The sequence below is a fragment of the Leptotrichia sp. OH3620_COT-345 genome (genome assembly GCF_003932895.1).
Classification (GTDB): domain Bacteria; phylum Fusobacteriota; class Fusobacteriia; order Fusobacteriales; family Leptotrichiaceae; genus Pseudoleptotrichia.
Genome location: NZ_RQYW01000015.1, coordinates 1 through 57,671, shown reverse-complemented (window position 1 = coordinate 57,671; position 57,671 = coordinate 1). Strand labels below are relative to the sequence as shown.

Sequence of the window (57,671 nt, the reverse complement as noted above, 5' to 3'; positions counted from 1 at the left end):
TAAAATTACAGATTTATTGGGTGTCACTCCGTCAAATTTCGGAGTTCCGTCCTTGTATACTCCATAAATTGCCGTAGAGGAATCTCCTACTTTTATTATTCCGGTATTTTTTCCTCTTGCAGATTCAAGATACATTCCTGTTGCAGATGTTGCATTTGTAAAATTGATATTTCCAAGATTTATTGTATCATAGTTATTATCAGGATTGGCAGTATCTTTATAAAGCCAGTTCACGGTAGGATCATTGTCATCTCTGTTTCCTTCGGCAAGTAATCCTATTATATTTTTTGAATTAGGTGCTGCATCTACAGTAACACCGTTTTCTACTACCGCTTCTCCGTTTATTACGTGAGTAAGCACATTTCCTGTTGTTAGTGTAGTATTTGCAGTCGTTCTTGAAATACCGCCTGTAATTCTTATTCTTTCGGCAGAATGTCCGTTATTGTTAAATGTTCCTCCGTTATCATTTATAACGGCACCTTTTTGACCGAATAATCCGACTCCTGCTCCCTGAAGTTCAATCGTTGCACCTGCATTAAAATTTACAGTAGCTCCTTTTGTTACTATTGCTCCTACTCCATTTTCTCCTTTTAATGTTATATTTGCACCCGTATCAATAGTTACAGTTGAAGGAGTTGTCCCATTCCCGTTTCCTATATAAATCGCAGTTCCTGCCTTTGTGCCATTTCCTATAGCTATTTGTCCTTTATAGCTTATATTACTTCCATTTTCAGCAAAAAGACCTACTCCGTTTTCTCCTGTTTCAAGAGCTGTATCTATATTTTTAGTATTTCCTGGACTTCCCTGTCCGTCACTATACATTGCAATCGCATAATTTGAACCGGTAGTGTCCCCTACTTTTACCTTTTTTGTATATCCTGTTATATTGGTATTTCCTTTCAGGAGTAATCCGATAATACCGTTTCCGTTGTTTCCGTTAAGAGTGTAGTCAAGTATAGGACTTGTAGAATTCAAAGTACCTCCGTCAAGGTATACTCCCACTCCGTAGCCTGTTATATTTCCTACGTTTGTACCTATAATTTTTCCTGTATCCTTTATATAATAAGCAACCTGATTTTGGGAAATTGTATTTAGATTTATATTTCCTGTAGAAGCATCCGCTTCAGCTAAATCTGTGAGATACACTGCTACTGAAGAATCTGCATCATTGGATAATATTATATTTCCTACACTTGTAATTTTTGATTTTGGAGTAAATATTCCCACTGTTTGTGCTTTGTTTAAATTGATATTTCCCGTATTTGATATAGTGGAGTTTACATTTGTACTGTTTCCATTTTGAGCAAATATGCCTACGGACTCTCCTGAATTAAGGTTTATTGTACCTGTATTTGAAAGATTTATCGTATCTGCAGCATTGTCTGTTATTCCGTACATTCCTACAGATTTTTTACTTCCGCCCACACTTTCAAGGTTTATAACTCCTGTATTTTTAGCAGTTGTACTGTTTTTAGCAAATATTCCTGTGGAATTGTTTCCGTTAAGAGTTATTATACCGTTAGCATCATTTTCAGTTGTACTTTTATTTCCGTATATTCCTATTGCCGAATCCGCATTTCCGATTATAGTTTTTGAGTTCAACACCGAAGCTCCGTCTGTTGCAGACATTCCTGTAGTAGATTTTCCATTAAGTAGAATATTTCCTTCATTTACAGCTTTACTTGTCGCTCCGTCAACATACATTCCTGCAGATTTACTTCCTATTCCCCCTGGAACATCGCTTAAAATTATAACTCCTGACGAAGCATTACTTATTTTTGCTCCGTTTTTACCGAAAATACCTGTTGATTCTTTTTCAAGTATATTTATATTTTTTCTATTTTCTCCTACAGATTTATCAGAAAATATCCCTACCGAATTTGCTTTTTTCATTGTGATTGTATCATTATTTATAGCTGTCAGTCTTGTTTTATCAGTCGTATTATTTTTAGCATATATCCCCACTGAATTAAGCATATCGGCATCTATATTCTTGTTATTGTTTATTGTAATTCTTCCTGTTCCTGATACTTCTCCATATATTCCTACACTTTGAGTTTCAGTTGTTACTGCTGATGTTAAGGAAATATTTCCATTATTATTCAAAATATAATTTCCATTATCAGTAAATTGACCGAAAACTGCTGCCGAACTTCCTTTAGTAATAGTAACTGTACCTGTTGCAGCATTAGTTACATTACTGTTTTCAGCATAAATTCCTGCTGAGCTTCTTCCCGACATCGTTATCAGACTGTTATTTGTAACTTCCGAACCTATTTTGGCAAATATCCCCGCTGATGAATTTCCATTCATATTTATGGTTCCATTATTTATAACATTTCCTTTATCTCCGAGTATCCCTACAGATTCTATTTCTGTTCCTGTAACTGTACCTGTATTATTCAAAATAAGATTTTCTAGAGTAGAAGTATTGTTTTTTCCATATATTCCTACAGATTTTTTAGTTCCTATATTAATATTTCCATCATTTTCAAGAGTAAGTTTTCTTGTAGCATTTGTAACCAGTTCTCCATACATTCCAACACTCTGATCAAATACCGATCCTCCTGTAAGATTTATGGCTCCTGTATTTGAAAGTTTATAATCTTTTCCTGCATTTCCATCTACTTTACTGAAAATTCCTGCTGAACTTCCTTTTGATACAGTAATAATTCCGCCAGCATCATTTAAAGCATTGCTGTTTTCAGCATAAATTCCTGCTGAACTCGTTTCTGAAATATTTATATTTTTTGAATTTGTTATTTCAGAATCATTTTTTCCATATATACCTGCAGAACCTATATTTGCGATATTAACTGTTCCAAAGTTTGTAACAATTCCTTTATCCACAAGTATTCCTACCGAATTCTGTTTCAGTGTCTCTATTTTGGCTCCTATTTCATTTAAAACTATTCCTTTTGTTTTGTCTCCTGAATTATTCAATACATACATTCCTACTGAATTATTCTGATCCACAGTTATATTTTTTGAGTTTTTTAATGTTGTTATTCCTGTAGTTCCTACATTTATTTCAGCATACATTCCTACACTGTTATCAGGTGTTCCTGTAGTTGTTGTTATATTTATATCTCCTGTATTTGTTATTGTGTAATTATTTCCTGAAGAATTTTTTGCAAACATTCCTGCAGATTTTCCGGCTACTGCTGTTATAGTTCCATTATTTACTGATGTACTGTTTTCAGTATATATTCCTGCAGATTTTTCACCATTGGCAGTTATAGTTCCTGCACTGCCGTTTGTTATAAGTGCATTGTTCTGTCCCAGTATACCTGCAGAACCCCCTCCGGATATTGTTATTGTTCCACTATTTAAAGTTGTTCCTGTATCTGATATAATTCCTACAGATTTTGAATCTGCAGCAGTATTTTCAATGCTTATAACTCCGGTATTCATTATTTCTGAAGAACTTTTACCAAATATACCTACTGATATTTTCCCTTTCATGCTTATAGTTCCGTTTGTATTTTTTACAGTAGATTTCTCAGATAATATACCTACTGTTTTTTCTTTTTCCGCAACTATTGTTCCTGTATTTTCAGCTATCACATTTTCCACATTTCCTGTACCGTTCTTGCTCAAAATTCCTACAGATTCTTTCAAATCGGTATTTATATTTAATTTATTACTTAAAATTAACGGTCCCGTTCCTGAAGCAAGAAGCTCTCCATACATTCCTGCACTTTGGGTATCTGTTACATTTGAAGTTGTTCCTACTTTTATATTTCCTTCATTTATTATGTTTTTTGTATCAATTACTTTAGCATAAATTCCTGCCGAACTTCCTTTTTCAATTGTTATACTGCTTCCAATTTTATTTGTTGCATTACTGTTATCTGAATAAATTCCTGCCGAACCTGTTTCTTTTCCTGTAATATTTCCTTCATTTGTTATATTAGAATTTTTTGAGCCGTAAATTCCTGCTGAACCTGTTCCTTCAACAGCAATTATACCTCCTTGTTTATTTGAAATTAAAGAAGTTTCTCCAAGCAGTCCTACTGATTTCTGTTTTTTTGTATTTACAGTTCCGCTGTTTTCAATAGTTGAATTTTCTTTTCCAAATATACCTATTGAAGAATCTTCATTAGCGGTTATAACTCCTCCTGCAATATTTCTTCCTATTGCTTCGGAAAGATAAATTCCTATTGCACCAACTTTCCCGCTTAAAATGAGACTTCCTTTATTTTCTGTATTTCCTCTTGTTCCACCTGGCGTTCCTAATGCCGACAATGTTGTTTTAAGGTTTGATGTTACCGTTTTTCCTGTATCTATAACAGCTTTTCCGTCTTTAGTTACTAAAAGCTGAGCAGTTTCATTTATATTTAAAAATTTTGAATTGTTTGTAAGATCAATATTTTCTCCTAATGTTACAGTTGAACCTTCCGCACCATAAAATAATGCGGAATTTCTCCCCATTTTTGTAATAACCAGGTTGTTGATGTTATTTCCCGATATTGTCACTTCATTATCTGTAGACGTAGGGGAATCGCCTTTAAAATATACCAGTACCGCATTGTCATCAAGACTTGCCGCTAAGTTGTTTATTACAAATGTATTATTAAATCTGTCGGTTTTTGCAGAAAATAACCCTACAGTTCCATTTCCTAATGTCAATGTCGAACCTGCATTGAAAGTAAGAGTTGACTGTCCGTCGGAATATACTCCTATCCCTGTTTTATTTCCCGTTGAACCTGTTACTTCAATAGGAGCCGAAACCGTTCCTCTCGAGCTTGCTCCTGTATTATATATTGCAACTGCTCCGTTTCCAGCTTTTATTTTATTTCCGCTTCCTGTAGCATGAGAAAATACAGCTCCATTCTGGACATATAGAGCAACTGTACCTTCATTATTCGCAATCAAGTTTCCTGTGTTATTAAATGTAAGGGATGTCGATTTTTTATCTAGGACTACTGCATTACTTCCAATTCCTGTTGATGAAATAGTTCCCGTATTCGAAAATTCTCCTTGCTGAGCATAAAGTCCTATAGAATTTGATGAATTTACAGTGATGTTGCCTGCATTACTTCCTTTTCCCATAACAAGCATATATCCTACCGAATTATTTCCTAAAACATTTACATTTCCTGTTGATGTAATATTTATTTGTCCTGTTCTCTGTTCAGTTCCGTTTGTTACGACCCCTCCTGCTGATGTTTGTGTTCTAAAATTTCTTATATAATTAATACCGTTAACTACAACTCCATAGTTTTCCTGACTTCCGGCTTCTATATTAACGGTTCCGCTTACCGTTATTTCTCCTTTATCTTTTATTCTTGCACCTGTACTTTTTGTAGCAAATCTTCCTATGTTCACCGTTCCTGTAAGTTCTATACCTTCAGTTCCTATAATTTGTCCTGTGGAATTTCTTTGGCCAAAATCATCAAGTTCATTAGATTTTACAGGTCTTGTTTCCACTTCTGTATATACTCCTACAGCCTTTTCAACTTTTCCTGCATCTCCTCCTGTACTGTTTGCATAAGAAAGAGCTGTAGGGTCTTCTTTTCCGATATTTATAGTTCCTCCCGCATATACTCCCTGTATATTATGAAGAAGTCCTATTCCAATAGAGCTGTCACCTGAAACATTAATATTTCCTTTGTTTTCTATTTTACTTTCATACTGTTTTGTATGAAAACTTGCTATCTGTCCTCCTAAAGTAGTAACAGTACCGTAATTACTGTATGTTTTAGATGCAGCCAAAGTACCGTTTGAAGCTTTATTAGCTACTGTAAGAATTCCGAAACTTCCGTGACTTTTTAATTCGATTTTTCCTGTGACATCATTTAAACCTGCCATCATGTTTAAACCTAAATTTTGATTTGGTCCTGAAGCATTAGGATTTTCAGGTCTTAACTGTATTCCTGCACTTTCAGGAGCAAATAAATTTATATTTCCGTTATTTATCATTTCATTTCTTGTGTTATTTGTTGAAGCATCAAAGTTATTAAATCCGAATGCCACCTGATTTTTTATTATATCTCCGTTTATTACACCGCCATTACCGTTTACCGTTCCTTCATTTATTACTTTTATATTGGCAACTCTTCTATTTTCATCTGTACTTGTCATATCAAATGAAGGATTTTGACTGCCTCTCCCTGTATGTGTTCCCTGAACATCTATTCCCACATTTCTACTTCTATTTAAATTTATAGTCCCTATATATCTGAAAGGTTTTACGCTGGTGTCATTATCATCTATTCCTTCATCAATCATAAATGCTCTGGTATCTTCCACATCAACATTAACATTTGTAGTTACTCCATCCAAACCTAGTACTCTTCCCCAAGTGGAAATATAGTTTCCTTTTCTTCCAAAACCTGAACCTGTACCTGCATCGGTAACATTAATAGTAGGCAAAGTTATTCTGCTTTTATAATCCGCATTACCTCTTAAACTGTAAGTTTTACTCAATCCGGCAGGTGTCAGTATAAAGTCTACAGGAGTTACTGTTTCAAAAACAATATTCGGTGCAATTACTGTAGATGGTGAACTTACTGTTAAAGCATTTACTGAAGGCACTGAAGGTGCTGTTATATTTATCCCGATATTCGGAGAAACAGGTGCCGTAACTTCCATTTCAAGCTGTGGAGGTATTATGTTCATTGCAATTGCAGGTGCATTCAAATTGATATTCACAACAGGTGCGGAAGCCAATGCCGGTGTTTCAGGATTAGCCGGATTCTGAACATTTATACTCACAGGCTTTACAAGAGGAAATGTTATTCCCGGTGCTTCGACAGGAGTATTTACACTTATCTGCACATCAGGTTTTACAACATTTGCAGGACTGTCGATTTGATGATTTATGATTATTTCTTCTTTATTAATTGATTTAGGATTTACATTTGCCAAAACCTGTATTTCCACTTCAGGTTCAAAAACATCTTTTAAAGAAATAAAACCATAATTCAGATTTTTATTTGTAGAATATGGACCACTGCCGGATATATGTCTTTGAGATAATATTTCATTCAATGAACGGTCTTCTGTTACAAGAGTACTTCTTTCCATCCATGAAGCTCTGGTATATATTCCTTTAAAAGGATATTTTTCTTTTTTATCTCCAAAACCTTTGTACATCCCTCTCTGGTTATTATAAAAATAGTTCATTCCGAACTGCCATGAATTCCAAGGAGATTTTATTACCTGATCTCCTTGCTCCATTAATTGAATGAGCTCTAAATTTGCATTTTTTAGCAATTTGTTATTTTCTTTTTTTGTTTTCCTGAATAAATCTTTTATATTATTTATTGATACATTAAAGTCCTTTTCTTCCTGACTTAATATATTTTTACTGTTTTCTGTTTCTAAAGATGTTAAACCGGTTGAAAATGACAACATTCCTGTCAGCAGGAAAGTAAATAACAGACTTTTAGTATATTTGATGTCTTTATATCTTTTAGCTAACGCTCTTAATTCTTTTTCTATTTTTTTTAAATCATTACTCAATTTTTTTCTCCTTTACATATCATAATATACTTGTTATTATTTATATAAATTACAAACTGAAAAGAATTTTAAAATGTATTGTTTACAATTTTTTAATCTTATCTGTTTTAAATTATATATAAAATATTACAAATTAGTATATCATTTTTCACTTAGTTTTCAAACATTTTTTTAAGTTTTTTCTACTGATTTTCAAATTTTTTCATATGTAATATCTGATTTTTTAATTAAACAATTTTAAAAAATAAAATCATTTTAATTCTTATTGCTTTTAATATAAAATTTATTATTAATAAAATTAAAATTCTAAAAAATTCATAAAAAATATCCCATAAATTTATTTTTGCTCACAAAATAAAATAAAAATTATTTTTTGAACTAAAATTTTCTTTTCATATATTTTATTAAAATCAATAAAAATTAAATATTCTAATATTCCAAATAAAAAAACTGTTTCATAAGTTTTAATTATACCTTTTACTATTTTTACAAAATAAACAAAATTATTATATATAAAAATTATTTTTGACTTATGAAACAGTTCTTATTTATATTTTTCCTATGTCTTTTCTATAATACATCCCTTTAAAATTTATATTTTTCATTGCATTATATGCTTTTTTTCGTGCTTCTTCCAGAGTATTTCCTAAGCACGTAATATTAAGAACTCTACCCCCTGAAGTAACAAATTTGCTATTTTCTTTCTTTACTCCACATATAAATAACAATTCATCATTATTTTTTTCTTTTAATATACCTGATATTTCATCACCTTTACGGTATTGCTCAGGATATCCTTCGGCAGTTGCAACTACACAGCAGGAATGTAAAGATTTCCATTTTATATTCACTTCATTTAACTTTTTTTCAAAAGATTTTTCTATTATTTGATAAAGATTTGTTTCAAGTAAAGGCAGCACGGCCTGAGTTTCAGGATCACCCATTCTCATGTTGTATTCAAGAAGATACACTCCTTTTTTTGTAATCATAAGTCCGAAAAATATTACACCTGCAAAATCCATATCTTCATTTTGTATCCCTTTTAAAGTAGGTTTCATAATTTTTTCGGTAAATTCTTTAAATATACTTTCGGTAACATAAGGATTCGGACTTATAGCTCCCATTCCCCCGGTATTAAGTCCTGTCTCACTTTCACCTATTTTCTTATGATCTTTTGCTGAAATAAGCGGAACAATAGTTTTACAATCGGTAAAAGAAAGAATGGATGCTTCGATACCTTCCAAATACTCTTCTATTACTATTTTTTCTCCTGATGTGCCAAATTTTTTATTTATCATGATATCAGTAACGGCATCTTTAGCTTCCTTCAAATTTTTTACTATTATAACACCTTTTCCTGCTGCAAGTCCGCTTGTCTTAATGACTACAGGAAAATTATCATTTCTGTAACTATCCAGATATTTTTGAGCTTTTTCATAATTATCAAATATTTCATATTTGGCAGTTTTAATTCCATATTTTTTCATAAAATCTTTTGAATATGCTTTACTTCCTTCAAGGATTGCGGCTTTTTTATCAGGACCAAATATTTTTAACCCTTTGTTTTTAAATTCGTCGACTATTCCTTGAACAAGTAATTCTTCACTCCCTACAATTGTCAAATCTATTTTATTTTTTTCGGCAAAATCCGCATATTCCTTTATATTATTATTAAGACTTAAACTTTCCGTATTAGGCAATAAATCAATTCCTGCATTTCCCGGAGCAATAAATATTTTTTCTATATTCTTATTTTCCTTCAATTTCCATGCAATAGCATGTTCTCTTCCCCCTGAACCTACTATTAAAATTTTCATTTTTCCTCCTCTCAGTTTTTCTATGAAAACTTTTCATAATTTGATCTTCAACATTCAAATTTTGCAACATGAAAAATGTTAAAGTAAGCCGTCATAAAAATATCTTTTTTGTTTTTACAGTGAAGGAGCATTTTTAAGTACTTGTAAAATTTGAGTTGAACGGTTTTTGACTCAAACTTTTTTCAAAAAAGGTTGATAGTACCTCACTAAATTTTTTACAAAAAAACATAGAAAACAATTAAAGTATTTTTAGGTGCAGTCTTTTTTAGAAAAAAGTTAAAAACACTTTAGTGTTTAAAATGTCTTATCCCTGTAAATATCATACTTATCCCATGTTCATTACATGCCTCTATTGATTCCGAATCCCTTAAAGAGCCTCCCGGTTGTATAATAGCTTTAATACCGTATTTAGCGGCTTCATCCACACAATCTCTAAACGGGAAAAATGCATCGGATGCAAGTATTGCTCCTTCTAACGTACCGAGTTTTTCTATCGAATGCTTCAGTGCATGTTCCGTCGCCCATATTCTATTAGTCTGTCCTGTTCCTACACCCTTAACAGTTCCGTCTTTTACTATGACTATCGCATTGGATTTTACATGCTTTACAACTTTCATTCCTAACAGCATATCGTTTCTTTCCTGTTCTGTTGGCTGCTTTTCAGTTACTATTTTCATTTCTTTGATCATTTCAGTATTTGTTTCCTGAACAAGTATACCTCCATCTACTTTTACATATTCAATTTTATCTTGAGGTTTTATAATTCCGCATTGTATAACTCTTAAATTTTTCTTATTTTTCAATATTTCAAGTGCTTCATCTGAAAAAGATGGTGCTATTACTATTTCGAGAAATATTTTATTCAATTCTTCGGCGGTTTTTTTATCAATTTCTCTGTTTATTGCCACAATTCCTCCAAATATTGAAACAGGATCACAGTCGTGAGCTTTAATATATGCTGTAAATGTATCATTTCCCACTGCCACTCCGCAAGGTGTAGAGTGTTTTACCGCACAGCATGCCGTTTCTTCAAATTCTCCTACTACTTTCCAAGCTATATCCATATCCCGTATATTATTAAAAGAAAGTTCCTTACCGTTCAGTTGGGTAAAATCTTTCATACTTCCGTTCTCTGTTGTAGAAATATAATATGCCGAACTTTGATGAGGATTTTCTCCATACCTCAAATCAAATTTTTTCTTATATGAAACATTCAGATATTCAGGATATTCTTTTTCCATTAAGAAATTTGAAATTGCAGCATCATAAGCAGATGTTAAATTAAATACTTTCCCTGCCAGTCTTTTTTTAGTTTCAAAAGAAACTTCACCGTTGCTTTTCATTTCCTTTATTACTGTTTCATAATCTTCCACATTACAGATTACAGTTACATCTTTGAAAGATTTTGCAGCGGATCTCAGCATTGTAGGACCGCCTATATCTATAAATTCCACTTTTTCATCAAAAGATTTATCTGTTTGAACTTCTTTAAAAAAAGGATACAAATTTACTACGACAAAATCAATAATACCTATTCCTTCAGCTTTTATAGTATCCATATGCTCTTTATTTTTTCTTATTGCCAATATTCCTCCATGAATATTCGGATGTAAAGTTTTTACCCTACCATCGAGTATTTCCTTAAAATTTGTAATTTCAGAAATTTCTATTGCATCAAGTCCGTTTTCCTTTAAAAATTTATAAGTTCCCCCTGTAGAAATTATTTCCACATCTTTTTTGATTAAAAATTGTGCAAATTCAAGTATTCCCGTTTTATCAAATACACTTATTAGAGCTCTTTTTTTCATTTTATTTCCTTTCAGTCAATTATTTTATTCGGGACTGTTTCATAAATTACAGACTTTTTATATTTATTAATTTTTCTATAATCTATTTCTGCACTTCAAAACTGATATTTATAATATTTTTTAATAATATAATTTTATCAAATAGAATATAATTTAATTTTAAATATTCCTGATATATATTAAACATCTATTTTATCTTCATCTGATTTAGCAGTATACCTAAAAGTCATTTTCAATTTATTAAACAGTCCTGTCCCCGTTTTTTAAACTTCTTACATATTTTTATTCACTTTTATCTGTTATTTTTTAAATTTTACTACATCTGAATATGTTGAAAATTTATTTTTATTGCTCTTCCTTATTTATCGCGAAATCAGTTTTTTAATTCCTTCTATAAGTAATATATGTTCTTTTTCAAGAACTCTTTTTTGAAGCGTTTCAGGAGTATCATTTTTCAAAACAGGAACTTCCATTTTCATTATAGGTTTTCCTGTATCTATCCCGCTGTCTACATAATGAATAGTACAGCCGCTTTTCTTTTCACCATTTTCCAAAACAGCTTTATGAACTTTTAATCCGTACATTCCTCTTCCTCCGTATTTAGGAAGTAAAGACGGATGAATATTAATTATTTTCTTATTCCAGTCTTGAATAAATTCTTTCGACAATATGGATAAATACCCTGCCAGGATAATATATGAAATTTCTTCATCAGTATTTTTTAGAAGCAGATTTATTTCTTCTGAAAGTCTTTTTCCGAATATTTTTCTTTCAAGTACGACTGTCCTTATTTTATAATTTTTAGCTCTTTCTATGGCATAACAGTCTCTATCCGCTATTACATAAGAAATTTCACAATTTAAACTTCTGTTTTCAATATTTTCAATAATTGCCTGCAAATTCGATCCTGAACCTGATACAAGGACTGCAATTTTTGTTTTTATTTCAAACATAACTTTTGTTCTCCCTTACTTATATATCCTACTTCATAAGCGTTTTCTCCACTATCAGAAAGAATATTGATAACCGTTCCGACATCATTTCTATCAACTATTACTATAAATCCCACACCCATATTAAATGTCCCCCACATTTCATCTTCCACTATTTTTTTAAATATTTCATGTCTGAATAATTTATGTATATTAATTTTTTTCTTTTCTATATTTGCACATAATCCATCAGGAATTGTTCTCGGAATATTTTCAATAATTCCTCCACCTGTAATGTGTGCCATTCCTTTAATTTTGACCTTTTTCATTACTTTTTGAACGGATTTCACATATATTCTTGTAGGTGCCAACAGCCATTCTCCTATTGATTTTCCTTCATATTCAGCATTAAAATCAGTAAACAGTTTTCTAAGGAGAGAAAAACCGTTACTGTGAGCTCCGTTTGAAGAAAGGGCTATGATAATATCTCCGTCTTTTACATCTGAACTGTTCACTATTCTCTCCTCTTCTACTACACCCACTGAAAATCCTGCAATATCGTATTCTCCGTCAGAATAAAACCCCGGCATTTCAGCAGTTTCTCCTCCTATAAGTGCAGCCCCTGCCTGTAAACAACCATCTACAACTCCCTTGATTATTTCAGAAGATATGTCGGAATCCAATTTTCCACATGCAAGATAGTCAAGAAAAAAAAGCGGCTTTGCTCCATGACATAGAATATCATTTACACACATTGCGACACAATCTATTCCTACAGTATCGTATTTCCCCATTTCAAATGCAACTTTCAGTTTTGTTCCCACTCCGTCAGTTCCTGAAACAAGTACCGGCTTTTTATATTCTCCTAATTTATACAATGCTCCGAAACTGCCAAGTTCATTCATAACATTACTGTTGTATGTACTTCTGACTTTGTCTTTTATTTTTTCCACTGTCTTATACCCTTCTTCTTTGCTGACACCCGCATCTTTATATGATATAGACATTTTTATTCTCCTTTCTTATCTAAAATTATTTATCTTTTCAAAATATTATTTTTCTATTTCATTCAAATAAATAATATTTGATTTTTATAATTTAGAATTATTCTTCATCTTTTTTAAAACTGTCTAAGTTCACATCTCTATTTTGAAGAGCCTTTTTCATATTTCTATATGAAAGATAATCCAGTGAAGTTGCTCCTATTTCATTTCTTATTCCTTCAACTGAAAGTCTGTTTCCTATGAGCTCTTTACCCGCAATATTTACTCCAAAGTAAGATTCATTTATTACTACAGGAGAAGCCGACCTGAAATGTACTTCTTTTGCTCCTGCATCAAAAAGTATTTTAATAAGAATTTTTGATGTTGTTCCCCTCACAAGTGAATCATCTACTACTACCACTTTTTTACCTTCTATAAGACTTTTCATCGGATTTAATTTTACTCTCACCGCTTTTTCCCTCAATTCCTGAGTAGGAAGTATAAATGTTCTTCCTATATATTTATTTTTTATAAGTGCAGATCCGTAAGGTATACCGCTTGCTTCCGAATATCCTATTGCCGCAGGCACTCCTGAATCAGGAACTCCTATAACCAAATCCGCTTCTATGGGATTCTGTTCATATAAAAGTCTGCCGGATTCATGTCTCACATTATAAACACTTAAACCGTCAATTACACTGTCAGGTCTTGCAAAATAAATATATTCAAAAGATGAATAATATTTTTTATCTCTATTATCATATTTTATAGAGTCTAAACCGTTTTCATCCATTATTACAAGTTCTCCCGGTTCTATATCTCTGACAAAATTTGCACCAATTGCATCCAATGCACATGATTCGGATGAAAGGACATAAATTCCGTCACCTGTTTTTCCAAGGCAGAGAGGTCTTATACCTAAAGGATCGCGTATACCTATTAATTTATTATTTATTATTATTGCTAAGGCAAATGCTCCTTCAAGCTTTTTCAGTGCATTTAAAATTGCTTTCTTATACCCGTATTTTGCATTTTTTCCCAACAGTTTCAATATAATTTCAGTATCGGTCTTAGTTTGAAACAATGAGCCGTTTTCCATAAGTTCCCGTTTTAACATTTCAGTATTCAGTAAATTTCCGTTATGAACTATAGACACTTTTCCTAAAAGAGATTCTCCTCTCAAAGGCTGGTAACTGTGTCTTGATGCTCCTCCTTCAGTAGAATATTTTAAATGCCCTACAAGTATGTTTCCTTTGTAATTTTGCAGTTCTTCTAAAGAAAAGACATCTGCTACAAGACCTTTATTTTTGACTGTCTTCTGTCTTATTCTGTTGTCTGATACAGTGTCAAATATGCTAAAGCCTGCACTTTCCTGTCCTCTATGTTGAAGAGCATACATTCCGTAATATGCCAGTCCTACAAGATCATTTCTTACTTCTTTTGAGTATAAAGCAAATATTCCTCCTTCTTCAATTTTATCTGCACTTTTGACACTTCCCATTTCTACTCCTTTCTATTTTTCCAATCTGTTCAAAATTTCCAGATATGCTTCTTCTATTCCTCCTAAATCCTGTCGGAATCTATCCTTATCAAGCTTTTTACTTGTAAATTTATCCCATAGTCTACATGTATCGGGAGTTATTTCATCTGCAAGAAGTATTTCTCCTTTACTGTTTTTTCCAAACTCAATTTTAAAATCAACAAGTACAATTCCTTCTTCATCAAATACTTTTTTCAGAAGTTCATTAATTTTTGAAGTTATTTTATATATATGTGCCAATTCTTCAAATGTAGTTAATTCCATTGCAACCGCATGATAATCATTTATTAACGGATCACCGTACTCGTCATTTTTATAGCATATTTCAAATATCGGTATTTTGGGTATTGTGCCGTCTGCTACTCCCGTTCTTTTGGCCATTGACCCTGTTATTACATTTCTTACTATAACTTCAAGGGGAATTATGGACAGCTTTTCACATAACTGGTCTCTTTCATTAAGCATTTTCTTAAAATGAGTTTTTATTCCTTTTTTTTCTAAAACGGAAAATAACTTTGAGGTAATTTTATTGTTTATAATTCCTTTATCTTTGATTATTCCTTTTTTTTCACCGTTTCCCGCCGTGGCATTATCTTTATAATGTATAATTACCAAATTTTCATCATCAGTAGAATATACCTGTTTTGCTTTTCCCTCATAAATAAAATCTTTTTTCTGCATTTTTTTATCCTCCATTCCATCTTTTTAAAACCTTTTTACAAAAAAGGTTGAATATTATTTTCTTTTATAAATTTTTCTTTCATTTCTTTTCTAAAATTAATCAGTTTTTCTCTTATATCATTATATTTTAATGAAAGTATCTGTACTGCCAGCATTCCTCCATTATATGAATTATCAATTCCTACAGTTGCTACAGGAATTGACTTCGGCATCTGTACAATGGAATAAAGTGCATCAAGTCCACCAATTGCTCCATTTAAAGGTACTCCTATAACAGGTAATACTGTTTTTGAAGCTATTACTCCCGGCAGATGTGCTGCCAATCCTGCTCCTGCTACAATTATTTCAGCTCCTTTTTTTTGAACCTCCTCTAATACTTCTTCCAGTCTTTCAGGAACACGATGAGCCGATAAAATATAAGCTTCGTATTCTATTCCGAATTCTTTAAGACAATTTGCCGTCCCTTTCATTTTTTCTATATCAGATTTACTTCCAAAAAATATTGCTACTTTCATCTCTGATTTTCTCCTTTCATTATTCAAAATTTAAAATTATTTATTTAAAAAATTTTATCCCGTTTCTAAATATATTCTGCTCTGTGTTTCCTATTATATTTTTATAAAGATTTTTCCCAGTTCTTTCAGAATGTGTCATTTTTCCGAATATTCTTCCCTTATATGCCAGCATTCCTTCAATCGCATAATACGAACCGTTAGGATTAAATTCTATTTCCATACTCGGATTTCCTTCAAAATCTACATATTTTGTTGCTATCTGGTTATTTATATATAATGTTCTGTAATCTTCCTCACTTATTATAACTCTTCCTTCTCCATGTGAAAGAGGAATTGTATGTATTTCGTTTTCTTTAATTTCTGCAAGCCATGGAGAATTATTCGTTATAACCTTCGTCATTACCATTTTTGACATATGTTTATTTATAGCATTAAACGTAAGTGTCGGAGAAGTTTCATCCAATTCTCTTATTTCACCGTACGGTAAAAGTCCTGATTTTATTAATGCCTGAAACCCGTTACATATCCCTAAAATCAGTCCGTCTCTTCTTAAAAATCTCTCAATAGCTTCTTTTATCTTTTCATTTTTCAAAACTGCAACAATAAATTTTGCCGAACCGTCAGGTTCATCTCCCGCACTGAACCCCCCGGGAAACATAAGTATTTGAGAATTATCAATTTCTTTAACAAAATTATCAATGGAGCTGAGTATACTATTGTAGGAAAGATTATTGAATACTTGTGTTTTTGCTATCCCCCCTTCTTTATTAAATACTCTTTCCAAGTCATATTCACAGTTTGTACCGGGAAATATGGGGATAAACACTCTCGGTTTAGCGTAATTATTAGAGATTCTGCTTATAAGATTTTCATGTTCTATACATTTCAGCCTTTTATATTCGGCTTTATTACAGTGAGTCACTTTATTTCTCGTAGTTATTTTTTTCCTTGTAGGGAATATATTTTCCAAAGGTTTTTCCCATTCAGAAATTAATTCTTCCAGTATAATTTCTTCCATTCCGTTCTTTGTATTTAATGTTATTTTTTCATTATTCACGGTATTTCCTATTAATAAAGCATTTTTATAGTCAAATTTTTCATCAGTTTCAATTATGATTGTACCGTAATAAGGCATAAACAGCTCATCTATTAAGATTTCACAGCTGCTTGATTCTGAAAAAATATTATCTATGTTTATATTTATTCCTATTTTATTTCCAAAAGACATTTTTGCCAGAGCTTCAGCTATTCCACCATGTTTTACAACACTTGCAGATATTATTTTTTTATTCTCTATATTTTCAGTAATAAAGTCAAAATTATCTTTCAGTTCTTTTAAATGAGGTAAATCATTTTCATCTAATGGTGTTTTTATTAAATATATTCTACTTCCTTCTTTTTTAAACTCATTTGAAATAACATTTTCAGAATTAACTGTATTTACTGCAAAAGAAACTAGCGTAGGCGGAACAGATATTTCATGGAAAGTCCCGCTCATGGAATCTTTTCCTCCTATTGAAGCCAGTCCAAATTTTTTCTGAATATACAATGCTCCCAATAATGCAGACAAGGGTTTTCCCCATTTTTTAGGATCATTTCCAAGTTTTTCAAAATATTCCTGAAAAGTAAATTTTATGTTTTTATAATTTCCTCCTGCAGCCACTATTCTTGACATTGATTCAATTACTGCAAAAGCACCTCCATGAAAGGGTATCTGTTTTGCTATAAAAGGATTGTAACCGTAACCTACCATGGAGGCTAACGATGTTTCTCCGTTTTCTACAGAAATTTTCTGTACGGAAACATCAGACGGAGTTAACTGATATTTTCCTCCATAAGGCATTAAAACTGTAGTTGAACCTATTGTAGAATCAAATGTTTCCATTAACCCTCTTTGAGAACATATATTCAGTTCTTTCATATTATTTATAAACTTTTCCTTGAGAGAATTTCCGTTTATTTCTCTTTTCAGATCTAGAATGTATAAATTTTCTATTTCTGCACTTATAAAAGATTTTGCACCGTTTGTATTTAAAAATTCCCTTGAAATATTGACTATAACTTCATTATTATACTTCATTACAAGTCTGTCGGTATCTGTTATTTGACCGACTTCATATGCTTCCAAATTTTCTTTTTGAGCATATTCAATAAATTTTTCCAGATTTTTTTTTGAAATAACTACCGCCATTCTTTCTTGAGATTCGGAAATTGCCAGTTCGGTTCCATTTAATCCTTCATATTTTACTCTCACTTTATTTAAATCAATTTCCAATCCGTCAGCAAGTTCACCGATAGCCACTGAAACTCCCCCCGCTCCAAAATCATTACATTTTTTTATTAATTTCGTAACATCTTTATTTCTGAACAGTCTTTGCATTTTTCTTTCAATTACCGCATTCCCTTTTTGCACTTCAGCACTGCACTTTTCAGAAGATTCCGAAGTGTGTTCTTTTGAAGAACCTGTCGCTCCACCTATTCCGTCTCTTCCCGTTCTTCCTCCGAGTAAAACTACAATATCCCCTCTTTCAGGTTTCTCCCTTATTATATTTTCTGCAGGAGCCGCTCCTACTACAAGTCCCAGTTCCATTCTTTTAGCTTTATAACCCTCATCATATATTTCGTTTACATATGTAGTTGCAAGACCTATCTGATTTCCATAAGAAGAAAAACCGTGTGCAGCTTTTTGAGTGATAACTTTTTGAGGAAGTTTTCCCTGAATTGTATCTTCGACTTTTTCATTAGGATTTCCCGCTCCGGTTATCCTTACAGCCTGATACACAAATGTCCTGCCTGAAAGAGGATCTCTTATTGCTCCTCCTATACATGTGGATGCTCCTCCAAAAGGTTCTATTTCTGTAGGATGATTATGAGTTTCATTTTTAAACTGTAATATCCATTTTTGATTTTTACCATTTATCGGAACATCAATATAAACTGAGCATGCATTTATTTCATCGGAAATTTCTAAATCGGAAAGTGTTCCATTTTTTCTTCCTTCCTTTCCTGATATAGTTGCCAGATCCATCAATGTTACAGGCTTTTTGTCTATTCTGTCTGAATGAATATATTCTCTACTTTTTATATATTCATTTATTGTATTTTCTATAATTTTTTTATATTTTCCTTCTCCCACTTTTATATCAGTTATTACCGTTTCGAAAGTTGTATGTCTGCAATGATCCGACCAGTATGTATCAAGGACTTTTATTTCAGTTTCTGTAGGATTCCTTTTTTCTTCATTTTTGAAATATTTTTGAACAAATAATAAATCATCTGTTGTCATTGCAAGTTCCAATTTTTTTTTGAAATTCTCTATTTGTTCCGGTGATTTTTCAATAAATTTATCATACACAGGAACTTTTTCATTATTCTTTTCTTCAGAAGGTTGTTTAAGTATCATTAAATCTTTTTCTCTTGATTCTATTTCATTTACATGATATTTTTTTATTTTATTCATTTCTTCATCTGAAATATTTCCGTATAAAATTATAAGTTTTCCACTTTTTATATCTATATTATTTCTATTATCAACTAATAAATTTAGACATTGTATAGCAGAATCCGCCCTCTGATCATACTGACCGGGAAGAAATTCCGTTCCGAAAAAGTTTTTTTTCAAAATATTTTTAATTTCCCTATTATTTCCTTCCAATGCTTCTTCAAGAGAATAGTATATATTATCGACATTTATTTCAGAAAAAACAGTTTTTTCACTTTTTTTCAAATCATTTTCACTTATGCCGAATATATCATAAATATTTAAAATTCTTACATTTTTAAGATTTTCAATTTTCAAGTTTTCTTTTAAATCATCAAATAAATTTTGTGCTTCAACTCTAAAATCTTCTTTTTTTTCAATAAAAATTCTACAATCCATTACTTCTCCTCCATTTTATATATCCGTTTTTATAATAAAAAATCTAAGTAGATTACATACTTAGATTTTTGACATACTTATTTTATTGATATTTTGAATTTCTGATTTTTTACACACTTTCCCTGTTAAAAGTCCATAAAACAAAGTAGACATCTTTTTTTGTCTAAAATATACTGTCTGTAATGTAATAAACTGTTTTCTTTTCATTGATTTCCTCCAAATAAAAAATCTATTTTAAACTGCATTACAAAATGAAGTAATAAAATAGATAGTATGGATATCATTTATTAAACTTCACTTATAGTAAGCAATTCACGGTTGCTTGTAGAAACTCTTTGCCTTATTCAAAGAATATATAAGTAATATATTATTTACAAACTTTTTAATAAAAGAAGTATATCAAACTTTTCAATTTTTTTCAAGAAAATTGTTAACTTTTTTTATATCCTATTTTCTAATACTTTTTCTACCATATTTCTTGTATGATCTCCTATTCTCGTAAAATGAGAAATTAAATCTATATAATAAAGTCCTGCTCTAAGTTCACATTCCTGATTTCTCATTCTTTCTATGTGATCTTTTCTTATTTTTTTCTCCTTTGCATATAATTTATTGTGTAAATCAAGTACTTCTATAGCTTTATCTTTATTGGAAGTTTTCAGGGCTTCTATTGCATTTTCAATCATTTTTTGTGAAATACTTAATAGACTGTTTACTTCATTATGAGCAAATTGAGAAAATTTCATTTTTTTCTTTATTTCATAATTTACATCTTTTATAATTCCATGAGCATGATCTCCTATTCTTTCTACATCCCTGCACATATCCAAATAAAGTCCTATTTCTTCCCCCTCTTTTGAGCTCAAAGATTCTTTAGTTGATAAAACTGTTAAATAATTCGAAATTTCCTGATCAATGCTATTTATACCTTCTTCGGATTTTTCAACTTCCTCTTCCAATTTTTCATTATGAGTATGAAAATATTCTACTGAAGTATTTAAATTTTCAAGTACAAGCTCAGTCATTAATATTATTTCCTGCTTAACCTGTCCTAATGCTATGGAAGGAGTGTTCAGGAGTGCATTATCAAGATATTTTGTCTTATATTCCTTTTCCTTTCCATTTCCTCTTATCATTTTGACTACTATAAATTCAAGTATTCCTATAAAAGGAAACAGAAGAATAGTAGTGGCGGTATTAAAACTCCCATGTGCAAAAGCAATAGTCATTTTAGGATTCAAATGAAGGAAATATTGCATTTTTTCAATAAATATAGTAAACGGTGTCAGGAAAATTAAAAAAATTATGGTTCCTATTACATTGAACAGGACATGGGATGCTGCAAGTCTTTTAGCAGCAGTATTTGAACCTATTATAGCTATAATAGCGGTTATAGTCGTTCCTATATTATCTCCGAAAAGTATCGGTAACGCTCCTTTCAGAGTAACAAGGTTTTCCTGATAAATATTTTGCAATATACTGATTGTAGCACTTGAAGCCTGTACAAGCATAGTTACTGCAGTCCCTATAAATACACCAAGTAATGGACTGTAACTTAATTTTACCATTAGTTCTTTAAATTCAGGCAAATGCTTCAAGGGTTGCATAGAACCGGACATAAGAGTTAAGGCGAAAAATATTCCTCCAAAGCCGAATAATATACGTCCTAAATTATTAATAGCTTTTATTTTTGTAAAAAATAAGCATGCCGCCCCTATAAATATAATAGGAAGAGCATAGTGAGTAATGTTAAAGCCTATTATAAAAGTAGTAATTGTAGTTCCTATATTTGCTCCCATTATAATTCCGATAGCCTGTCGTAAAGAAAGCAATCCTGCTCCTACCAATCCTATAGTTATAACTGAAGTTCCCGAACTTGACTGAATTAAAGCAGTTACAAATATTCCTACAAGAACTCCTAAAAACGGGGAAGTCGTATATTTATCCAAAATATGTCTTAATCTGTCCCCTGCCGCCAGTTGCAGACCATCACCCATATACTTTATACTGAATAGGAAAAGCCCCAATCCCCCTAAAAAAGTAAAAATTATTTGTTGATAATTGATAGTATTCAACATTATATCACTTTTCATTTTCTCCTCCAATTTTTTTATACATCAAATTTAATATTTAATTTTTTCATTCTATAATATCATAAATTATATTAAAAAAAAAGAAAATAATTAAAATATTTTCTTTTTTCAAAATTCATTTGCATTTTTAACTTTTAATTTTATATTTCTATTATATATATTTTTTATATGAAATTTTTTATTATTTTCTAAATTTTTCCCCAATATTCAAAATTTTCCGAAAAAATACAAAATTATGCTAATGAGGAAAACAATGATTATAAGTATAGTTAATTTGCTATTTTCCAAGCATAATGATTATTTTGAAAACTAAAAATTATAGTTGATAACGAATGTGTAAATTTTCAAAAAAAATTCATTTAATTTTTCTTATACTTTCCAATTTTTTTAAAATATTCATTGAATGCGGGTGAATCAAGATAGTCTAGCCATTTTTTTTCAGGAATATTACAATTTTTTGCATAATACTTTTCAGTTACTATTATAGGATTTTTCTCATCTTGAAATTCTCCTTCCAATTGAATTATTCTTCCGTATGTTTTCAGAGATTCATCAAAACTGTTTACCATTTCTTCATTTTTATTATCAATATGAAAAGACCTTAGTAAAATCTGTTTAATTATAAACTTACAACGATAATCTCCTCTGAATATTTCAGGTGCATTTTTAAAAACATAATCAAACTTTTCATTTTTAAAAGGATCTTTCAATTGACTGAAAGATAGAATATTTCCTAAAATAAATAATAACATAACAATTTTTTTCATTTCCTGTTCTCCTTAGTGTTTTATTTTATATTATTATACCTTATATTCAGATGAAATCAAGAAAAATTATTTAAACATATACAACTTAACTTTATTTCCCCCATTTTTCAGGATTTTGAATCCACTCTGAAGCTGTTTTTGCCTCTTTTTCCGTGAGATAATCCATTTCTTTCAATATTTTTATTAATGTATTAAAGTCCGAAAGAGAACTGAATTTACAGTTATATTTTTTGTAATTATCTATCGCTGACTGAAACCCATAAGAAAATATTGACATAACTTCCAATTCTGAAATATTTTCTTTCTGAAGAACGTCAACTGCAATAAGACTACTTTTTCCTGTAGTAATAAGATCCTCGATCACTATTACTCTCTTTCCTTCTACTTCAGCACCTTCTATCTGTTTTCCTCGTCCGTGTTCTTTCGGTTTATTTCTTATGTAACATAGCGGCTTCCCGATTCTATCTGCTATAAATGATGCCCATGGTATTCCTGCCGTGGCTACTCCCGCTATTATATCAATGTCTTTATTTATTTTTTCAATAAAACCGTCCACTATTACATTTCTTTCCTGAGGAAATCCTAAAATATATCTGTTATCACAATATATAGGACTTTTTATTCCCGAAGCGAATGTAAACGGTTCTTTTATATTTACTTTTACCGCTTTGACATCAAATAATACTTTTGCCACTTTATCTTTTAATAACATATTATTCATAAAATTCTATTTCCTTTCCATTTTTTATATTTTCTTGAATTTTTCCATTTTCATAAACAATTTTACCATTTACAATAGTCAAAATATTTTTCCCTTGTAATTCCCAATTTTCATAAGGACTCCATCTACATTTTGATTCCAATTCTTTATTAGTCACTTTCCACTTTTTAGTTAAGTCTACAACTATAATATCTGCATAATATCCCTCTTTTAAAAATCCTCTTTCTTTTATTTTCATTATTTTTGCAGGATTTTCACACATTAATTCCTGAATTTTTTCAAGTTTTATTTTACCTTCATTAAAAGCATTTAACATAAGTCCAAGAGAGGTCTCCACTCCCGGCATTCCGAATGTTACTTTCTCCAATTTTTCATTTATAAGATGAGGTGCATGATCAGTACCTATAGTATCAATTTCACCTTTATTCAAAGCTTCCCATAAAAACTCATTATCAATTGAAGTCCTAAGTTCGGGCTTCATTCTTAAAAGCAATTTATTTCTTTCAGAACTTTCTCTTATTTTTTCATTTAAAAATAAATGATGAGGAGTTACCTCGACATAAACAGGGTGTTTATAATTATTTATTTTTTTATCTTTTTTTCCTTTTATAACTTTTATTAATTCTTCTTTTGAAGGAATATGACATATATATAATCCATTTCCGTATTTTTCATTCAAAAATAAAGCCTGGTCTATCATTTCATTTTCAGCATGCACAAGTATTAACTTTGAGTTTTTAAATATTTCTTTCAATATTTTCTCATTTTCTATAAGCATTTCCCCTGTAGTTACATTCATGAATATTTTTACAGTATTTGCTTCCTTATTTTTCAATACCTGCTTTATTTCATTGATATTGTTCTTGTTACTTCCTCCAAAATGAAACCCGTAATTGACAATAGCTTTTCTTTTTGCCGCTTCCTTTTTTAATATCAGCTCATTCAATGAAGTAGTTGGCGGGAGCGTATTCGGCATGTCAAAAAATGTTGTAATTCCTCCTTTGGCACATGCACGGGAACCTGTTTCAAAGTCTTCCTTATACGTTATTCCGGGTTCTCTCATATGAGTATGGATATCAATAACTCCCGGCATTACAGTATTTTCTTTTAAATCAATTATTCTAATAGTTTGAATACCGACATCTTTTTTTAAATTATCTACATCACTCGACTTTATTTCTTCCTTAATTTGATAAATTTTCTCACCATAAATAAATAGCTCTGTTTTCTTTCCATACACATCTTTTCCGTTTTTAAGGTAAATTACTCGATTATCCATTTTTCCTCCTTTCATTAATTTATTTATAAAAGATAAAAAATTACAAACTTATTTCAAGTAGACAGTATTTTTTATGCTTATTTCTGTATTTTTTCGTTGAAATAACTTAAATATCCGGTTTTAGTTTAACATTTCAAATTTATATTTTTACTATAATTTTTTATATTATTTCCTAATTTTTCCTGGATATTCAAATTTTGGTCAAAAAATATGAAATTACACCGAACAGAAAATCAAATATTTGAATATATTAAATTTTCTATTTTCAAACATAATTATTATTTGTACTCTATAGCGAGAATGGACGATTGCAATAAGTACTCATAAAAAATTATATACACTCCGAAATTTCTTCTAATATAATTTTCACAACATTTTCAGGATTTTCATTTTTTGTTACAGGTCTTCCAACTACAAGAAAATCAGCTCCATTTTTTACTGCTTCATAAGGTGTCATTATCCTATTCTGATCATCTTTACAATTTAAGGTAAATTCAGGTCTGACTCCGGGACATACGGTTACAAAATCTTTTCCCAATTTTTCTTTCACAGTTCGGGCTTCTTTTGGAGAACACACAATTCCATTCATTCCGCTTTTTTTAGCCAAACTCGCCATATTTAAAACTAATTCTTCAAGTTTTATTTTACCGCCGAACATTTCCTGAATATCATTTTCAGACAGATTAGTAAGAATCGTAACTCCTATTAAAATAGATGCGGAATTATATTTTTTTAAAAGTTCTGATATTTCTTTCATAGTACTCATTCCACTGGAACAATGTATATTAAACATAAATACATTTTTTTTAATAGCATATTCACAAGCTGTTTTTACTGTATTTGTGATATCATGAAATTTCAAATCAAGAAATACTTTTTTCTTTTTACTATGTAAATAGTCTACTATTTTTCCCTCTGTGTTTAAAAAAATTTCAAGCCCCACTTTATATATGGAAATATTTTCTCCTAAACTTTCTACTAATTTTTTTGCTTCTTCAAAATTATTATAATCAAGAGCGATTATTAACTTTTCTTTAGCTTTACAATTTATCTTTTTCAAAGAATTTCCTCCTCTTTTATATAACTTTTTGTTACTTTCTAAGTTTTAATTTTTTTCTATAATCAATTCCATTATCCGAATGAGCGTAACCGATTATTTCTGAAATATTATTTAACTTTTCGTTTTTGCAATACTCTTCTAAACCTTCTATCACTTCCAAGGCTACCATAGGATTTGGAAAAAAAGCCGTTCCTAAAGATATTGCAGAAGCTCCTGCCAAAAAAAATTCTATTGCGTCTTCAGTATTACTTATTCCTCCCATTCCAAGAATAGGTATAGATACAGTCTGTGATACTTGATGAATCATTCTCAATGCTATCGGTTTTACTGCCGGACCTGACAGCCCTCCATATATATTCCCTAAAACAGCTTTTCTTGTTTTTACATCTATTGACATTCCAAGTAAAGTATTTATCATGGAAATTCCGTCCGCTCCTTCACTTTCAGCTATTTTTGCAATTTCTACAATATTTGTAACATTAGGGGAAAGTTTCACCATTAATGGTTTTTTGGTAACTTTTCTCACTTCTCCGGTTACTTTTCTTGCTATTTCAGGATTTGCTCCGAAAGCCATTCCTCCATCTTTCACATTAGGACATGAAATATTCAATTCAAGTATTTTTATTTTCTCAATTTTATCAAGTCTTTTCGTCAGCTCTACATATTCTTCAATAAATTTCCCGTTAATATTTCCAACAATGGGAATATTCAAATATTTATTCATTTCAGGTAATATATGTTTTTCAAAATAATCTATTCCCGGATTTTCCAGCCCGACACTGTTCAGTATTCCTGCCGGAGTTTCTGCAATTCGGATTCCGTTATTTCCTTTTCTCATTTCCAGTGTCAGTCCTTTAGTTATTATGGCTCCCAGTTTATTAGGATTAAAATAATCCATATATTCCAACCCGAAAGCAAAGCATCCACTTCCTGTCATTACGGGATTTTGAAGCTTTACTCCCATAAATGTTGTTTCAAGCCTGCTTTTACATTTTTTCTCTATATCAATTTCCATTTATTTCACCCCTATTTTCATAAAATATACTACTGTAAAATACAGGGCCGTCATGACATACTTTTCTCATTCCTGAAACCGTTTCCACAGAACATCCTACACACGCACCTACTCCACATGCCATTCTTTCTTCCATAGATATCTGAGACAAAATATTCTTTCTATTTACAATGTCATTTACAGCTTTCAGTGCTTTATCAGGTCCGCAAGAATATATAATATCGGGATTTTTGTTGTTTTTCAGTATTTTTTCCAACATTTCCGCTATATTCAATTTTTCTCCTAAGCTTCCATCATCAGTACATATAAAGGTGGAAACTCTTTTGCTGTCCAGAAGAAAGTTTTCCAGTATATTCATCGCTTCTTTGTTTCTTCCTCCTGCAATAAAAATAATATTTTTATTTTCCTTATATTTTAAAAGTTCCTTTATTAACTGCTTTAAAGGAGCAAGTCCTATTCCTCCTCCAATAACAATAATATTTTCAGACTTTTTATATATATCAAACCCTTTTCCGAGAGGACCTTGTATATTCAGTATACTTCCTTTTTGAAGTATAGATAACTCCTCTGTTCCTTTTCCTATAACTTTATAAAGAAACTCCAACTCCCCTGTTTTAAAATTTACACTATGTAAACTTATAGGACGTCTCAATATTCTTATATGATTTCTCAGTTTAAGCATATAAAACTGTCCTGCTTTCGGATTTGTAACTTGTTTTTTTACATTTTCAGAAAAAACTTTCATTAAATAATTATCCGCTCCCAAATATTTATTTTCAGATACAGTAACATCTTCCAGAAATCCCGTCTTTTTTCCTGAACATTTATAATTACCGTTATTAATACCACTTTTGTACATATATTACCTCTTTCAGATCTTTTTATAAAGGTTTCAGTTCTATTTCATTTTCTGCTATTACTCTTTCACAATAAAAGCATTTGTATTTTATTTTATCTTCATCTACTATTTTTATAAATTTTGATTCTATTTCTTCATGATTTGATATACACTTATTATTATTACATTTTATTAATCCTGTAATTTCATTCGGTATTGCTAATTTAATTTTTTTTACGACTTTAAAATTTTCAATTATATTTATTGTAACATCAGGAGCAAGAATCGCTATTTCTCCCAGTTCATTTTCTCCCAAACTTCTATCTTCTATTTTTATTAATCCTTTTTTTCCTAATGAACTGCTTTTTAAATTACAAGCAACTGTTACTATTTCTCCATATTCTCTTAAATGTAATATTTCAACAATAGGAAATGTTTTTTCAATAGGAATATGATCAATAACTATCCCGTTTTTTAAAGCTGTTATTTGTAATTCCATTACTGAACCTCCATTTTACATATATTTTCTATTTTGTTTAAAACAGTCATTAACATTGCTTGTCTTACAGGAATTCCATTTTTTGCCTGTTTAAAATATAGCGCATGTTTTGTATTATCCAAGTCAGTGGATATTTCATCTACTCTCGGTAACGGATGAAGTATAATCATATCTTCTTTGCATTTTCCAATTATATTTTCTCTATTTATAATATATACACCTTTTACTTTTTCATAATCTTCTACATCAGGAAATCTTTCTTTCTGTATTCTCGTCATATAAAATACATCTATTTTCTCCAGACATTCTCTAAAATCTTCGAGAACTTCATATTTTATATTATTTTTATCAAGATCATCAAGTAAATATTGAGGCATTCTCAATATTTCAGGAGAAACAAAATAAATTACAGGATTAAAATGGGAAAAGGCTTTTACAAGGGAATGCACTGTTCTTCCATATTTCAAATCACCTACAAAAGCAATGGAGATATTTTTCAAAGTTCCTTTTTCTTCCATGATTGTATATAAATCAAGTAATGTTTGACTTGGATGCTGATTTGAACCGTCTCCGGCATTCAATACAGGTTTTTCTGAAGTATTTGCCGCCAATCGTGCCGCTCCGTCATGAGGATGCCTGACTATTATAACATCCGAGTATGACTCTACCATTTTTATGGTATCTGTAAATGACTCCCCTTTTTTTATAGATGTTTGATCTAGTGGAGGAAAATGAAGTATTCTTGCGCCCAATCTCTGGGCTGCCGACTCAAAGGACATTTTTGTTCTCGTACTCGGCTCAAAAAATAAAGTAGAAACTATTTTTCCATGTAAAAACTTTAATTTTTCCTCTTCAGAAGTATTTTCAATTCTTCGTGCTAATCCCAAAATATTCAAAATTTCTTCTTTGCTCATGTCATTCATTGAAATAATATCTTTTTGATTCATTATTATTACCTCCTGTAAGTTTTATTTATAAAAAAAGAATAATAAATACTTGAATAAAGTATTATTATTCTCTATTAATGTATAAATTATATCGGTTTTTAAAATAATAAAAAGTAATAAATTTATTTATGTTATTATGGAAAAACTTAAATATAAAATCAAAATTTAATAATTTAAATCTATTGTAAATATTGTAATCAATCAGTATATTCATAAATTAAACTCCATTCTATAATTCATTATTCTAAACTTTTAATATACTATCAAATTTTAAATTATTTTTCAATACCTTAAATTCTTTATTTTTTTAATTTTTTTTTATTTTCGTTTAGACAATCTATATATAATAGATTATTAACTTTTATATACAATACAAAAAAATACTCAAAACTCTTTTTCGAACTTTTTAGAAAAACTAGCAAATTTCTCTAAACTTTTTTGCAAAAAATTTGACAAAAATCTTACCAACTCAAATTATTTTATATTTAAAAACACTTCATACACTAAAAATTACAAACTTTCTTTACTCAGACAGTGATTTTTCTAAATACTCATTCTCATATTTTTTTGTTGAATAATTTGAATGTCGGGATTTTAACTTTTAAAATTTCAATTTTATATTTATATTATAAATTAAAAAAAAGGAAACTTTTATATTTTGACATAAAAATCTCCATTTCATATGTATTTTATTATTTTAATTTAATATTTAAAACTGCTTCCAATATTCAAAATTTTTCTAAAAAAAGAAACTATGTTGACCGAAAAATCTTCTATCTGAGTAAATGATTTTCAAGTTTTTCAAACACAATTAAGTATTTTGAAGGATCAAAAAACTTTATAATCAGTAGGTTAAATGTTAAAGCAATAATAAATCTTTACAAAAAAATTTAATTTATCTTTTCGTTATTTCATAGTAAGGTTTCAAAAGAATATATCCTTTTAACAACTCTTCACTTAGCTCATCATGAGTCTGAAATTTTTCTATTTCATCTATGTCATATTTGACAAGAACTTTTCTTACTTTTTCTATTTTAACTTCTTTTATCAGATTTTGGCGATTTTCTTCATTCCCAGCTATCCTTAAATTTTCTCCGTTAATTTGTACATAATAGTAAAGAGGTGAGCAAATAGGAATCTCTAAAACTCTATTTTGAAATTTAAGTGTATTTTCTCCTATTCCTCTTTCAAGAAAACTTACTTCCAGAGAAATTCCAAACTCTTTTTTATCTTCTATAAGTCTTAATGCTAGACCTGATTCATCACGCTTTTCACTTTCCTTTTTTAAATACACCCAGAAATAAGAACGGGCTATTTGTGCCTGGTTCATCCATCCACTTACTTTTTGTAATTTAAATCCTTGCATTTTGCCTTCAAAATTCTTAGCAATTTCAGTAAATATTTTTCTTGCTTTCTGCCCTTTTTCCCTGAAAATTTCCATTTTCTCCTTATCTGTTCCCGCTTTTTCAGGAGATTTATACTTCATATTATGATAAAAAATATAGTCAACTAATGGTTTATAATTAAATTTTTTCATTTTTATTTTTTTCTCCGTTTAATATTTTTATTTTATATATTTCTATTTTTTTATCCAAATTTTCTAAATAATTTTTTAAAATTTTTACTTCATTTTCTATATATTTTCTGTGACTATATAGTATATCCATTCTTTTTTCTATTGTACTGTCTCCTTTATACCTTAATTCCGAATAAATTTTTATATCTCTTAGAAGCATTCCCGTATCTTTCAGTTTCTTTACAAATTTAATCCATTCTATATCATTCTCATCATATATTCTTCTGTTTTTTTCATCTCTTTTTACCTTTATTAATCCTTTTTTTTCATAATATCTTATTGTATATACTGTCAAACCTGATTTTTTCCCAAATTCACTTATATTCATATCATCTCCCGAAAATAAATAATTATTGACTTACACTATACTCTAACTGTTATACTTTATTAAATAATTTTTTTATTATGGAGGTCAAGTTATGTCTAAAAAATATATGGTAATTACCGGTGCAAGCTCAGGAATTGGAAAAGCGGCGGCAAAATACTTTGCAAAAAAAGAAAAAAATCTTATTTTAATTGCAAGAAGAAAAAAATTAATGGAAAATTTAAAAAATGAGATACTTATCTCTCATCCCGAAAGAGATATTATTATTAAGAATTTTGATCTTACAGATACTGATAACATTGAAAAAATGTATTCATCTCTTAAACAATACGATATTGAAGTTTGGATAAACAATGCAGGTTTCGGTTTATATCAGAATATAGATAAATATCCTCTTGAAAAAGTTCGAAATATGATAAAATTAAATATAGAAACTCTAACGATTTTGTCGATTTTATATGTCAAAGATTATCAAAATATTGAGGGGAGTCAGCTAATTAACATTTCTTCAGCAGGAGGGTATACTATTGTTCCCCATGCTACAGTTTACTGTGCTACAAAATTTTATGTAAGTTCATTTACTGAAGGTCTGGCAAGAGAATTGATTTCCAACGGTTCAAAATTAAAAGCAAAAATTCTTGCTCCGGCAGCTACAAAAACAGAGTTTGGAAATATCGCAAATAATATATCTGATTACGACTATGATAAAAACTTCAGTATGTACCATACAAGTGATGAAATAGCAAATTTTTTATATCAATTATATGAAAGTGATTCCACACTTGGATTTGTAAATCGTGAAGATTTTTCATTTAAACTAACGGAACCTATTTTTAATCATTCTTATAATTCAGACAAAAATCAAAAAATTATTAAATAATATTTCAATATTCATTTTATAATTTTCGGGGAACTACATTAAAAGTTTTCCGAAAATTTTAATACTGAACTTTTATTTTTCCTGCTCTTATCATTTCCCTTATTTCCTGAAATTTATTCAATTTTTCTTTTCCTATTATATTTACCGTATATTTAAAATCGGTAACTTTTATAGCATTATCCGAAAGTCCGAAATAATATTCCTCTCCTTTAAATTTCCCTTTAACGGTATTTTTTATTATATAGTATAAAGGAATACTTAAATCTGTCATTACAGATGTCAATACAGTACCCGGTGCAAGTTTATCTTCATTCTGTTCTGAAGCAATTGCAAATATTCCATTTTCCTGTGCCGCATTTAATACACCTATTCCGCTTCCTCCTGCACTATGGAATATAACTCCTATTCTATTCTTTTTAATCATATTTTCAGTTTTCTTTTTAGCCAGCGGAATATCGAAATAAGGATTTTCACCATCTACATACGAACTAAAAATAATCGTATTTTTATTTACATATTTTACTCCCTGCCTAAATCCCTTTTCATATCTTTTCACATTTTCAGTTTCAGTGGATCCCATAAATCCTACAGAATAACTTTTTGTCATCATTCCGGCAAGAATTCCGGCAAGAAACCCTCCTTCTTCTTCTTTAAACAAAATCGTTGCTACATTAGATAAAGAAATTTCGGGAGCTTCATAAGCAACTACAAATTTCTGCTCAGGATATTCTTTTGCAATTTTTTCAATTCCAAGTTTTATTGCTTTTGGTATACCTATTATTAAATCATATTTTTTACTTTTTGCCATCGCTCTTAATTGATCTTCTATATCCAAAATAGAAATTTTCTGAATAAATTCTTTAAATTCTATTCCAAAATCTTTTTTCGATTTCATAAGTCCTTCATAAGCAAAGTCATTGTATGATTTATCTCCTTTTCCTCTCACTGAATAAATAACTGCAACTTTAAGCTTAGCATCAGTTTCAGTTGTTCCAAATGTTACTATACTCAGAAATATTAAAATTATTACAAGCATCTTATTTTTCATAATTTCCTTTTTTGACATTCTCCTTTCTTAATTTCAAATTTCAAAATAAATTTTTAAAATATATTTCTATTAATAAAATTCAACTTCTGTATTTATAAATTTTCGTTTGCCTATGTTTAATCTTTTCTAAAAATATTTCTTTATCTTTCATATATTCAAAAAAATGTCTTCCTTTCATATATTAAGTTTTAAAACATTTTTATCTTTTATCCTTTTTTATAAATATCCATTATAATTTCTAATAATATATAAATTATATATATTGTATTTATCATTTTATTTTTTATATTGTACAATTTAAATAAATCATTGTCAATCCGGCTTAAAAAATATCTATGTTACAAATAATTTTGTATTTAATTTTACAATTTTTTCTAAAAATGTACACAAAGCCATATACAGTAAGGATTTTCACTCGTAAATGATACTCTGTGCTTTTCTCCTTTATTTATTAAAACAATATCTCCTTTTTCCATTTTTATTTTTTTATCTTCAAACTCAATTATTGCACTTCCTTGAATTAAAAGAACAAACTCATTTTTATCCTGTATCATCCACTCTGTAGTCTGACCTTTAGATAATATTCTTTCTATTTTTATATTATCTCTTTTTTCAAGAATTGTAATAATTTCTTCATTTTCAGGAACTTTATCAATTTCAAATATATTCATTATATCTCCTTTATACTTGTACCGATGTTTATTTATATTCTTTTCCAACTCAAATTATTTTCCGTTTAAAAACATTTTATTCACTAAAAAAATCACAAACTCTCTTTCCACAAACAGTAATTTTTTTACACTCATTCTTATATCATATTTTTTTATTAAGATAATTTGAATATGAGATTTTTTTATAATTTCAATTTTATAACATACACTTTTATATTTTTTCTTAACATTAAAATTTTATAGAAAAATTTACAGTTAACAGTAAAAATTTAAAGTTGACAATAAATTTTTAGAGAAAAAAACTTTCAAGTTCTTTTTTTAATTTTTTCTTATCAATATATTTTCCGATAAATACAGTATTATTTTCTTCATTTCCATTTGAAAAAGATATGTTATATTCCGTATCAACTACATCAAAATGTAAATTATATCCATGAGTCTTAAATACTCCTTTTGCTCTGTTTATATCTCCAAAATATCCAAATACAATTTTATCAAGAAATAAGACAAGTTCACCTATATTATTGACATAAGCATTTTTATAAGACATATTTTGCATTTTATCTTTAATTTCAATTATATCATTATTTTCAAATTTAATAAGCTCTCCCTCGAATAATTCATTCCAATATTCTATTTTTTGTTTTTTGTAATCAGTTTTATAAATTTTTGCATTGGTATTTAAGGACTTTATATCTTTACATATTAATTCAATTTCTTCAGCAGATATATTTTCAATTTTCGAAAACTGGATACGTGCCGCTTCTTTTATCTGATCGATAAATATTTCACCGTATTTACTTTTATATTTAAAATAAGTATTTACATCTACTATTGTCAGTGGAGGAAGAAGTTTTATACATTCATATTTTATTTTATTTATATTGTTTAAAATATTACTTAAAACAGCTATTCCCGAAGGTTCCACTACTAAAAAATCAGGATTGAGAGTATTGTCAATTACTAAAAGTGAAGAAAGAAAGTCGGCCCTTGTACTGCAACATACACAACCGCTTGTCATTTCCCAAACTTTTATTTCCATATTTTTACTGTCATTTTCCACATCAGTTTTTAAAATTTCGCCATCTATATTTACATCTCCAAATTCATTTTCAAATATTACATATTCTCTTCCCGTACTTTTTATCATCTGTTTAATAAATGTTGTTTTTCCTGCACCTAAAAATCCTGAAAGGATAAATACTTTCATCTTATTGTCCCCCTACTAACTTAAAAGACTGTCCCGAAATAGAATTGGCAATTCTATTTTTATATTTTCCCATTTATTTCAAATAAATAATAGAAATTATAGAGAAAATATAAGGATAACTTTATATCCATATTTGAGACAGCCTATTAATTTTTATTTAAAAGTATAATTATTCATTCACTTTTTGTGAAGTCATGTATACGACAGGTTTTATTACTCCGTCAGCCTTAGTTCTCATAAGTTCCAATGCTTTTTCAATATTTTCAAATCCTTCAAATCTATGAGTTATAATTAAACTCGGATCCAGTTTTCCAAATTCTATTAATCTTGCAAGTTTTTCAAGTCTTAATCTTCCGCCCGGCATTAATCCTCCAAAAATCTGTTTGTGTGCCATTCCTGTTCTCCATTCAACTCTAGGAATCTGAACATAGTCTCCACTTCCCAGATAATTTACGTTTCCGATACGCCCGCCCGGTTTAAAAATTTTCATTGCAGTAGCAAATAATCTCTGATCTCCTCCTGCTATAATAACTTTATTTACACCTTTTCCATCAGTCAGTTCCATAATCTGATCTTCTGTCGGGGCAACTTTAAAATCAATTATATCCGTAGCTCCATATGCTTTTGCAATAGGAACTACCTGTTCTCTCGAATCAATTGCAAATATTCTCCCTGCTCCTTTCAATGCTGCTGCTGCAACTCCCATAAGTCCTACAGAACCAAGACCAAATACGGCAACTACATCTCCAAACTGGATATCTGCAAGTTCAGCACTGTGAAACCCTGTAGGAACCATATCACTAAGCATACATGCTGTACCGTAATCCATACCTTCAGGTATTAATGCTAAATTTCCATCAGCATCATTTACATGAAAATATTCAGCAAAAACACCATCTTTTACATTTGAAAACTTCCATCCTGCAAGCATTCCTCCCGAATGCATTGCATAACCTCCCTGAGCTTCTACTGAATTCCAGTTAGGTGTTATAGCTGTTACAAGAACTCTGTCACCTACTTTGAAATCCCTGATAAGAGCACCTACTTCAACTACCTCTCCACAAGCTTCATGCCCTAAAATCATGTCAAAACGTTCTCCGACTCCTCCTTCATAAACTGTGTGTATATCTGAAGTACATGGAGCTAATGCTAAAGGTTTAACTATACATCTGTAGGTCCGCATTCAGGTCTGTCTTTTGTAATCCAACCTACTTCTCCTATACGTTTCATTGCAAATCCTTTCATCTGTTCCGCCATAATATGACCTCCTAAAATATTTATATGATATATTTACATATATTAACATTTGTTCATACATATATTATATCATATAATTTTAAAAAGAAAAGAGAAGGTATTCAAGTTAATTTTTTCTTTATTATGTGGTGATTACTCGGTTTTATCAAAAATATCTTTCATAAATTTATATTTTTTCTGGCTAAAATCAGACTTTCTTCCTTCCAGATAAATTATCCTTTCAATTATTTCTTCTTGCCTTTCCAAAAGCTCATCAAGTTTATAATGTATATCTTCCATTAAAATTTCCATTTTCAGATTTATTTTACAATTATTTTCTGTCTGCCTTCCGTCAATTTCCTGTTTTCTGTTCAAGCTCATTAATATCAGAATAGACAGTAATCCTCCCAAACTTGATAAAATAAGATTCAGTAATATGAAAGGATAAGGATCAAAAATTTTTCCAACTAAAAGATATATGTTTATTGTAATCCAAAAAACTAAAAATAAACAGAAAAATATAATAAATTTCCAACTTCCAACAAAATTTACAACTATATCGGAAAGTTTCCGCGAAAAACTTAATTTTTCATTTTTTTCTGTAACTTCGGAAAATTTTTTTTCTAAAAGTTTATGTATTCTTTTTTCATTTTCTATTTCTTCTTTTATATTTTTTACAAGCTTTCCTTTTTTTTCTTCAGATAAATCGTCCATATTCACTCCCTAAATATCTTTTATAATAAATTTTACAATAATATTTCTAACATCGTATTATCTATATTTCCATTTCCAAAGTAAAATAAAACATTATGACCTTGACTAAATTTTTGAGAAGTTCCCCCCGCTTCTTTTAATATAAGTTCTCCTGCACATATATCCCATTCTTTTACATTATATTCCCAGTATGCATCAAAATTTCCTGATGCCACAAAACATAAATCAAGTGCCGCAGCTCCTGTTCTTCTTATTCCGGCGACTTTATTCACCACATTATTAAAACATTTTAAATTAGGATTTTCAATAGCTCTTTCATATGGAAAACCTGTAACTACTATACTTTTATGAAGTGTGTCAATTTCTGAAACAGATATTTTTTTGCTGTTCCTAAATGCTCCTTTCCCTTTTATGGTTGAAAAAACTATATTCAGCTGAGGAGCATTTACTACTCCCAATACTGTTTTACCTTTGTATCTTAATCCTACTGAAATACAATGAAAAGGGAAACCATGAATAAAATTTGTTGTACCGTCAATAGGGTCTATAACCCATTCATATTTATTTTCTTTGTTTCCAACATGAAATCCTGTTTCTTCAGTTAGTATAGCATGACCGGGATAATTATTTTTGATAAATTCCATTATCATTTTTTCGGATTTTTTGTCAATTTCAGTTACCATATCAAATTCTGTTTTTTTTTCTTCAATTTTAAATGTTCTATTTTCTAAGCTTTGTAATTGAAATTTTGCAACTTCATTAAGACAATTATTTAAATTTTCCATGATATTATTCAAGTTTTCCATTTTTTATCTCCTGTTTTTATTTTTATAGTATTGTAACATATTTTATTAAAGTATAAAATAAAAATATGCAGAAAAGCTGTTTATAAACATTTCTGCATATTCATTAATTTTATAATTAACCTTATACTGCTATTATTTCTTTTTATTATCAACTATAAAATTTTATATTCAAAAGCACTCATTATACTTAAAATCTCTCCATTTTTTACATCATATGCTATAACCATCCTATTTCTTATTTTCTCAACACTCAAAGTTTTCTAAGAAATAAAAATTATTCCGTTCAGGAAAACAGTCGTTTAAACATAATTAAGTTCACTGTTTGTTTTCCAAGCATAATATTTATTTTTGAAGATTAAACAATTTTGCAGCTAATAGACCGAATGTGAAGATGATAATTAGCATTTATGAATAAAAATATTTTTAAGTATAGAAAATTTAGGTTAAACTATTTTTTATTCCAATTTTTTATTTTTTCTTGTTTTTTTCTTTTTTTCTGAAACTTTACTTTTTTGTTTCTTTTTTTCTTTTACAAAAACTGCTTTTTTTACATCCTCGTAAGTTTCTGCAAATATAAAATTCATATCTTCAGTTATTTCCTCCGGAAGTTCTTCAACATCAATTTTATTATCGATAGGAAGTATAACTTCCCTTATACCTACTCTATGAGCTGCTATTACTTTTTCCTTTACTCCTCCAATAGCAAGAACTTCACCTGTTATAGTTATTTCTCCCGTCATTGCTATATCCTGTCTTACCTCTTTATCCGTAAGTACTGATATTATAGCGGTAGTTATTGTAATACCTGCTGACGGTCCGTCTTTAGGTACAGCTCCTTCAGGAAAGTGAAGATGTATATCGGTATCTTCATTAAATTTACCTTCTATTCCAAGTTTATTTTTTATATGCCTTACATATGAATAAGCAACTTTCGCAGATTCCTGCATTACACTTCCTAATTTCCCTGTAAGCTGGAGGTTTCCTTTTCCTTCCATTCTGACAGCCTGAACTTCAAGCATTGTACCGCCTACCGCCGTCCATGCAAGACCGTTTACCACTCCTATTTTCCCTGTTTTTTCTTTTACTTTATCTTCCCTGTATTTAGGATTTCCAAGATAATTTTTTATTTTTGCCTCAGTTACAGATAATTTTTTTGTTTTTGATGTCAAAGCTTCCTTAGCCATTTTTCTGAACAGTTTACTTATTTCTCTACGTAAATTTCTTACTCCCGCTTCTCTTGTATATTCATTTATTATTTTAAATATTGAAGCATCAGAAAAAGGAATTTTATAATTTTTAAGTCCATTTTCTTCCTGGGTTTGAGGTATAAGATATTTTTTAGCTATATTGAGTTTTTCAAATTCCGTATAAGATTCTATAGATATTATTTCCATTCTATCTCTCAACGGACCCGGTATCCCCCCTAAATCATTTGCAGTACATATAAAAAATACTTTAGATAAATCAAAAGGATAATCTATATAATGATCTTCAAATGTGTGATTTTGAGCAGGATCCAGAACTTCCAACATTGCCGAAGCAGGATCGCCTCTAAAGTCCGAAGCCATTTTATCTATTTCATCAAACAGCATAACAGGATTATTTACTCCTGTCTGTTTCAGAGAATTTATTATTCTTCCGGGCATTGAACCTATATAAGTTCTTCTGTGTCCTCGTATTTCAGCTTCATCTCTAAGACCGCCAAGTGATATTCTTGTAAATTTTCTATTCATAGAACGTGCTATTGAGTTTGCCAATGATGTTTTACCTACACCGGGAGGTCCTACTAAACATATAATCGAACCTTTAAGAGTATTATTTAGCTTTTTAACAGCCAGAAATTCCAAAATTCTTTCTTTTACTTCTTTTAGACCATAATGATCTTCATTCAAAATTTTTTCAGCTTTATTAATATTTATTTCATCTTTTGTAGCTTCTTCCCAAGGTAATTCCAGCACAGTTTCTACATAAGATCTTATTACTGAAGATTCTGCTGAAAAATCAGGCATTTTTTTTAGTCTGGAAAGTTCTTTAAAAAGCTTATTTTTTAATTCATGAGGCACTTGAGATTCATGGACTCTCTGATCGAGTTCTTCAATCTCATCGTCAGTATCTACATCTTCCCCCATTTCTTCTCTCATTGCCTTTATTTTTTCTCTTAAATAATAGTTTTTTTGAACTTCGGACATCTGTTCTCTTACTTTCGATTCTATATCTTTCTCAATGGTAAATATCTCTACTTCTTTTTCAAGAATACCTAAAATTTTATATGCCCTCTCTTCCACATCCAGTATTTCAAGCAATTCCTGTTTTGTTTTTGTCATAATCATAAGATTTGTACAAATTAAATCAAATACTTTATCTATGTTTCTTACTTCTTTCAAATTATATATCACATCAGGTAATATTTTTTGAGTAGTTTTTGCATAGTTTGAAAATTCATCTATTACTTTTCTTTTTAATGCTTCTGCCTTACTTTCTTCTATAGGTTTAGGAAATATTTCTGCATAATCTGCAAATTGTACTCCGTTTACTTCATTAAATTCTCCTATTAATACTCTATGTTTTGCCTCTACTAAAACTTTTACAGTACCGTTAGGCATTTTCACAGTCTGTATTACATGAACTAGAACACCTGTTTCATAAACATCTTCAGGTAATTTAGGTTCTTCCACATTAGAGTCTTTCTGTGTGGAAAGAATCAGTTTATTTTCAAATTTTTCTAGAGCTTCTTCAAGGCTTGCTAGACTTGACTGTCTTCCGATAAATATAGGAGTAACTACACTCGGAAATACTACAAGTTCTCTCGTCGCAATAAATGGTTTTCTTGACATTGTTCCCCTTTCCTTATAAAACGGTTATTTTACTTTTTACTTTTCTTTATTATTACTTTATTTTTATCATTAACCGCTTCTTTTGTAATAATTACTTTAGTTACATTTTCCATTGAAGGAATTTCATACATTAAGTCAAGCATTACATTCTCAATAATTGACCTTAATCCTCTGGCACCTATTTTTCTCTTTAATGCCAATTTTGCTATTTCAACTATTGCATCATCTTCAAAGCTTAATCTAATATCTTCCATTTCAAAATATTTCTTATATTGTTTTACTAATGAATTTTTCGGTTCTGTCAATATTTTTATCATAGCATCTTCATCTAAACCGTGTAATGCTGTAATTATAGGTAGTCGGCCTATTAATTCAGGAATAAGTCCGTATTTTATAAGGTCTTCAGGTAAAACATTTTCAAATAAAGTCATATCATCAAGTTTTTGAATGTTATTTTCCAATCCGAACCCTACTTTTTTTTCATTTATCCTGTTTTTTACTTTTCCTTCCAATCCTTCAAATGCACCGCCTACAATAAATAGAATATCTTTTGTATTTATTTCTATCATTTCCTGATTTGGATGTTTTCTTCCTCCTTGAGGAGGTACACTTGCTACAGTTCCTTCTATAATTTTCAGTAATGCTTGTTGAACTCCCTCTCCTGACACATCTCTTGTGATAGACATATTTTCCGATTTTCTTGCAATTTTATCAATTTCATCTATGTATATTATTCCATGTTCTGCAGCTTCTATATCGTAATCAGCCGCTTTTATAAGTTTCAGCAGAACATTTTCCACATCATCTCCTACATATCCCGCTTCGGTCAGAGTAGTAGCATCAGCAATAGCAATAGGAACATTTAATATTTTAGCCAATGTCTGAGCAAGAAGAGTTTTTCCGCTTCCTGTAGGACCTACAAGAAGAACATTGGACTTTTGTAATTCCACATCATCTATATTTTTCATTTTGTGTGTTATTCTTTTAAAATGATTATAAACTGCAACTGATAATATTTTTTTAGCTTTTTCCTGTCCTATTATATAATCATCCAGTTTTTCCTTTATTTCAGCAGGTTTTAATAGTAAAATTTCTATTCCGTCTTTTTTTTCACCTGTATAATAATTATCTATAAGTTCCATGCAGTCATCTACACATCTGTCACATATGAATGAATTATTATCAGGGCTTCCTATAAGATTTTCTACTTCTTCTTCCCCCCTGCCGCAAAATGAACAGGTATGTTTATTTTTTGCCAATTTTTTCACCTCGTCAAATTACAATATTTTATCTACGATACCATATTCTATTGCTTCTTCAGCAGACATAAAGTTATCTCGCTCAGTGTCATTGTATATTTCTCCCACTGATTTTCCGGTAGCTTCAGATAAAATTTCATTCAGTACTTTTTTCATTTTTTCTATTTCTTTTGCTTGTATCTGTATATCCGTAGCCTGTCCTCTTGCTCCTCCTGATGGTTGATGTATCATGACTCTCGAGTTGGGAAGCGTATATCTTTTTCCGGGAGTTCCGGCTGCAAGAAGAACAGCACCCATACTGGCAGCCTGTCCCACACAGACTGTAGAAACATCACATTTTATATGTCTCATTGTATCATATATTGCCAATCCGGAAGTAATTACACCACCCGGACTGTTTATATACATTACTATATCTTTTTCTTTATCCTGAGCATCCAGAAACAGAAGTTGGGCAACTATTGAATTTGCCATATTATCTTCTATTTCTCCTCCTAAAAAAATTATTCTGTCTTTAAGTAATCTCGAATATATATCGTAGCTTCTTTCACCACGACCGTCATTTTCAATAACTACCGGACTGTACATATTGCCTCCTTGTTTAATTATTGAGTTTTCAGGCTATCGCCACTTTCTATTTTTTCTACACAACAATTCCTATTACATTTCTATCAGTAAATTTTTTCAAAGCTACTGTTTATAATATATTTCCATTTTTTATATATTTCTAAAAAATCTGAAATGACTTTACTTTGCTTCATTCACAAGGAAATCAACAGTTTTCTTACTTACTATCTGATATTTTGTATTATCAATAAATCTGGCATAATTTCCGGATTTTTTCACATCTTCAAGTATTACATTTTTTTCCACTCTGTAAATTTCAGCCATTCTTTCTATTTCTTTATCTACATCTTCATCAGTTACGGTTATTTTTTCAACATTTGCAATTTTATCTAAAACTAATTGAGTTTTTACTGATTTTTCTGCTCCTTCTTTCATTGTTTCCTTCATCTTTTCCATACTCTGTCCTGTCATTTCAAAATATTGATTCAATGAAATCCCTTGCATTTGCAACTGTTGAGAAAATTCATTTATCTTATACTGTATTTCTTTTTCAGTCAGCTCTTCAGGAACTTTTAAATCTACAGCATTTGTGACTTTTTCAATTATTTTGTTTCTAAAATCATTTTCAATTCTGTTTTCTTCTCTTTTAATAATATTTTCTTTTGTTTTATTTCTCATATCTTCTATTGAATCATATCCCAATTCTTTTGCAAGATCATCATTCAATTCAGCTTCTTCTTTTCTTTTAATTGAATTTACCTTGACTTTGAATAATGCAGGCTTTCCTGCCAGATTTTCTGCACCGTAATTTTCAGGGAAAGTTACATTTACATCAAATTCATCACCTTTTTTATGTCCTACTATCTGATCTTCAAAAGTATCTATAAAACTTTTTGAGCCTAATGTCAAATCAAATCCTTCAGCTTTTCCTCCATCAAAAGGTTGACCATCCATAAATCCTTCAAAATTAATATTCGTAACATCGTTTAGCTGAGCCTCTGCATTATCTTCCACTTCTTTTAATTTTGCAGCGTTTGCTCTTAATCTTTCCATTTCTTCATTTATTTTTTCATCATTTACTTCAAGCTTTTCTTTTTCTACTTCAATACCTTTATATTCTCCCAATTTTATTTCAGGTAATACAGGGATTGTGAATACAACTTCTATTTTATCATTTTCAACCTCATATTTTTCCAGTTTTATATTTGCTATAGGCTTTAAATTATTTTCAGACACCGCCTTTGTATATTCTTCAGAAATTATATGATTTAAAATTTCCTCATTTATTTCTTTTTTAAACTTTTTTTCCAATACATCATTAGGAACATGCCCGGGTCTAAATCCCGAAACTTTTGCATTCTTAAAATGTGAAAGTACATGCTCTTTCATATTTTTTACTTCATTATCTGTTTTTGTTACAGTTACCTCATAAGTTGTTTCATTTAGTTTTTTTACTGTTGCCATTTTCTATCCTCCTATACTTTCTCTAAAATCTTTAATTTTCAATTCAATAAATAAATCGGTTCTTATTGATTTAAATGCAGGGGTATAAACTATTTCATATTTTTTATTAATATTTTTCATTTTAAGTTTATGTCCCAGATTATATCCTATTACCGATATAATTCTGTCATTCTTTTTTATAAATCCTTTAAAATGACGGCTACTCACTCCAAATTTTGAAAAACTTACAAATTTTATCCCTTTATCAATAAAATTCGGTTCCTGATTATCTAAACCAAACGGAGATAGTTTGTTTATATTCAAAACTTTACTTTTATTTATATATTCAATGCTCAATTCAGAATCTATATTTAAAATTTTTTCGACACTTGACTTATTTACAGTAACTAAACGCTTTTTCAGATATGTTTCTATCTGATTCAAATATTTTTCCGAAACCAGAAATCCTGCTGCCAAATCATGTCCTCCAAATCTTTCAAATTTATCCGATGTTTCTTTCAGCATATCAAATATATTGAGCCCCTCAATGCTTCTACATGATGCTTTCCCATATCCGTTTTTTATTGATACTAAAATTACAGGAATATTATATTTTATTGATATTCTTGAACATACTACACCTATAACTCCTGAATGCCATTTTCTGCTTTTCATAAAAATATATTTCGGGTTATTCAGTTTCTGTATTTTCTCTTCAATTTCATTATATATTTCTATTTCCAAATAACGTCGTATTTTATTTGCTTTTTTCATTTCTTCTATTATAGCAAATATTTTATAATCATCTTCCTGAATAAAAAATTCGACCACCATTTTTGAATTATCTATTCGTCCTAAGGCATTAAATATAGGTGCTATATAAAAACCTACATCACTTGTAGTTATATTTCTCGGATTAATTTTCAGATAATTCAATATGTATTTCAAGCCTTTTACTTTTGTCTTTCTTAAATTATAAAGACCTTTTTTTATAATAAACCTGTTTTCATCCGTCATTGGAACAACATCCGCTACCGTACCTATCATGACAATATCCAGATAATCATAAAGTACTTTTTTATTTATCCCCGCTTTTTCGTATACAGCATCTGCAAGCTTAAACGCTACTCCCGAACCTGATAAATTTTTATTGGGATAATTACTGCTTATTTTAGGATTTACCATCAATATGTCACATTCTTTCATTTCCTCTATCTGCCTATGATGATCTGTAATAATAACATCTATATTATTCTTTTGAAGAGTGAGTATCTCTTCAGGACTGTTAATACTCGTATCTACAGTAATGAACAGACCTGTATTCTTCTTATTCAAGAAATTTATAAGATTCTTATTTACTCCCGCTCCTTCATGAACTCTGTTTGGAATATAATAATCTACATTCATCCCTAATTTTCTTAAGACAATTACAAGATATGCAGTAGCAGATATTCCATCTACATCATAATCTCCATAAATAACTACTTTTTCCTTATTTTTCTTTGCTTTCAGTATTCTTTCAGTAACCTCATTCATACGCTCAAACAGAAACGGACTTAACAAGTCATTTTCAGTGGGATTTAAAAATTTTTCCACTTCTTTTTTTGAATAAATACCTCTATTTAAAAGTAAACGGGTTATAAGTTCACTTTCTCCAAACTCGTTACTTTTAAAATTCAGATAATCTTTATCATAGTTTTTTATTTCCCATTTCAAATTTTATTCACTGTCCTTCTGTTTTATTTCATTCAGTATTGAAGATATTTTAATTCCGTGCTCTACACTGTCATCAAGATGTACTCTCACTTCAGGAACAAATCTTATTGACAGTTGCGAACCTATGATTTTTCTGAAAAAACCTTTCAATTTTTCCAAATCTTCCATTATTTTTTCTTTGTTTATACTATTTTTCAAGTCTAAAATTGAAAACGTCAAATCAAGATATCTTCCATCCTTTGTTAATTCAACTTTATGCACAGAAAGTAAATTTTTTATTTTTTCATTTTTTACTTCTGTTAAAAGACTCATTCCCACTATCCTTGATATTTCCTTTTCAAGACCTTTTTTTCTTCTATCATTCATTTTTTCACCTCATTATTTAACTTTATCGTTAAAAATGACCAGATTATCTTGTTATTTCTTCCAAAATATAAGATTCTATTATATCTCCTTCTTTTATATCATTGAAATCCTTAATTCCTATTCCGCATTCTTGTCCCATAACAACTTCTTTTGCGTCATCTTTAAATCTTTTCAGTGATTCAAGCTCTCCATCAAAAATAATTATTCCGTCTCTTATAATTCTTATTTTCGAAGTTCTGCTTACTTTTCCGTCAACAACTATAGCTCCGGCAATATTTCCTACATTGGAAATTTTGAACACTTGTTTAACTTCTATTCTTCCGAAATAAACTTCCTTATATTCAGGATCGAGCATTCCCGTCATCGCTTTTTCAATTTCTTCTGTCACATGATAAATTACATTATAGTTTCTTATTTCCACTCCGGACTTTTCCGCTTCATTTCTTGCAGGAGTAGTAGGTCTTACATTAAATGCAACAATTATCGCATTAGAAGCTTCAGCCAGTTTTACATCACCTTCAGTTACAGCTCCGGCACTCGCCTGAATAATATTTATCATTACCTTATCATTTGACAGTTTTTGTAATGATTCTTTCAACGCTTCTACAGAACCTTTTGAATCAGCTCTTATAATGCATTTCAATTCTTTAAGCTGTTGCTCTTCCAACTCCTGTGACAGACTTTCCAATGAAATATGTTTTTTCTTATTCTGATCATTTACTTTCTTTTCTTTTACAAAATCTTCAACTATTTTCTTAGCCTGTTTATCATTATTTACTCCATATAGTATATCACCTGCATTAGGTACATCACTGAATCCTGTTATTTCAACAGGTTGTGATAAAAATGCCTTTTCAATTTTATTACCTCTGTCATCAACCATTGATCTGACTCTTCCATGAGCTTCTCCTGCTACAAATATATCTCCAATTTTAAGTTCACCTTCCTGTATCAATATATCTGCAACTGCTCCCATTTTAGGATCAAGTCTTGATTCTACAACTACAGCTTTGGCTCTTTTCTTAGGATTTGCTTTCAATTCAAGAAGTTCCGAAGTAATAAGTATTGTTTCCAGAAGTTCTTCCAAATTTATTTTCTGTTTTGCGGAAATTTCCACAAATTCAGTATTTCCTCCCCAATCAAGTGACATCAATCCGTACTCTGTAAGCTCTGTTCTGACTTTCATTGGATCTGCACCCGGTTTATCTATTTTATTTATTGCTACAATAATAGGGACTCCTGCTTCTTTAGCATGAGAAATGGCTTCTACTGTCTGAGGTTTTACCCCGTCATCGGCAGCTACTATCAATATTGAAATATCCGTTATATTGGCACCTCTCGCTCTCATTTCAGTAAACGCTTCGTGACCCGGAGTATCTATAAACGTTATTTTCTGACCTTTCCAATTTACCTGATAAGCTCCTATTCTCTGAGTTATACCTCCCGCTTCACCTTCAATTACATTAGTATGTCTTAAAGCATCCAAAAGTGAAGTTTTACCGTGATCAACATGTCCCATAATAGTAATAACGGGAGCTCTTGTTATAAGATCCTGTTCTTTATCTTCTATTTCAAGATTATATTTTTCTCCATAACTTATTTCCTGTACTTCTTCTTTTTCCACAATAACATCGTAATCGAGTGCTATTTCTTCAGCTTCTTCAAAGGATAGAATAGCATTTGCAGTCAAAATTTTTCCTTGCATAAAAAATTTCTTTATAATATCCGAAACATTTATCCCTAATTTTTCCGCAAGATCTTTAATAACAATCTCTTCTCTTATTGTTATCATTCCTATACTTTCGCCTTCTATCCTTATTATCTCATCTTTCATAATTTTTTCCTGTTTTTTTCTGCCTTTTTTCTTTTTATCGTCTTTCCTGAAATCAGATCTTAATTCTCTTAATTTCTTTTCTTCTTCTTTCTGCTTCTTTTCCTTTTCGTATTTCTTCTTGTCAAATTTTGCTTTCCCTTTTATGTTTCCCTTAGGCTTTTCAGCTATAGGAGAAGCAGCTCCTGAGGCTTCATTTTTTGAAATTTCTTTTTTATTTTTATTTCCAAATCCTTTGTCATTTTTAAAATCTTCTTTACCTTTGTTATCAAAAGAAGTTCTTCCGTCTCTTCTTTTAAAATCTTTTTTATCTCTGTCGAATCTTTTGTTGTCTTTATTTCCTTGATTATCTTTACTTTGATTTTGGAAATTTCCTTTATTTTGATAATTTCCCTTATCTGACTTATCAAAATTTCTGTTATTCTGTCCCTGACCGTCTCTATTGTTTCTATTGAATCTGTTATCTCCCTGTCCTTGACGCTCTTTGTTTTCATCTTTCGGTTGATACTGTTGTCTTCCGTCTCTTCCTTGATAATTTTTATTATCATTTCGATCAAAATTTTTTCCTGAATTTCTGTCAAATCTTTCACGGTTTCTGCTTTCGTTATTTCTATTTTCATTATTATATCTGCTATTATTGTCATTTCTTCTATCATTATACGAATTATGATGTCTTTTTTCATTTCTGTTGAAACCGTTTCTTGAGTTATCTTTTTCAGAAACATTATTTTCTTTATTTTCCCTATTTTCTCTTATATTTACATGACGAGTATCCTTATTGAACCTTTCTTCTCTATTATCACGAGATTTTTCCCTATTTTCAACTCTAAAAGGGTTTCCTTCTTTTCCGGTCAGTGTATTTTCGTTCTCTTTACTTTTTGGCATTTCTTTTATATTCTCCTGCTTAGCTTCAGGTTTTTTCATTTGACTGTTTTTTGTATTAAAAACCAGTTTTTCTTTTATAACATGTTCCCTTTGCTCCGAAATCTTTATTTCTTTTCCTTCACTTTTTTTATTGCTTTTGTTATTTGAAAGCTTTTCTTTTATCAGTTTTACTTCTTCATCGGTTAAACCGCTTATCGGTTTTTTGTCTTTAATTCCTATTTCACTTATTTTTTCAATGAAACTTCCGCTTTTTTCATAACCCAGCTCTTTAGCCAATTCGTGTACCCTTACTTTCATTTGTCACCTCCACTTTATTTAATATCCCGTTTACAACTTTTTTATCAAAAACTCCTATTACATTTACATCTTTCAGAAAAATATCTCTCAAATCAGTTTTCCTTTCAATTTCAATGATTTTCACATTGAATTTTTCTTTTAATTTTATAAATTCGTCAATATATTTTTTATTAATATCTACAGGCATTATTAAAAGCTTTATTTTATTTTTTTTAATTCCGTCAATATTTTCATCAATTCCAAATATGAAATATTCGGAATTTTTCATCGGTCGTAAAATGTCAATTATATTTTTCCCGGTTTTTTGAATTTTTTTTAACATTTTCAACAATTCCGCTATTTCAATATTATACTTTTTATGTTTTGATAACTTATCAATACATTGAGGATTTTTACATATGTAAGCTCCTCTATTTTGTACTTTCATATTTTCATCAAAAATATACTTATTGTCAACAAGGCTTATTCTGAAAAAATCTTTTTTTTCTCCTTTGTTACGACAACATACACACATTCTTTCCGGCATATATTTTCCACTTTCCGATTTTCTTAAATAATTAAATTATTCTTCTGTTTCTGAAGCTTTCTCTATCTCTTCCATTTCCAGAGTTTCCATATTTTCCTCAATTTCATCGACAACTCCTTCTGCTTCCTCAGCCTGCACTATATGAATGTCAATTTTTATTCCGCACAGTTTAGCAGCCAATCTGGAATTTTGTCCTTTTTTACCTATTGCAAGAGAAAGTTGGTCTTCTTCAACTTCTACTCTCGCTATCTGTTCTCCGTCCTGTTCTATTATTTCAACCGAAATTACTTCAGCAGGATTCAAAGCATTTTTTACGAAGTGTCTTATATCTTCATTCCAAAGGACTATATCTACTTTTTCACCTTTAAGCTCATTAATAATACTTTGTATTCTCATACCGTTTTTACCGATACACGCTCCTTTTACATCAAGGTTCGGATCTTCAGAATGAACAGCCACTTTTGTTCTGCTTCCTGCTTCTCTTGCAACCTGTTTTATTTCTATAGTACCGTCCTCTATTTCGGGTATTTCTATATTTAAAAGTCCCTTCATGAGTTCTTCCACTTTTCTTGAAAGAAAACATTTTGTATATTTCGTTGCCTCTTCTACATTTCCTACGTATAACTTCAGCCTTTCTCCTTGAATAAATTTATCAACCGGTGACAGCTCTTTTTCAGGTATAATCGCCTCCAAACCTTTTATGTCAATGTATAAATTTCCTTTTTCATCAGTTTTTCTTACTATTGCCGATACAATTGATTTTTCAATCTGTTTGAACCTGTTAAAAATATTTTTCTTTTCACATTCTCTAACTTTCTGAACAACAATCTGTTTAGCATTCTGAATAGCATTTCTTTTAAAACTTTCTGCATTTATTTCAAAATCTACTGTGTCACCTATTTTTGAGCGTTTTTTTATAGACAGAGCATCTTCAAGGCTTATTTCCTCTTCAGGTTTTTCAACCTTTTCGACTATTTTTCTTCTGGAAAATACTTTAACTTCTCCTGTTTCACGATTTATAGAAATTTCAGCATTATCCTTTTCTCCGTAATTTTTTTTATATGCTGCTAAAAGAGCTGTTTCAACTGCTTCCAGCAACTCTTCTTTAACTATTCCCTTTTCTTTTTCCAGTTCATCAAGTGCTTCTAAAAAGATTCTTTGATCTTTTGATTTCATTACTCCTCCTCTTTTTCTAATATGTCATTCGGTAATTCGTATATTAAGTTTGCTTTTTTCAATTTTGATAATGGTATTTCCACTGTTTTTGCTATATTTATATCAGTTAAAAAAATTATACCTTCCTCAAATTTTTCAAGTTTTCCTTCAAAAGTCTTTTTTCCCTCAATCTGACTTTTTGAATATACTTTTATTTTTTCACCTGAAAATCTTATAAAATCTCTTTCTTTTTTGAGTTTTCTTTCAATTCCCGGCGTAGATACTTCCAGAAAAAATTTATCATTTATCAGATTATCTGCCAGTCCGTCTATTTTTTCACTAAATTCAATACAATCATCAAGACTTGTCGAACCATTCTTTTTTTCAACATATATTCTTAAATAATTGTATCCCCCTTCCTGAATATATTCCAGATCTGCAAGCTCCAACTCCATACTGTCCAAATGTTCCTGAATTTCATTTTCAAATTTGCTTAAAATCTGTTCCACAACTATCACCTCTATTATCTTCCTGTTAGTATTCATTGCCATGTTATTAATTATTTAAAGCTTAATAAAATTTTCGATATAAATTATTTTAAATTCAACTTTCTTTCAATGAGAATTTGTTACCTCTATCAAGTTTCAACTATATAAATACAAAATTTTGATCTGTTTTTCCTCATAAAAAGAGTTGATTCAAAACTAAAGAGTGGGAATATCCCACTCTTTCTGTCTTAGTATTTTGTTCTTGTAAATATAATATCACATTTCAAAGTATTTTGCAACTTTTTTTAAATTACATACTTTTCTATGAATTTATGTACTTTTTCATATTTTATATTTATAAATTCATGAAAATCTTTAATTCTCGATTCATTTTCTAATTCAGCCGGTTCATAATAAATTTTGGAATATTCTCTTCAGGGAAAACAGCTTTTTTAACCATTTCTATATTTTTATTTTCATTTAGTAATGTATAGGAATTTTTCGCTCTATCTTCAATTTTTTTATACTCTTCAATACCCTTATTTATTTCTCAATATTTTCCTCCTCATTTATTAAAATTTATATTTTTAAATTTTCTTCCATAATTTTAATTATATCTCATTTTTATCATTTCTCCCTAATAAATAGTATCCTACACCTAAAAGTCCCCCTCCTGCTATATTACCTAGAGTAACAAATAAAAGGTTATACACATATCCTGCTATAGTTATTTTTGCTGCTCCGCTTACAAGTATACCTATCATTAGGAGTGTCATATTTGCTATACTGTGCTCATATCCTGATGTTATAAAGGCAAAAAGACACCAAAATATCATTATGAGTTTTGCAGTTTCCTCTTTCAATTTAATTGCTGAAAGTACTGCTAAACATACAAGAAGATTACATAATAATCCTCTAAAAAATAATTCGACAGGAGTACCTGAAATTTTAGCAGCAGCAGATTTTACCATAAATTCTGTCACTTCTTTATTCCCTGCATGAGACAACACATATATTACTGCCGTCATTATTGAACCTGCAAGATTTCCAAAATAAGAAACCGTCCATAATAAAAGAACATCCTTTATTTTTATCCTTTTGTTTAAAACTGCTCCTACCCCTACCATATTATTTCCTGTAAAGAGCTCTGCACCTACAAGCATTACAAGACTCAAAGCTATTCCGAAACTTACTCCCATTAACACTTTATAATAAGGAAAATCACTTGTCAGTCCTCCTATTGTGTAAATAAGTATAATCGCTAATCCTATATACATTCCCGCTAAAAAAGCCGCAATAAAATATTTCATTTTACTTTTATTAAGAAATTTTACTTTCTTTTCTGCTGCACCTGATATCAGTTCAATTGTTTCATTATACACTTTTCTTTATCTCCTTTTTTAATTTATATAAACAGTTCTAAAATCATAGTGAAATATATCACAGTCGATATTATAGAATAAAAATATACTCTTCAAATCTTATTTATCCGTATTTAAGAATAATTAATCAACTTTCATATATTTTCTTTTAATTTTAAAACTGTTTTATTAAATAATTTATTTTTTTAATTTTACTAATCTATCATATATATTTTCAATGCTACATCACCATCAAAAGGAATAGGTATAGCTACTAATTTTTTACCTGCATCTATTAATCTTGCTATAACTTCATTTTGTTCTTTAGGAATGTATCCGACTTTTTCCTTGTCCATGTTAAAAACTGCAACAGCATTTAAAGAAGCTCCGTTAAATTCCCGAAATAAATCTAATATACCCGCATCTTTTATTTTCAGGCTGAAATTTCTTATATATTTCGTTTCTGCTAAATATGTATCCAGCAAAAAAACTCTCTTTGATTTTGAAACATATTTATCTATGAGTATTTTAGCATATTCAAACATCATTTCTTTTCCCAATCTTATTTTTTCTTCACGCCCGTTTTTCTTTTGTATTACAAGTATTCCATTACCAAATCTGTATTCATTTATCATATAATTTCTCTGATTTTTAAGAAACTCAAAATAATCCATCATTTCTTCAAAAATCATTACTTCTTTCTGTGTTATCTGAAATGAACCTTTTTTTATTTCTATAGAATCATTTTCGATATATGAATAATAAAATCTTCCATCAGAAAAAATTTCTATATCATAATTTCCACCATAATATAATCCTTCAAATTCAAGTTTTATACCGTTAAAAGTATTTGACAGCATTTAATCACCTCTTATTTTAAGTATTTTCATTCTTGTATTCCTGAAAGTCTGTTTTCCAGAAACAGTTTCAGATTATTTTCAACAATATCAATTAATTTATTCATACTTTTTTCAGATTTCCAGCCGATATGAGGTGTTATGAGAATATTATCCAGTTCAAAAAGTTTTGAATTTTCCTTTGGAGGTTCTATGCTCATAACATCAATAGCTGCCGATTTTATTATTTTATTTTTAAGGGCATAATACAGATCTTCTTCATTTATGATAGGGCCCCTTGCTAAATTAATAATAATCGAACTTTTCTTCATTTTTTTCATTCTTTCAAGATTTATAAGTCCTCTTGTCAAATCAGTCAATGGAGCATGTAATGACAAAACATCACATTTTTCAAGTACTTCATCCAGTTCATAACGATTACTTTCAATTTCATATTTTCTTCCGGGAATTTTTGCAATCATAGTTTTCATACCAAATATTTTTGCTATCTCTTCAACTTTTTTCCCTATGTTTCCATAACCTACTATTCCCATCACTTTCCCATCAACATCATTTACAGGATAAAGTTGATATTCAGGAATCTTATAATTTCCCCAGTTATTTTTTTTCACTTCATCATTATAATAAGATACAGGTGTAAACTCATTCAGTAAAAACGTAAATGTAAGCTGGGTAACCGAGTCTGTGGAATAATCGGAAACATTCGCCACAATTATTCCGATTTCATTTGCAGCTTTTATATCTATATGGTTATAACCCGTAGCAGTTACCAAAATAAGTTTTAGCTTCGGAGCTTTTTCAAAATTTCCTTTTCTTAATCTTATCCTATTCGTTATTATCACTTCAACATCTTTTATTCTTTCTTCCAGAAGATTTTCATCTGTATCTTCATATTCTATGTACTCTCCATATTTTGAAAATTTTTCTTTCAATTCTATAGGACCCGCAGTTTTTCTGTCAAGAAATACTATTTTCATTTTTTCACTCATAATAAAACCTCACATTTTTATATAATTTTAAAGTATATCTACATTAGGAGTCACTTTATATATTACATCTTTTCTTTCAACTATTATTTTTACTTTTTCTCTTAATTCCTTATCTTTTTTCAGCTTCATCAACAATTTTTTCGCAGGATTTATAGCAATAGCATTTCCCGCCTGCTTAAACATTGTCAGATCTCCTGTAGTGTCTCCATAAGCGTAAGACTTACTCAAATCAATATCATACTCAGTACAAAATTGAGATATTGCTTTCTTCTTACTTTTGGCATCCCACATAGGTATCACTTCACCTGTGAATATTCCTTTATCATTAACTATATATTTTGACCCTCTGTAATCTTTAACTCCATACTTTTCAGCCATTTTTCCTACAAGAAAGTCAGGACTTCCTGAAATTATAATTACTTTGTGTCCTTTTTTGATATGATAAAGAAGTCTTTCTCTTGTGTATTTATATACTTTATCTCCTTTTAGCTCAATTACTCTTTTGGCAATAAAATCCATATCTTCCTTACTAAAATTTTTCAATGCTTCTACATACGTTTCCACGAGTTCTTCGAGATAGTCATCATAATTTCCGGTTCTCGTTTCCCATTTTGAAAATTTTTCCTTTACTTTTCCTTCCCATGACATCATATTTATATATTCATATTTTACAAGCATTTTAAAATGTTCTATTAGTAGAGAATCTCTATAAATTGTTCCGTCTATATCAAAAAAAGCTGCTATGTTTTTTACCATTAAATCACCTCATCTTTATTATAACATTATATAATATAATCATGAGAAAAACAATGTCAATTTAAATTTCTTTTTGATATTTAATTTTACAATATAAAAAATATTGAAGCAAGGATTGTAATTTCATAATATTTTTTATCTATAAATCCAAAACTATATTTATACCAAATTTTTTTTTATATTAGAATATATTACTATTTTATTTTCAAGTTTTTTTATTATATAATATACTTTTATATACTTATTATAAATATTTTATGAATATATTTTTAAAAATAATTCTTTCAACGGTTTTTATTATTTTAGTAAAAAATTCTAAATATAATGATTTATTTTTTAAAACTTGCAATTACATAAATTAATTTTAAAATTGAAGTAAAAAATAAAAAATATATAAGTTTAAAATTAAAAAAATTTTGTATCTATATCTTATTTTGAAAAATAATGATTCCTTTTTTTATGCACTCTTTTTAAACTTTAGTTTTACCTGTTTTTATTTTTTTCACAATATTACGTTATCAAAATATTATTTTTTATTAATAAAACCTTAAAATGCAGTTTGATTTTTTATGAAATTACTTGAATAACTTTGACTCATTAAACTTCTAAAAAATTAAAAAGACACTTTTTCTTTTTATACGTTTCCGTGATTAAAGTGTCTGTATAAAATTGATTAAGATTATTAACAGTTTATCAGAACTCTGCTTCAAATCCTACTTTAAATACGTCATTTTTTGACTTGCCCAATTCATAAGTAATTGTTACATTAAATTTAAAAAATTTATATTTCAGACCCAGCTCTAAATTTAATCCGTCACTATAATTAAGTCCTTTTACTTTTCATTTTGATGCAGATTCTTTTTCCCTATGATAAGACTTTTTATTAAATGTATATTTTCTCAGTATTGGAGTTGGAGAAGATGACGGTATTGGCGCAGGCAATGTATTAAATAATGTATCATTTCTTGTTACTTTATTTATAAAATTGAAAATAATCCCTCCTGCTATCATTCTAAATTAACTACTTTAAAATTTTCTCCCGACGCTGCAGTTACAGGGACTCCTCCAGTAATCATATTAATAAGATTTAATGTTAGAGCAAAATTTTCCACATTAATTAAACTACTGTTTCTTTCCCAAAACATAATTCTCCTCTTTCTTCACCTTGCCGCCTTCATCATAAAATATCCACTTGCCGTCTTCTTTGCCTCCCTTATAATAGCCCTCAACTATCTTTATTCCTCTATCATCATTTATTACTACAGGACCGTTTAACTGTCCTTCCAAATATGAAAATGTCGTAGATATTTTCCCATTATCAAAATATACAGTCCATATCCCGCTTTCCATGTCATTCTTAAATTCCGACTCAAGCTTCTTATTACCGTTCTCATAATATTCTGTCTGTTTCCCCTCTTTCAAGCCCTTAACAAAGTTCATCTTCTTACTTTCCTTACCATTCTGATAATAATATAACCATTCTCCCTCTGCAAGACCGTCCTTAAATTTTGATATTATCTGTTTCTGTCCGTTTTCATAATATACCGTATACTCCCCTTCTTCTTTTCCATTCACATACGTTGCTGTCACCTTAGGTTTATTACCCTTATAATACTCCTTATAACTGCCGTCTATCTTTCCGTTCTTATATGTCTGTTCTACGGCCGTTTCTCCATTATCATAATATACCGTTACTTTTCCTTCGTATTTATTATGTTTGAATGTCCCCTTCTCTTTCTCTTTTCCATTCTCATAATAAGATACCGCTTCTCCTTCTTTGGAATTTCTTATAAATCTTACTTTGGAAGATACATGTCCATTTTCATAATACAATTTTACTTCTCCTTCAAGAAGTCCGTTCTTATATTGACCTTCCTCACTTACTTTTCCACTTTCATAATACTTTCTATATCTCCCTACCGGCTTGTCATTTTCATAAGTAAATTCCTGTTCTACTTTTCCACCGGGATATAAATATATCCATTTCCCCGTCTTCTTTCCATCCTGTGTATAATGTAAATCTGCTATCTTTGCTCCCGTATCATACACTACCGATATATCTCCTACAAGTTTATCATCTTTATAGTTTCCTTTTTCTCTTACTTTACCGTTTTCATAATTTATTATATAGGATCCCTCTCTTTTTCCGTTTACATAATTTACTTCCGTTTCTATATTGCCGTTAGCATAATATGCCTTATATATTCCCTCAAGCTTTCCTGACTTATATGTCCCTTCGGCTCTCATTTTTCCATCCTCATAATATACTTTATAAGGACCTTCTTCAAGTCCGTTTGAATATATTTTTTCTATAAGAGTATTTTCTTCTTCATCATATACGAGCCATTGTCCTTCTCTTCTGTCATTTACAAAGACTCCCTTACCTATTACTTCGCCCGATGTGTTGTAATAAAAGTAATTGCCTTCTTTTAAACCCTGTGTATACGGTATTCTTTCCTTTATCTTCCCATTTTCATAATAATATATTGTTTCGCCCTCTCTTTTTCCTTCGACAAATTTTATTACCTGACTTATATTTCCGCTTTCATATGTTTCGGTATATGTCCCCGTATAAGGTTTTTTATCTTTTGTTGATACCGCTTTTTCCGTTTCTCTTTCATTATTTTTGTATATTGCTTCTATTTCTATACTTCGGTCTTTTCCGTACCATTTATATTTCCCTTCTATTTTATCATCTTTTACACCGTATTCTTCTTTTAATTTTCCAGTTTCATAGTAAGTTTTTACTTCTCCTTCTATTAAGCCTTCTTTTGAGGTTTCTATTACTGCTATTTTCCCTCTTTCATCTCTTGTTATTACTTTTCCGCTGTAAGGTTTTTCTTCTCCGTACTTATAAAGCTTTCCGTCTATTACCTGTAAGTCTTCCACTTCAACTCCATGAGCTTTTCCTTTATTTATGTCTCCATTATTCAGACCTGAATCGTTACAGCTTAATACAAACAGTAACAAGGTTAAAAACATTATTATTTTTTTCATATCTATCTCCTTTTAGAATGTTGCCGATACTGT

The 57,671-nt window shown here is 29.8% G+C and carries 45 protein-coding genes and 1 riboswitch (1 of these 46 running past the window's edge); of the genes, 1 reads left to right on the top strand and 44 read right to left on the bottom strand.

Annotated elements, in window-relative coordinates; all coding sequences use genetic code 11:
* The 21 genes from EII29_RS09040 to EII29_RS08945 form a co-directional block, all read right to left on the bottom strand.
* Positions 1-7,470, bottom strand: part of the annotated coding region (locus EII29_RS09040) for an autotransporter-associated N-terminal domain-containing protein (protein WP_125237201.1) (this coding region is incomplete at its 3' end). The annotated region extends 2,960 nt beyond the left edge of the window; 7,470 of its 10,430 annotated nt are in view.
* 548 nt (positions 7,471-8,018) lie between these two features.
* Positions 8,019-9,287, bottom strand: a complete 1,269-nt coding sequence (gene purD / locus EII29_RS09035) for a phosphoribosylamine--glycine ligase (protein WP_125237200.1) — start codon at positions 9,285-9,287, stop codon at positions 8,019-8,021.
* Positions 9,288-9,574: 287 nt separating this feature from the next.
* A complete protein-coding gene (gene purH / locus EII29_RS09030; RefSeq protein ID WP_125237199.1) occupies positions 9,575-11,095 on the bottom strand; it encodes a bifunctional phosphoribosylaminoimidazolecarboxamide formyltransferase/IMP cyclohydrolase in 1,521 nt (506 codons plus the stop codon).
* A 362-nt stretch (positions 11,096-11,457) separates the two neighbouring features.
* Positions 11,458-12,048, bottom strand: coding sequence for a phosphoribosylglycinamide formyltransferase (gene purN, locus EII29_RS09025; protein WP_125237198.1), 591 nt, complete (start codon positions 12,046-12,048; stop codon positions 11,458-11,460).
* A complete protein-coding gene (purM, locus tag EII29_RS09020; RefSeq protein WP_125237197.1) occupies positions 12,036-13,034 on the bottom strand; it encodes a phosphoribosylformylglycinamidine cyclo-ligase in 999 nt (332 codons plus the stop codon). The genes purN and purM overlap by 13 nt, the downstream gene beginning before the upstream one ends.
* A gap of 97 nt (positions 13,035-13,131) precedes the next feature.
* Positions 13,132-14,511, bottom strand: coding sequence for an amidophosphoribosyltransferase (gene purF, locus EII29_RS09015; RefSeq protein WP_125237196.1), 1,380 nt, complete (start codon positions 14,509-14,511; stop codon positions 13,132-13,134).
* Between the two features lie 12 nt (positions 14,512-14,523).
* The gene (purC, locus tag EII29_RS09010; RefSeq protein WP_125237195.1) at positions 14,524-15,231 is read right to left on the bottom strand and encodes a phosphoribosylaminoimidazolesuccinocarboxamide synthase; all 708 of its coding nucleotides are present in this window, start codon (positions 15,229-15,231) and stop codon (positions 14,524-14,526) included.
* Positions 15,232-15,266: 35 nt separating this feature from the next.
* Positions 15,267-15,746, bottom strand: a complete 480-nt coding sequence (gene purE / locus EII29_RS09005) for a 5-(carboxyamino)imidazole ribonucleotide mutase (protein ID WP_125237194.1) — start codon at positions 15,744-15,746, stop codon at positions 15,267-15,269.
* Positions 15,747-15,786: 40 nt separating this feature from the next.
* The gene (locus tag EII29_RS09000; RefSeq protein ID WP_125237193.1) at positions 15,787-19,626 is read right to left on the bottom strand and encodes a phosphoribosylformylglycinamidine synthase; all 3,840 of its coding nucleotides are present in this window, start codon (positions 19,624-19,626) and stop codon (positions 15,787-15,789) included.
* A gap of 60 nt (positions 19,627-19,686) precedes the next feature.
* On the bottom strand, positions 19,687-19,833 hold the full coding sequence (locus EII29_RS12150) for a hypothetical protein (protein ID WP_158612507.1): 147 nt from the start codon (positions 19,831-19,833) through the stop codon (positions 19,687-19,689).
* A 74-nt stretch (positions 19,834-19,907) separates the two neighbouring features.
* Positions 19,908-20,005: riboswitch (purine riboswitch) on the bottom strand.
* A gap of 61 nt (positions 20,006-20,066) precedes the next feature.
* Entirely contained in the window at positions 20,067-21,719 is a 1,653-nt protein-coding gene (locus EII29_RS08995) for a Na/Pi cotransporter family protein (protein WP_233573301.1), read from the bottom strand.
* Between the two features lie 359 nt (positions 21,720-22,078).
* Positions 22,079-22,486 carry a hypothetical protein gene (locus tag EII29_RS08990; RefSeq protein WP_125237192.1) on the bottom strand — a complete coding sequence of 136 codons (408 nt, stop codon included), beginning with the start codon at positions 22,484-22,486 and terminating at the stop codon, positions 22,079-22,081.
* Positions 22,487-22,577: 91 nt separating this feature from the next.
* Positions 22,578-23,207, bottom strand: coding sequence for an orotate phosphoribosyltransferase (gene pyrE / locus EII29_RS08985; RefSeq protein ID WP_125237191.1), 630 nt, complete (start codon positions 23,205-23,207; stop codon positions 22,578-22,580).
* The gene (locus EII29_RS08980; RefSeq protein ID WP_125237190.1) at positions 23,200-24,486 is read right to left on the bottom strand and encodes a dihydroorotase family protein; all 1,287 of its coding nucleotides are present in this window, start codon (positions 24,484-24,486) and stop codon (positions 23,200-23,202) included. Before EII29_RS08980 ends, pyrE begins: the two co-directional genes overlap by 8 nt.
* 331 nt (positions 24,487-24,817) lie before the next feature.
* Positions 24,818-25,546, bottom strand: coding sequence for an orotidine-5'-phosphate decarboxylase (gene pyrF / locus EII29_RS08975; protein ID WP_125237189.1), 729 nt, complete (start codon positions 25,544-25,546; stop codon positions 24,818-24,820).
* 31 nt (positions 25,547-25,577) lie between these two features.
* Complete coding sequence (locus EII29_RS08970; RefSeq protein ID WP_125237188.1) at positions 25,578-26,561, bottom strand: dihydroorotate dehydrogenase; 984 nt, start codon at positions 26,559-26,561, stop codon at positions 25,578-25,580.
* Positions 26,551-27,420: a dihydroorotate dehydrogenase electron transfer subunit gene (locus EII29_RS08965; protein ID WP_125237187.1), complete on the bottom strand. Its 870-nt coding sequence runs from the start codon at positions 27,418-27,420 to the stop codon at positions 26,551-26,553. Before EII29_RS08965 ends, EII29_RS08970 begins: the two co-directional genes overlap by 11 nt.
* A 22-nt stretch (positions 27,421-27,442) precedes the next feature.
* Positions 27,443-27,898, bottom strand: coding sequence for an aspartate carbamoyltransferase regulatory subunit (gene pyrI, locus EII29_RS08960; RefSeq protein ID WP_125237186.1), 456 nt, complete (start codon positions 27,896-27,898; stop codon positions 27,443-27,445).
* Positions 27,898-28,845 carry an aspartate carbamoyltransferase gene (gene pyrB, locus EII29_RS08955; RefSeq protein WP_125237185.1) on the bottom strand — a complete coding sequence of 316 codons (948 nt, stop codon included), beginning with the start codon at positions 28,843-28,845 and terminating at the stop codon, positions 27,898-27,900. Before pyrB ends, pyrI begins: the two co-directional genes overlap by 1 nt.
* Positions 28,846-29,740: 895 nt before the next feature.
* Positions 29,741-30,382, bottom strand: a complete 642-nt coding sequence (locus EII29_RS08950; protein ID WP_233573300.1) for a sakacin A production response regulator — start codon at positions 30,380-30,382, stop codon at positions 29,741-29,743.
* Positions 30,369-30,749: a MerR family transcriptional regulator gene (locus tag EII29_RS08945; RefSeq protein ID WP_125237184.1), complete on the bottom strand. Its 381-nt coding sequence runs from the start codon at positions 30,747-30,749 to the stop codon at positions 30,369-30,371. The genes EII29_RS08950 and EII29_RS08945 overlap by 14 nt, the downstream gene beginning before the upstream one ends.
* 91 nt (positions 30,750-30,840) lie before the next feature.
* On the opposite strand from EII29_RS08945, the gene EII29_RS08940 reads away from it, so the two are divergent.
* Positions 30,841-31,626, top strand: a complete 786-nt coding sequence (locus EII29_RS08940) for an SDR family oxidoreductase (RefSeq protein WP_125237183.1) — start codon at positions 30,841-30,843, stop codon at positions 31,624-31,626.
* Positions 31,627-31,684: 58 nt separating this feature from the next.
* Here EII29_RS08940 and EII29_RS08935 read toward each other — a convergent pair whose 3' ends face one another.
* The 23 genes from EII29_RS08935 to EII29_RS08835 form a co-directional block, all read right to left on the bottom strand.
* Positions 31,685-32,692: a BMP family protein gene (locus tag EII29_RS08935; protein ID WP_125237182.1), complete on the bottom strand. Its 1,008-nt coding sequence runs from the start codon at positions 32,690-32,692 to the stop codon at positions 31,685-31,687.
* A 356-nt stretch (positions 32,693-33,048) separates the two neighbouring features.
* Positions 33,049-33,345 (bottom strand): cupin domain-containing protein, encoded by a 297-nt coding sequence (locus EII29_RS08930; protein WP_125237181.1) that lies wholly within the window; start codon positions 33,343-33,345, stop codon positions 33,049-33,051.
* Positions 33,346-33,634: 289 nt separating this feature from the next.
* Positions 33,635-34,555 carry a GTP-binding protein gene (locus EII29_RS08925; protein WP_125237180.1) on the bottom strand — a complete coding sequence of 307 codons (921 nt, stop codon included), beginning with the start codon at positions 34,553-34,555 and terminating at the stop codon, positions 33,635-33,637.
* A 169-nt stretch (positions 34,556-34,724) separates the two neighbouring features.
* A complete protein-coding gene (locus EII29_RS08920) occupies positions 34,725-35,738 on the bottom strand; it encodes an NAD(P)-dependent alcohol dehydrogenase (RefSeq protein WP_305022075.1) in 1,014 nt (337 codons plus the stop codon).
* Positions 35,739-35,944: 206 nt separating this feature from the next.
* The gene (locus tag EII29_RS08915; protein WP_125237179.1) at positions 35,945-36,505 is read right to left on the bottom strand and encodes a DUF1003 domain-containing protein; all 561 of its coding nucleotides are present in this window, start codon (positions 36,503-36,505) and stop codon (positions 35,945-35,947) included.
* 32 nt (positions 36,506-36,537) lie between these two features.
* Positions 36,538-37,311, bottom strand: a complete 774-nt coding sequence (locus tag EII29_RS08910) for an inositol monophosphatase family protein (protein WP_125237178.1) — start codon at positions 37,309-37,311, stop codon at positions 36,538-36,540.
* Positions 37,312-37,766: 455 nt separating this feature from the next.
* Positions 37,767-40,145 (bottom strand): endopeptidase La, encoded by a 2,379-nt coding sequence (gene lon / locus EII29_RS08905; RefSeq protein ID WP_125237177.1) that lies wholly within the window; start codon positions 40,143-40,145, stop codon positions 37,767-37,769.
* 29 nt (positions 40,146-40,174) lie between these two features.
* Entirely contained in the window at positions 40,175-41,404 is a 1,230-nt protein-coding gene (gene clpX / locus EII29_RS08900; protein WP_125237176.1) for an ATP-dependent Clp protease ATP-binding subunit ClpX, read from the bottom strand.
* An 18-nt stretch (positions 41,405-41,422) separates the two neighbouring features.
* Positions 41,423-41,992, bottom strand: a complete 570-nt coding sequence (clpP, locus tag EII29_RS08895) for an ATP-dependent Clp endopeptidase proteolytic subunit ClpP (protein WP_125237175.1) — start codon at positions 41,990-41,992, stop codon at positions 41,423-41,425.
* 159 nt (positions 41,993-42,151) lie between these two features.
* Positions 42,152-43,435, bottom strand: coding sequence for a trigger factor (gene tig / locus EII29_RS08890; RefSeq protein ID WP_125237174.1), 1,284 nt, complete (start codon positions 43,433-43,435; stop codon positions 42,152-42,154).
* A 3-nt stretch (positions 43,436-43,438) separates the two neighbouring features.
* On the bottom strand, positions 43,439-45,130 hold the full coding sequence (recJ, locus tag EII29_RS08885) for a single-stranded-DNA-specific exonuclease RecJ (RefSeq protein ID WP_125237173.1): 1,692 nt from the start codon (positions 45,128-45,130) through the stop codon (positions 43,439-43,441).
* 3 nt (positions 45,131-45,133) lie between these two features.
* Positions 45,134-45,496 (bottom strand): 30S ribosome-binding factor RbfA, encoded by a 363-nt coding sequence (rbfA, locus tag EII29_RS08880; protein ID WP_125237172.1) that lies wholly within the window; start codon positions 45,494-45,496, stop codon positions 45,134-45,136.
* Positions 45,497-45,539: 43 nt separating this feature from the next.
* Entirely contained in the window at positions 45,540-48,509 is a 2,970-nt protein-coding gene (gene infB, locus EII29_RS08875) for a translation initiation factor IF-2 (RefSeq protein ID WP_125237171.1), read from the bottom strand.
* Entirely contained in the window at positions 48,481-49,035 is a 555-nt protein-coding gene (locus EII29_RS08870) for a DUF448 domain-containing protein (protein WP_125237170.1), read from the bottom strand. Before EII29_RS08870 ends, infB begins: the two co-directional genes overlap by 29 nt.
* Positions 49,036-49,071: 36 nt before the next feature.
* Positions 49,072-50,211: a transcription termination factor NusA gene (gene nusA, locus EII29_RS08865; RefSeq protein WP_125237169.1), complete on the bottom strand. Its 1,140-nt coding sequence runs from the start codon at positions 50,209-50,211 to the stop codon at positions 49,072-49,074.
* The gene (gene rimP / locus EII29_RS08860) at positions 50,211-50,699 is read right to left on the bottom strand and encodes a ribosome maturation factor RimP (protein ID WP_125237202.1); all 489 of its coding nucleotides are present in this window, start codon (positions 50,697-50,699) and stop codon (positions 50,211-50,213) included. Before rimP ends, nusA begins: the two co-directional genes overlap by 1 nt.
* A 590-nt stretch (positions 50,700-51,289) precedes the next feature.
* A complete protein-coding gene (locus EII29_RS08855) occupies positions 51,290-52,060 on the bottom strand; it encodes a formate/nitrite transporter family protein (RefSeq protein WP_125237168.1) in 771 nt (256 codons plus the stop codon).
* A gap of 194 nt (positions 52,061-52,254) precedes the next feature.
* Complete coding sequence (locus tag EII29_RS08850; protein WP_125237167.1) at positions 52,255-52,899, bottom strand: HIRAN domain-containing protein; 645 nt, start codon at positions 52,897-52,899, stop codon at positions 52,255-52,257.
* A gap of 26 nt (positions 52,900-52,925) precedes the next feature.
* The gene (locus tag EII29_RS08845) at positions 52,926-53,888 is read right to left on the bottom strand and encodes an NAD(P)-dependent oxidoreductase (RefSeq protein ID WP_199726067.1); all 963 of its coding nucleotides are present in this window, start codon (positions 53,886-53,888) and stop codon (positions 52,926-52,928) included.
* A 24-nt stretch (positions 53,889-53,912) separates the two neighbouring features.
* Positions 53,913-54,641 (bottom strand): HAD family phosphatase, encoded by a 729-nt coding sequence (locus tag EII29_RS08840; RefSeq protein WP_125237165.1) that lies wholly within the window; start codon positions 54,639-54,641, stop codon positions 53,913-53,915.
* An 840-nt stretch (positions 54,642-55,481) separates the two neighbouring features.
* Positions 55,482-55,652, bottom strand: coding sequence for a hypothetical protein (locus EII29_RS12145; RefSeq protein ID WP_158612506.1), 171 nt, complete (start codon positions 55,650-55,652; stop codon positions 55,482-55,484).
* Positions 55,649-55,786, bottom strand: a complete 138-nt coding sequence (locus EII29_RS12140; RefSeq protein WP_158612505.1) for a hypothetical protein — start codon at positions 55,784-55,786, stop codon at positions 55,649-55,651. Before EII29_RS12140 ends, EII29_RS12145 begins: the two co-directional genes overlap by 4 nt.
* Positions 55,764-57,638, bottom strand: a complete 1,875-nt coding sequence (locus tag EII29_RS08835; RefSeq protein ID WP_125237164.1) for a toxin-antitoxin system YwqK family antitoxin — start codon at positions 57,636-57,638, stop codon at positions 55,764-55,766. Before EII29_RS08835 ends, EII29_RS12140 begins: the two co-directional genes overlap by 23 nt.
* Positions 57,639-57,671 lie beyond the last annotated feature (33 nt).

Coding starts and splice junctions, on each gene's coding strand:
- purD (WP_125237200.1), bottom strand. CDS start 9,287: ATGAAAATTTTAATAGTAGGTTCAGGGGGAAGAGAACATGCTATTGCA.
- purH (WP_125237199.1), bottom strand. CDS start 11,095: ATGAAAAAAAGAGCTCTAATAAGTGTATTTGATAAAACGGGAATACTT.
- purN (WP_125237198.1), bottom strand. CDS start 12,048: ATGTTTGAAATAAAAACAAAAATTGCAGTCCTTGTATCAGGTTCAGGA.
- purM (WP_125237197.1), bottom strand. CDS start 13,034: ATGTCTATATCATATAAAGATGCGGGTGTCAGCAAAGAAGAAGGGTAT.
- purF (WP_125237196.1), bottom strand. CDS start 14,511: ATGGGAAGTGTCAAAAGTGCAGATAAAATTGAAGAAGGAGGAATATTT.
- purC (WP_125237195.1), bottom strand. CDS start 15,231: ATGCAGAAAAAAGATTTTATTTATGAGGGAAAAGCAAAACAGGTATAT.
- purE (WP_125237194.1), bottom strand. CDS start 15,746: ATGAAAGTAGCAATATTTTTTGGAAGTAAATCTGATATAGAAAAAATG.
- EII29_RS09000 (WP_125237193.1), bottom strand. CDS start 19,626: ATGGATTGTAGAATTTTTATTGAAAAAAAAGAAGATTTTAGAGTTGAA.
- EII29_RS12150 (WP_158612507.1), bottom strand. CDS start 19,833: ATGAAAAGAAAACAGTTTATTACATTACAGACAGTATATTTTAGACAA.
- EII29_RS08995 (WP_233573301.1), bottom strand. CDS start 21,719: ATGAAAAGTGATATAATGTTGAATACTATCAATTATCAACAAATAATT.
- EII29_RS08990 (WP_125237192.1), bottom strand. CDS start 22,486: ATGAAAAAAATTGTTATGTTATTATTTATTTTAGGAAATATTCTATCT.
- pyrE (WP_125237191.1), bottom strand. CDS start 23,207: ATGAATAATATGTTATTAAAAGATAAAGTGGCAAAAGTATTATTTGAT.
- EII29_RS08980 (WP_125237190.1), bottom strand. CDS start 24,486: ATGGATAATCGAGTAATTTACCTTAAAAACGGAAAAGATGTGTATGGA.
- EII29_RS08970 (WP_125237188.1), bottom strand. CDS start 26,561: ATGGAAATTGATATAGAGAAAAAATGTAAAAGCAGGCTTGAAACAACA.
- EII29_RS08965 (WP_125237187.1), bottom strand. CDS start 27,420: ATGTACAAAAGTGGTATTAATAACGGTAATTATAAATGTTCAGGAAAA.
- pyrI (WP_125237186.1), bottom strand. CDS start 27,898: ATGGAATTACAAATAACAGCTTTAAAAAACGGGATAGTTATTGATCAT.
- pyrB (WP_125237185.1), bottom strand. CDS start 28,845: ATGAATCAAAAAGATATTATTTCAATGAATGACATGAGCAAAGAAGAA.
- EII29_RS08950 (WP_233573300.1), bottom strand. CDS start 30,382: ATGAAAAAATTTAATTATAAACCATTAGTTGACTATATTTTTTATCAT.
- EII29_RS08945 (WP_125237184.1), bottom strand. CDS start 30,749: ATGAATATAAGTGAATTTGGGAAAAAATCAGGTTTGACAGTATATACA.
- EII29_RS08940 (WP_125237183.1), top strand. CDS start 30,841: ATGTCTAAAAAATATATGGTAATTACCGGTGCAAGCTCAGGAATTGGA.
- EII29_RS08935 (WP_125237182.1), bottom strand. CDS start 32,692: ATGTCAAAAAAGGAAATTATGAAAAATAAGATGCTTGTAATAATTTTA.
- EII29_RS08930 (WP_125237181.1), bottom strand. CDS start 33,345: ATGAATATATTTGAAATTGATAAAGTTCCTGAAAATGAAGAAATTATT.
- EII29_RS08925 (WP_125237180.1), bottom strand. CDS start 34,555: ATGAAAGTATTTATCCTTTCAGGATTTTTAGGTGCAGGAAAAACAACA.
- EII29_RS08920 (WP_305022075.1), bottom strand. CDS start 35,738: ATGCGGACCTACAGATGTATAGTTAAACCTTTAGCATTAGCTCCATGT.
- EII29_RS08915 (WP_125237179.1), bottom strand. CDS start 36,505: ATGGACGATTTATCTGAAGAAAAAAAAGGAAAGCTTGTAAAAAATATA.
- EII29_RS08910 (WP_125237178.1), bottom strand. CDS start 37,311: ATGGAAAACTTGAATAATATCATGGAAAATTTAAATAATTGTCTTAAT.
- lon (WP_125237177.1), bottom strand. CDS start 40,145: ATGTCAAGAAAACCATTTATTGCGACGAGAGAACTTGTAGTATTTCCG.
- clpP (WP_125237175.1), bottom strand. CDS start 41,992: ATGTACAGTCCGGTAGTTATTGAAAATGACGGTCGTGGTGAAAGAAGC.
- tig (WP_125237174.1), bottom strand. CDS start 43,435: ATGGCAACAGTAAAAAAACTAAATGAAACAACTTATGAGGTAACTGTA.
- rbfA (WP_125237172.1), bottom strand. CDS start 45,496: ATGAATGATAGAAGAAAAAAAGGTCTTGAAAAGGAAATATCAAGGATA.
- infB (WP_125237171.1), bottom strand. CDS start 48,509: ATGAAAGTAAGGGTACACGAATTGGCTAAAGAGCTGGGTTATGAAAAA.
- EII29_RS08870 (WP_125237170.1), bottom strand. CDS start 49,035: ATGCCGGAAAGAATGTGTGTATGTTGTCGTAACAAAGGAGAAAAAAAA.
- nusA (WP_125237169.1), bottom strand. CDS start 50,211: ATGAAATCAAAAGATCAAAGAATCTTTTTAGAAGCACTTGATGAACTG.
- EII29_RS08850 (WP_125237167.1), bottom strand. CDS start 52,899: ATGCTGTCAAATACTTTTAACGGTATAAAACTTGAATTTGAAGGATTA.
- EII29_RS08840 (WP_125237165.1), bottom strand. CDS start 54,641: ATGGTAAAAAACATAGCAGCTTTTTTTGATATAGACGGAACAATTTAT.
- EII29_RS12145 (WP_158612506.1), bottom strand. CDS start 55,652: ATGATAGCAGGAGGGATTATTTTCAATTTTATAAATAAAGTAACAAGA.
- EII29_RS12140 (WP_158612505.1), bottom strand. CDS start 55,786: ATGTTTTGGGAAAGAAACAGTAGTTTAATTAATGTGGAAAATTTTGCT.
- EII29_RS08835 (WP_125237164.1), bottom strand. CDS start 57,638: ATGAAAAAAATAATAATGTTTTTAACCTTGTTACTGTTTGTATTAAGC.